Consider the following 57,671-nt stretch of genomic DNA (forward strand, 5'->3'; position numbering starts at 1 on the left):
CATCAGCGTCGGCGTCTGCATCTGCATCGGCGTCAGCATCCGCGTCAGCGTCGGCGTCGGCGTCAGCATCCGCATCGGCGTCTGCGTCAGCATCCGCATCCGCATCGGCGTCTGCGTCCGCATCCGCATCCGCATCGGCGTCGGCATCGGCATCAGCGTCAGCGTCCGCATCAGCATCGGCATCGGCGTCTGCATCCGCGTCAGCGTCAGCGTCAGCGTCGGCATCTGCATCCGCATCGGCATCTGCATCCGCATCAGCGTCTGCGTCAGCATCGGCGTCTGCGTCAGCATCCGCATCGGCGTCAGCATCCGCATCGGCATCAGCGTCGGCATCAGCGTCGGCGTCTGCATCTGCATCGGCGTCAGCATCCGCGTCAGCGTCGGCATCTGCATCCGCATCAGCGTCTGCGTCAGCATCAGCATCTGCGTCAGCATCGGCGTCTGCGTCAGCATCCGCATCCGCATCCGCATCAGCATCCGCATCGGCATCAGCGTCGGCGTCTGCATCTGCATCGGCGTCAGCATCCGCATCGGCGTCAGCATCTGCATCAGCGTCTGCATCCGCATCGGCATCGGCATCGGCGTCTGCGTCTGCATCCGCATCGGCATCGGCATCGGCGTCTGCGTCAGCATCGGCATCCGCATCAGCATCAGCATCGGCATCGGCGTCTGCATCCGCGTCAGCGTCGGCATCGGCATCTGCATCCGCATCAGCGTCTGCGTCAGCATCAGCATCAGCATCCGCATCGGCATCGGCATCGGCGTCTGCATCCGCATCGGCATCAGCATCCGCATCGGCATCAGCGTCAGCGTCTGCATCGGCGTCAGCATCCGCATCCGCGTCAGCATCTGCATCCGCATCCGCATCGGCGTCAGCGTCAGCATCCGCGTCGCTGTCGTCGCCGGAAGATCCACCGAGAGCAAGCGCTCCACCTCCAGCCAACAGGCCGAGGGCTGCAAGGCCGAGAATAGAGCCATCACTTGTGGACGCACCGACGAGCTGGTCGACGCCTTCAATTTCTGAAAAACGGAAGTCAACCAAGCCGTCGCTATGCTCGCCTAACCACAGATTGCCATCTTCGTCCTCAAGCACCAGCTCGCTATGTTCGCCATCGACCTCGCGGTAAAAATGCCCGATGCGAATGGTCTCGCCGGAGCGCATTCGAAGGAGGAGATCATCACCGTCACGCACGAAGTCTGAGACATCATTTCGATCGGCCCGGATCTGCACGATACTGGGCTTGCCCGCCTCCACGTTATCGAGTGACACGGTCCGAGAACTACCAGCGACCTTGTCGGTTATAACAGCAACCATGCAACCGTCCTCCTGCAACGCGGTACAATTGGCGACAGGAAATCACTGCCGCCTGAGACATCAGGCACATCGACGAAACTGGATTTATGCGAACAACGACCGCCGAGAAGCGCGATGCTCCCACATCAACGATCCTGTCTATTAGCCTCGGAATGTTCTCCGGTGCCCTCTCCTACTCTCATATTTGCACAAAAAATGAACTCTGCAAGAAAAAAACAACCGAGGGGAGCATTAGCAATCACTTTTGTAATGACGCGTGGGACGTGGAGGCGACCCAATATTCGAAACTATTGTGCGCGCCGGCTCTGTTTCGCCACGCCATTTCCGCCAAACAGATCACAGCGAACGGGTTCCGAAATTTTGATGTGAACAAATATTTTTTCTCGAATCACAATTGTGCGCTTCCGAATTTTGCTGCGTTTGAGACCTGCCCCCAGATCATTCGTTTATCGGGAGATGCTGCGCAGGAAGAAAGCAGAAGAGAAAACGGCTCATTCTAAAAGTTGATAAAAATCAAATATATGCGGGCTTGACGAATTTGTGACGTTGCTGGCTCTACAGGGAGATACCCTGTACGGTTTGACCTTCCAGCGAGAAAGCTTCTCGCATCCGTCCTCCGTTGAAAGCGCAGTCGATATTCAGCCTGTGGAGGTCGTACTGGATATTGCTGATATCGAACCTCGCGGCATGAAGCTCCTGATCGGCGTTGAGGAGGTCGAGCAGGGTTCGTGTGCCCAGTTCAACATATTGTGTTCGATAGAGATCACGCGTTTGCCGCATCGTCGATTGCCGGGTCGAGAGCGAGCGGCGAAGATTTTCCTTGCTTGCAAGTTGACTGCCTGCCTCGGTGAGGTCGCGCAAAATGTCGACCCGCGCCCGCGCCTCGGCAGCCTGGGATGCCCCAAGCGCCTGCATGGCCATATTTCGCCGGGCGCTCGTGGCGCCACCATTGTAGAGGCTTCCTGTAACCTTCAATCCGACAGTGTAGTCTGGGTCGAGCGAGCTGAGCTCGGTAACATCGACGCCAATGCCTGCGTCGAGAGACAGCGTCGGCAGCCCTTCAGCCTTGGCCAGGCCAATCTGCGCGGCCGCAGCTTCGCGATCTGCCGCCGCCTGCATGACTGCCGGCACACGTGACCAGTCCAGATTTGTCGTTGAATTGCAGGCCTTCGACAGCCATGATGGTACAGTGTCCGATACCTCGACCCCTCCGGCGATACCGCTTAGGTTTGCAAGAACTGCTTCCCAGCGCGATAGTTGTCCTTCGATTTCAAACAGCGTGGCCTCCGCGGCCTGAACACGCGCCTCGGCCTGCAGCAGATCGGAACGTGTGCTCGCGCCCTTGTCCGTACGCGACTTCACTAGTTCGAGAATAGATTTCACATCCTTGATCTGGTCACGGGCGACGCCCCGCAGGGAGCGGTTGCGCTGAATTTCAATCACCGAATTTGCCGCTTCGCGCGCAAGGTTGTCCACCGCCATCAAAACCTGCGATTTCCGACCAGCGATCCCTGCTGTGGCAATCTTAACGCGGTTGTCGACTTTACCAAAATCGTAAAGCATCTGCGAGACGCTGAAGTTCAAATCCGGGCTATAACGATTGGAGCTGTTGGTGTTGTAGGATGAATCCAGTCCCCAGCTGAAATTCGGAAGATAGCCGGCACGAGCCTCGTTAACGGACTCGGTCTGCTGACGAAGCCGCCCAACACTCTCTGTGACGGCGGGATGCCAATCAACGGCCTTCCTGACCGCAGTTTCGAGTGACAGAGGCCCCTTATGGTATGTGCTCATGGACTTCGCCGGCCGGACAACGCCAAGTGGTGCGCGTGTCACCCCAGGGAGATCGCTACCACCCGTCCGCGCGCCGTTGTCTGATACATTGGCACCCGTCTGTCGGTTGCTGTCGCTGGGCCGGCTCGCGCAACTGGTTGTCACAAAGCCCGCAGCAATGATGCATACAAACGCTCGAAGCCGACGAACTCGCATTGAACATTCCACCTTCTGACTAGAAGAATAACTAATCTGCCAGTACGAGGAACGAAACCGTGGCCGTTGGTTTACCGATATGAAACCGGTCAAACGCTAGGACTAGAGGCACATGGTTAACGATGAGTTAACCATGTGGGGGTGACTGTTAACCATGTATATCCCCGCGCCTTGGCCGCAGAGTGGGTGATGCGAGGAACGGTTAGACTTCGAAGCGCGGAGAAGATTGGGATTAAGCGCTGCAGACTTCCCGGTGATTGGAAGCCCTGCATCGTACTTCTCCGTTTAAGTTTACGCAGTGGCAGATGGGAAATTTTCCGCTCGATTGTTAAGCCCATTATGGGATTGGTGCTCGACAGCCCGCATCACCTAACGCTTAGCTGCGCCTTAAGAGCGGAGATTGCGACGATGATCAGCTCGGGCGGCATGAATCGAAACTGATGCGGCGAGTGTCCGCGTCTGTTTGGACAATGCCTGTCGTCTCCGCCTTGAGTGGAATCGAACCCTCGCCACCCTAGTCTCAGTGGCCATATTTACCCATAATTTTATAGTCCGATCAGATACTTGATCTTCGATTGGCCGTAAGGGAACGCCTCATGGCTTTTTGACGCAATACAATACCGCGAGAAAAGCTGACATTTGCAGAAATTCATCACCGTCGAACCGCGATCGAAAGCCGTATCTGTTCCTTTTCGAAACTGACCAGCGGCTGGCTGTGCAGATAACGTAGCACTGACCTCAACAATCATCAGATGATGTCGACTGAGTTTTGCAAGACTGATCGAGCACCGAAATATTTTATCTAAGGCATCCTGATACTTCAGATCCTTCTCCGGTCGCGGGAGCGTTTGTTCAGAAATTGAGAAGTAAGGTCAGCTGTCAGCCTAGTAGCTTGATCAAAAGCGTCAATGATATCGGCAAACCATTCATCAGGCCGCGTATCATCCGTGCCGTGAAGGTTGAAGAATAAGGTTTTGGTTCCTTCTCGAGACCAAAGTCCAGTTTTTATGTGCCGCCCCGACAAATGTACGTAAGCAGAAGCTGCCTCATATGCTTCTGACAGGCCGGGGTACTTTTCATTCAATTTTCGATGGAGAAATGCATCGCTCAAAGGTTCCCCCGTGCGCGCCTTGAGCTTTCGATAAATATTGTCATCCATCAACCAAATGCCGGCAGCTTCTACATCTTCGACCAGAGTAAGGCCGAACATGCGCATGGCCGTATCAAGTTGCAACCTGACGAGGGCGGCAGCTGATAATGTGTTTTTCGCTCTCACGAGAGTACAAAACGCATGGCTGAGCGAAGCTGTCTTCTTGATTGCGCCAAGCGCATACCATTCGATATCTGGAATTGTTGTACCCTGTGGTCCGAGATGGTCACTGGGCATTCGTGACAGCACAGCAGTTATTTTCTCGATTTCTTGAAGATGGTACTCAATGTCGAATGTCGACGGTGGCGACTGATCCAAAAAACGTTGGCTCCGATTATGCTTGACAAAACATGACTTTTCACTTCGTCAACGTGGAAGGCGAGCCGTGCACTACCATACAGTAGAGCAGTTGTGCTTCAGCGTTCGTTGTCCTTGCACAACTTAGGGAAATCGGAGCGCTGTGTTCACGCTCCGACCATTTCAATGATCGAAACTAGGCAATCGCTTCTTTCATCGTTGAGAATTCAAAAACGCAAATTATTTCGATTACTGCGCAGCGATACCCGGCGATTTCGCCCTTATGGAACTATGAATGTCCGCAGGATTGACCCCTTTTCGCTTTCCCCAATCTGCGAGATTTGGTGGGCGGTATTTGCTATCGTCTCGCCATCTTGCAAAAACGGAACCATCGATTGTCTCGTTAACCCTCGTGTGAGTTCCAGTCGAATCACCGAACGGTTCTGGTGCGATAGGTCGGTAGTCTCGCTTTTTCACCCAAGAATATGTCCCCCTGAGGAACTCTTTGTAAGAGTCTGAGATCGCGCCGAGATGTTCATCGCCATCCATTTCAAGCTCATTGCGAAAAGCTAGACCGAGATTTGCCGCTTTTTCCATCATCCACCGGAGCGGTATCTGCGCCAGCGTGTCATTAAAGCAACCCCCACCCACGTTCGCATGAGCGCCTACGAACCAGCGTTGTTCGACGCTCTCTACAGCCCTCATTGGAGATGCTTCTGGAGCGCCCGTCTTTGTTCTGATTGTCCAGGGTGTTGGCGCAAATTTAGCTCGGTGCTCATCAATTGCGAGTGCATGAAACCCGTGCCTGACTGGTTTCCGAAGACCGGTATGATGAAACTTGAGCGTTGAAGAGCTGATGCCGGCGAGACTGAAAGCTGGGACGCCGAGCGCACCAACCGTATCCCAGACTCCGACCATTTCAATCGCTACCGGTCGCGAATACTTCAGCATCCAGCGCTCTTCGAGCGTCATGGTCTGGGCGTCAAAGGTAGGAAGTTTGTAGATAGTGCGGTCATCGTCGTTACGGTACCGATCATACAGCTGATTTACCCCCAGCGCTCCGCCTGGTTTTAAAAGCCCGCAGATAGAAATAAATCCGGCAAGGCTCCGTGCCGTGTGGGCGCCGCGACTGAACCCGAAGATAAAGATTTGGTCGCCGTCCTCGTAATTATCGACAAGCCAATTGTAGGCCTCCTGCACTTTCTCGGTTAGGCCTTTACCCCAGCCGCCGCCAATGACGCCGTTAACTCCCGTGTCATAATATCGAAGCTGCTGACGGCCTTCGGTGTCCTTGTCTGCGCAAAGGGAGCGGAGACGCCACACATTTGTGTTCGTGCCAACTGCATTCCACGTTCCGTCGAGGAATAAGGCAAGCTTCTTACTCGATGCTAAGGGCAGACCCGATATTTCCACTACCTCCACCTTTCCAAAAATACGCACGTCAAATTCGGGGGTCGCTTGCTTCACTACTGGTCAAACGCGGACCCGTCTCTTGTTGGTGTACGCCCAGTTATTTATTACAAAAGCTGTGCGGCCAGAGCACCTTCGAACACTTTTTTGTAAGCAGTTTGAGTGCGTTTCCACACTTTCGACTAACCTTTTATTTGCCGTTGCGAACGCGATCTGAATTGGTCAGTGCCTCGCCCAAGCGGCCTAACGTTTCCTTCATCGCTTGCTCAGCAGATTGAGTGAGCGATTTTGCACCACCTTCACAAGCAAAGCCGGCATCGCCTTGCGCGTTGCCGTCACCGGAGACTGTAGTGCCGAGCAGGCGCCCCGATTGCCCGTCAACAGTAATGGATGCCGCGACCTCAACTTCCGTTTCCATGCCGGCAACCCAGAAGCCTGGCACAACGCGCAGTCGAGCGTTCACGTCTTCGCCCTTAACGATAATCATGCCACGGGCACCACGCGCCTTGAGCTCATCGCGGCCGACAGGCGCTTGAACAGGCTCCAACTCGGTCACCAGGTTTGCAAAGGTCTGCCTTACCGAGCCAGAAAAGCTGGATGAGAGATTGAGCGGGAATGTGTGCGCTGCGCAGTTCATGTCCGATGGCTTGATTGGCTTATCCAGCTTCGACCCATCAACGAAGAGCAAGTACTTGCCGGGAAGCTTGCCTTCATAAGACGAATAGACATTGTAGGTTGCGACTGTGAGCGGCTCCGCCTTGTATTGGCAAGCCGTCAGCATAGCGCAAGACAATAGCGCTGCAGAGAATTTGGTGTTCATGATGCCCCCGAAAAGATCCCCGAAACGAAATAAGCACGGCGACAATCTAGAGTCGAGTGAGAATAGATTAGAATAGACTTTTATGACCCTGCACCAAGTAGGTGGGGTATCGTTCAGCCAGACACGGCGGCCGTTTCGGATTGCGCACTAAAAATCGCGCTTGTCGCGAAAACCCATCAACTGTGTTCAATTAGTGATTTCGAACTTCGGCAAACCTGATAATGTAAGATCGTACTAATGGAATACGGGCGGGGGCCGGTACGAATGTTTTCACCAACGCTGCGATCTTATCTCCGATGGGCTGGCTTATCCGTTGCCCTCGGCGTGGTCGTCTTGCATCCTCCTTCTGAGGCGGCAGCTCAAGTCGTCGCTGGGCACTCGATCGGAGAGGACCGTGGCAAGCTGGATGGCGTTGCCTGGCAGAACAGTTTTGGCGATTTTGTCGACGGGAAATTCAAGGTTGCAAATGGGGTCGAAGTCTCAGCGACCTCCGAGCAGTCGACCGGGAAATTGGTTCGCTTGGAGGCCAAATGGGATGGAAAAGGCTTGCGCCAGCTTGCCTACTTTTCCGACTTCAGGTTCGGCCAAACAACTCTCGCAGATATCAAGAAGCGCTTCGGCAATCTTGGTCTGTTGCCTGCAGGCGGCTCATCTGTCCTGAGCACTCCGGATGGTGGCGTCACAATCTCGAACTTTTATGAGATTTCAGGTTCGAATACGATAGCGACTTTCGTGACAAAGATCGGGCGAGCGGAGCTTCTTGACCTGAAACGCCGACATGGCGCGGATGCATATGCTCATATGGCGACGGCCGCCACGCTTCATTCGATGGCGATATCCGACACGATTTATTTCAAGAGCCTTCGCGGGACGGCACCGATTGCGGATGTTGGATATAGCCCTATCGCATGGACACCGATGAGCAGCTCCACCGACAAACCCAAAAAACAAATGGTGCTGTCGAGGATAAAATCCACGCAATTGCCTGTGGCCCGTGTCTATTCCGGACCGAGAAATCTCCCCGATTTGACCGGTCAGAATTCGACAGTGCGCGCTTACCAAGACCGGATTGCAATGCGGATGGCGGAAGGCCCTGCTTTCGCCGGTGAATATGCCGTCGTCCAAATTGATTGCGGCACTCGCTGTTCAAACGCCTATGTCGGAAATGTCCGCACCGGTGAGGTTTTCAAGTTGCCTGTAGGCGGACGAAACAACCTCGATCTCGCCCTCAAATACGAACTTTCCAGCCGCCTTATGACAGCGCAATGGTCAGATGCTGCCTCGGGAAAGTGCGCAATCCAGTTTTTCAGCTTCAACGACGGAGAGTGGATCGAGCTTCTCAAACACGAAATTGACGACAGTCAGGGATGCTCGACGTCCCTCTCATATAACCTGCGGTAGTCTTTTCTCTATTGCAACTCACAACGTTTGATAGCCTACTTTAACCTGTCTGATTGGCGTCTAGTAAATGGTTTTGAAATGGAAAATCTACCCAGCAGTTCGCAATTGATCATCGACCAGTTGCTCATGGAATGGCTCCCGGACGCATCGGTGCGGTTTCAGTATCTGTATCCGGAGCTCGAGCTTAACGTCGATGGAAACATCGTTCGCTTCACTGGGACGAATGCTGGTGATCCACGCGTGAAGCAGGAGTTTCAGTTCTGTCTCTATCGTCAGAAGATTTTCGAACAGACGTTGCCAATGCGCAAGATGCTAATTGAGGGAGTGACAGGCGTTGCTGGTCGCACCTCTTAAGTTCCGCGTAGCCAGCGACGGGGATGTCCTTTTCGCAGATGACGCCGGTGGCTATTTCAAAGCAGGTGAAGCATTTCTGCACCGCTATGCCCGCGACGAGCTGCTGGCGTCAGATCTCGACTTCTTGCATACGAACGGTAGTGCGTTCAGCGGGGTGGGCGACCTCACCTATCTTGGCTTTGAGCAGCGTTTCGCCAGCCGTCTCTACCTTCCGGCTGAGATCGACTACGTCATTCTGGTGCCGACGCTGAGATGCAACCTGGCCTGTGGTTATTGTCAGGTCTCCCGCGTCAACGAGGGTACACGAGGTTTCGACTGGAATGCTGAAACGTTGGCTGGTGTCGTCAGCTTCCTTGACGGCCTGTCGACCACCACCATCAAGATCGAGTTTCAGGGAGGCGAGCCGCTCCTGCGCCTCGACGTCATCAAGGATGTGATGGAATTCTGCCGAGGCAGATTCAATCGCTGTGAGTTTGTCATCTGTACAAACCTTCAAGAGGTTTCAGATGAAGCTTGGGCAGTCTTGAAAGAGCCGGACGTGTTCACCAGCACGTCACTCGATGCGACGAGAGCAATCCATCAAGCACAGAGAACTGTGAGTGACGAGAAAACGACAGCGTTTTTCAATAATCTCGACATCGCAATCGAAAGGCTGGGCGCCGACAAAGTTTCAGCTCTCCCCACCATTGACCCACGCAACGCGCCGCCACCGAGCGCATTAATCGCGTCTTTCGTTCACTACGGGTTCTACTCAATTTATCTGCGCCCTGTGAACTACCAGGGCTTTGCCCGCAAAAAGTTCGACGCTCGCAGCAACGCAGCGGTGTGGAATCAATACCACTCGGAGTTCATCGACGAGTTGATTGCATTCAACTGGGATACTGACCAACCCGTTGAAGAGTATTATTTCACGCACTGTCTCAGACGGGTTCTGCGATCAGGCCATAACCATCACGCAGATCTTCGCAACCCGAACATCATCGGTCAAAGCTACGTCGTCATAGATTATGACGGGAAATTTTATCCCACTGATGAAGCACGCATGGTGACACGCGTGGGACAGTTGGACCTGTCAATGGGCGACGTCTTCAACGGCATGAACCGGGATAAGATTGAGATTCTAAATGGCGAGGCGATCAACAACTTCCACCCGGATTGCGTCCATTGTCCCTATCAGGCCTTCTGTGGTGTTGACCTGGTGGACGACCTGTCACGATACGGACGGATCGATCTCCCGAAACATCTCACGGATTTTTGCCAACGCCATACCTACCTGTTCGATAAGATTTTTTCCCTGATCTATTCAGACGATCCGATGGTTCAAAAGTCCCTTGCCATATGGTCGGGATCTGCTCGCTTCGATCGCTCGCTTGCGAAGTCTCACCGATGATTGAGTTGCGCCTCAAAGTCGATCCCTTACCAATCGACGTTCCCCTGGTCGTCAGGCTCAACGATGGTCCATCCAACGCGGACGGTCAGCACGATGCTTTTTTAGTTGAGTTCACTGGCGAGCGACGGGAGTACGATTTCAATGGGTTCTCTTTGGGTGTTTACGCAGGCGTCGATGAATGCATGGATGGAGACGTGCTTCTCCTCCTGCCAGGACAAGCCAGCGCTCATCGTCTGATACGAGCTCAGTCGGAACACAACACGTTTCTCGTCACTGAGCAATGTGACCAGCTGTGCGTCATGTGTTCGCAGCCGCCCAAGAAGCATCACCATGACATGTTTGAACATTTTGCGCTCGCGGCTCTGCTGGCCCCGATAGGCGCTACGATCGGCATTTCCGGTGGCGAGCCTCTTTTACATAAGCATCGACTGTTTGAAATGCTTTCGCACGTCACGAAGGCCCGGCCGGATATTCGCTTCCACGTTCTGACCAACGCTCAGCATCTCGATGGCGGAGATATCGAAACGCTTTCCGACCTCGGATGGGATCGTGTTCTATGGGGTGTCCCGATCTATTCAGCCACAGCCGACGTCCATGATCGAATAGTTGGGAAAGAGGGAGCGTTCAGATCTCTTGAACGTGGGCTCGCTACTCTGCTTCGCGCAGGTGTTTCAGTAGAACTTCGCACAGTTGTTCTGCAGCAGAATTGGGACGACCTTCCAGCTCTTGCCGATTTCGTTTCGACGAGATTGAGTGCCGTATCCTTCTGGGCCGTGATGCAGCTTGAACGGATCGGATACGGTAGGATGAACTGGACGACGTCATTCAAAGACACTTCGACTGATTTCGATCCCCTTGCCAGAGCGATCGATATTGCTGCGGCAAGAGGGATACAGGCTTGGCTCTATAACTTCCCAGCCTGCTCGGTTCCTCATGGTTACCGTGGGCATGCACCTTCAACTATTTCCGACTGGAAACGGAAGTATCTTGATTTTTGCGATGGTTGTAGTGCTCGCGGAACTTGTGGTGGGTTCTTTCAGTGGTATGATCATCGGCAGGGGTTTGCTGCATTGGGGCCGTTATGAAATCGCGGATATTCTTGATCCCGTCGCTTTTAGCGGCCGGTTTTTTGCCGTCCAAAACGACAGCGATGCCAATTGGTGAATTTGTCGAGAAGAAGAACTCTGTTCCAACAGTTCTCGAACGGCTGAAACTGAAGCATGTCTTCACGCTTGCGGGGCACAGGTCACATCGATCTCATTCCAGTCACCGCTCGCACTCCAGTCACAGATCAAGTAGCGGCGGTGGATACAGCTATGGTGGATCATCGACATACTCGTCGCCGTCCCCTTCTTACAACCCACCCGCCCGCTCGATCTATCCGTCTGCGCCCAGCGCGCCTGTAGCACCCCCGGTACCAGCAACGCCTGCACCGCTTTATAGTGCGCCAGTCACGCCAATCCCTGCGCCGCTGAAGCCTCTTGCCGGCAACACAGACAAGTTCAAAATGATTGTCATGCGGGTTCAGACAGCACTGACCGCGTACGGCTACTATTCGGGTCTGATCGACGGTCAGGTCGGCCCAGGATGTAAAACAGCGCTGATCGCGATGCAGACTGATTACAATCTTAAAGTGACTGGAACCATTACGCCCGATGTGCTCGACGCCTTCGGGATCGCTGCGAACTGACCGTCATGGATATCAGCCACATAGTTGAAACGATAAAAGCGATCCCTGCACCGCCCTCACCTCCAGAACTGGAAACCGCGTTACCGCCGCTTCCAACCCTCCAGTTATCCGAGGTGGGGCGTGCTGCCAGATCTGAGAGAAAGTTAACGGTTTTTGCAGGAGCCGCCGCAATGACGGTCGGGGTCTACCTCGCACTGGTCGTCCACGGCTTCTGGGGGACAGCGCTTTGCGTCGGGGCACTCGTAATGACCGCCCTCTCGCTAAGCCTGAAGGCAAAATTCGCGGTCGCATACCGGGATGCCAAGGCCAAATGGGACGAGCAACGACAGACTTGGCTTGCCCAAGCGGGCCCGACGACATTTGAAGAGAAGCGAAAACTCTTTTTGTCGCTTGCCGAAACATGTTCAGGCCTGCCAGCGAAAGAGCGTGAGTTGCTTGGCGAGCTCGAAAAGACCAAGCGCGAGCGACAGTTCGCAAGCTACATGAAATCGCAATTGATCGAGCGTGCTAAGATACCAGGGGTCGGTCAAAGTCGCAAAGCAACTCTCGCATCTTATGGTTTTGCCAATGCCCTTGATGTGAAAAATCGGCGTGTCCCGAAGCTTCCAGGATTTGGACCTTCTCTCGTTGGGGAAGTGGAAGCGTGGGCGAGCTCCGTGGGCCAAAAATTTGCTTTCAACCCGACAGCTCCAACCGAGCCTCATCTGGTTCAACAGGTCAAGAGCGCGATCACCATGGAACGCGTGGGGCTTGAACAAAAACTCGCAAATGCTCCTGATCAGTTGAAAAGCGTTTGTGAATCTGCAGAACGCCTTCGAAACGAACCTCCCCAGACCCTGTACGATGCACTGGTCCAGATGAAGCAAATCGAAGTAGACAGGGGATAATCGCCAATGTCTGCACCTTATCGAAATTTCTGGATCATCGTCGCTATGACGGTTGGCGCGACGGTCTTAGCGAACATATCCTCCAGGCCAGAGGTTGCTTCTGGTAAAATCTCACCAGGCTCATCTCATACAGGTGGTAATGCTTCATCGGGTCAAAACCAGACCCCAGGCCCGCAGACGTCTGCACGCGTTGAAACGCCATCTACGACGACCGATCAGCCCCGATCGCTTCCAACAGGGATGAAGGCGGCAGAAGAAGACCCGTCTGCCAGGCAATTTCGAAGCATTGATAAGGATATCAAACAGGCATTTGATATTGCAGTCGAGGCTGCGTTGGCGCAGAAAATGGGTGGCTCTGCCGCTTCCGCCGTTGAAACTGGCAATGCAGCTTCGCCTCTCCCATCCTTGACCACGAAAGAAGTGAAAGCGACCCCTGGGATAGCGGACGCTCCGTCAGATGCGCAAACGAGCACAAAGGTATCGCGAACCACGACCAACTTGAATATGCGGAAACGGCCTGATCCAAACTCACCGTTGATCGGGGTGCTGCCCACAGGAATGGTGGTTACAATGGTCGATGAACAAGACGGTTGGGTCCAGGTTCTAGTCAAAGAGACAGGTCAAGATGGATGGGTGAATGCAAAATTCTTAAGGAGCGAGTAGCGCGAACAACATCTAGTTGCGCTAACATAATCTTCGACTAATGTGAGCTCCAGTAGGGGATTGGGGATGTTTTCGTGCGTAGAGTCAAATTAATAAGTTGCTGCGTTTCTATTCTGCATGGTTTGATCGGGGGCGCCGCAAGTGCTGCACCAGACGCCAGAGCCATCGCCAAGGCGACAGTCGGCATAACGATGGTGCAGCAGGCAGCCTTGTCCACGCCCAACCCAAACATGATCTGGCTGGTCGTATCCAGCCGGCCGACATTAGACCAAGCCAGTGCGATCGCGCAATCCTTTGCGGCAACGCTGGGGCCAGCCTTGATAACCCAGTCTCGAAACGGGTCATTTGCTATCGTGACTGGGACTTTGTTCAAGGACAAAGCCAAGCCCAATCTGCAGACCCTGAAAGACCTTAGACTTGTTCCGCAGGACGCATTTTTAAGCACTGGTGAAGGTTTTGGATCGATCGTAACGCACACTTATAGAGCGGGCACATCTACCGACTTGATGACGCAAACCACATTGATTTCATCCGTGAGGCGTCTTCAAATCGCCCTGACGCGATTGAAGCTCTATTCCGGTTCGACCGATGGCCTCATCGGACCTGGGACGGTCAAGGCGTTTGCTGCTTACACTGCAACATTCGGAGAACCTCACGGAGAATTCCTGGATGATTACGCGCTCAATATGATTGAGCAAAATGCGCAGGATGGATTTCGTTCGCCCACAGAACGTCAGGTGGCCCAAAGCATGGGTTTCGAAGACGGCGAGACATATGCACAGGCGGTAAAGGGAGGATTCACTTCTCCACAGGTTATGCTTGTTGCCAAGCAGCGCGGATTCCAGACGAACCTTGATTTCGAGGCGGCTTCACAATCTGGATTTGAAACGGCTGAGGAGTATGCGAGGGCGAGAGCCCGTGGGTTCCAGACCGCAGACGAGTATCGAGCAGCTTCGCGATTTAAGTTTGACACACGCACCGAATACGTGGCCTTCCAATCATCAGGATTTACCGACAAAGACAGTTTCCGTACTGCACAGGAACGGGGCTTCGCCGATAAGACATCCTACGAGAAAGCGGTCGCAGCAGACTTGAAGGCTGCGCGCTTGAAGGCTGGTATCCTGCTTGATGATGCCCAAGTTTTCATCCGGCTTAATCCACAAATATCAAACCTCATTCAAGTTGCCGACAAAGCCTCGATCCTAGGCGTGACATTGCCAACGGGTACCGCGGTCAACCTCGAACAGGCATCGTCTGAGCTCGAAGCCCTTCTGGTGCCTTTGTTGGGCTATCGTGATTTCGTCGTTGCTAGAGACAAGGAGCGCGCCGATGAACGCCAGAAGCAGATTCTGGCTCATCAGAAGGAGCTAGAGGCCACCCGTGCATCGCTGACGAAATGGGTAGCAGGAAATATTTCCTCCCCGAAACTCCCGCAAGTCGTTCAGGAATTAAAAACTTCTGCGGATGCTGTCATCTCGGATGATCTTGATGTCCTCGAAAACGCAAGACAGTCCCTTGGGATACTGATTTCTAACAACGGTCTAGCGACCGAACTTGGTGGATACCAGGCCGCTGGTGCGGGAGGTGTCGAAGTCAGTCAGAAGAACTCGGACGCGCCTTTTGCAGTCACGCCGGCGAACGCGGTTCTCTTGAGTGGCGCAGGCGGTGACGTAGTTTCGTTTTTCAACGCGTCTGCTGATGCACCATCACTCGTTAGGACGTTGAACGGTGGTCTTTCATTCTCGAAGGACATTGCAACGGTATGCCTGATCGGCATTGACGAAACACCCTCGCTCAGAAGGGGACTGCGAGACATTTTAGCGCCAATGGGTGCGACAGTTGTCAAGACAACCATGTGCAATAGCAGGAGCCCAAAACGGGTGGACGTAATTATTGCGAAACGAAAGGCGTTTCTTGAGGCGCAACCAAGTTTCGCCGTCGCATTTCTGGATGCACTTGAGGCCAAGAAACTTCGCGTGTTCGATGCGATTGATTATAAAAAGCTAGCCGAGAGAGAAGAGAAGGAAATTTCTCTTGTTGCCGCAGTGACGTCTGGCGTCGAGGCCGGATCTCGAAGTGGATTTGGTGCTTTTGAAATTGCTTCTGAGAAAGGCGACCTATGTGTCGTAGTCGCCGAACCAGTTGATGTTCATGAAGACATGCTGAAAGAGGTAACTGCGCTCGTCGAGATTACGAAGCCTCTGAGGGTGATAAGTGACAAAACTTTGGAACAACTTTACCCTATGATATTGCGCGACGAATGCCGTGCGGTATATGGAGCCTCCAGCGCCCTACAACAGCTGACGCAGGCAATGAAGCGTGATGAAAAGGCTGGTAATTTCCTGCCAATTTGGATTGAGAACGATAAGGTCGCACAATCTGCCGCCAGACTAGCAGCCAGCAAACTCGAGACAGTAAAGCAACAGGAAGCTGAAAGACTTGCGGCTCAAGAAGCGGAACGATTGTCTGATATTCGTAAAAAAGAGGAGCAATCACGCCAAGGCGTCGTGGAAGCTGAGCTCCAAAAAGTCAACGGCCCAGCGGCAAATGCGCGACTGACGAAGTTTACAAGTTTCCTCAAGGCGTCGCTTACACCAGATGGCGGGTTAGCTGCAACACAGACGAATTCGCCGGCCTACCGGGAATTTACTGACTGGCTCAATGCGCAAAAGAGAGATGGCTGGGAACTCGGGGACGTCGACACGTCCATTGACGATTTTGGAAGCGTGAACTGGAAAGATCGAAAACTGGATGCATTAGTGACCCGAGTTGCATTGAAATTTAAGAGCCGGGAACGTGGAGAATATCGAACGGAGTGCGTCTTGTTCGGTGTCGTACTAGATGATGAGTTCGAAATGGAGCGGGATCCATTGCACGCGCTTTGTGCGGACGAGGTCGCCAAAATCAATACATGGAAGTCTGGGCACAGTTTTGAAAGTCGCTGGAGAGCAGCAAATCGTGATTTCGCGACGCCCTAGGGTGCTCGTGGAAACCATGCCCACCTGCGAAACTAAACGAAAATATCAAGTCAGACCCTTTTACGCTCTTGAACCAATTCGAACCGGCGACACGTTCGCCGCTCAAGGCGTCTCCTTTTTTCTTCAAATCTTTAACCTCTTCCGGACTAGAATATGCCCTCCTGAATTTTTCAGTGAGCTTATGGCCGAGAGCAAGACCAGCACTTGAAGATTGACCAACCCTTAGCTGCCTTGTAGACCGCTGGTCACAGACCTGCCAGCTTGAGATCAACGATGATGGAGGACATATGGTAATCGATCTAAGCCGTCCCCCCCGTCGGCAGAGAAACGCCGCTCTGTATATCGATAGGTTCGACATCGGTTCGTTTAGAGGGTTAACCGATATTCGCCTCGAAAATCTGAGCCGCATTAACCTGTTGGTCGGAAGCAATAACGCAGGAAAAACTTCTATACTTGAAGCGATCGCTGTACACTTTAACGCTTTTGATATCGTGGAATGGTACAATATCGCAAGGACTCGCGAAGGACGATCAATAACTCCGTTCGCCGACGCTCTTTCAACCCTTGATTCTTTACGATGGATGTTCCCCTCGGACAACGCTCTGATGTGGGATGACAGCAATACGTTGCCTATTCATCTTGAAAGCAGCCGCGGCGATGCGACTGACGTAGTTACAGCCACGTGCAAGCAAACACGCGGCATATTACCTTACGAGATGATCCGCCGCGACGTAGGCAACAATCGCGTAGGTCTTGATGGAGAGCCTGTTGAGGATGTCGGACTACTAATTGGAGTTAATGCCACTCTGACCCAGGATATGTTATTGCCAGTTGAGCATTCGATGGATTTTCAGCTTTGGTCTCAGCTTGGTCTCAGGTCGGAAATGACCCGGGCACGACGTAAAGTAAACCTTCAATTTCTAGCCCCTTACGGGCATAGGAGCACTCCACAAAATCTTCGCAGACTTACAGAAGCCACCCATTTAGGTACACGAAATGATATCGATGACCTCCTGCGCGATTTGGATGAGCGGCTGCAGGGGGTTGAGATAATTACGAGTGAGGATGGCCGAACACCCAAGATTGCCGTTCGGACAAAAAAGGGCGGTCTCTTCCCTCTCGCAGTTCTGGGTGATGGAGTCAGACGAGCGCTATCCATAGCTCTTGCTCTCCAGTCTGCAAAAAACGGTATTCTACTTATTGATGAAATAGAAGCAGCCCTACACGTCAGTGCGCTTGATCGTGTTTACTGTTGGTTGAGCAATGCAGTTGAATCCTACAATGTGCAGGTTTTCGCAACCACCCACAGCCTAGAAGCTATCGATGCAATTATAAAAGCTAAGTCACCGGCGGAATATTCGGATCTGAGTGGGTATAATATCGCCCCGTCAGAAAAGGAAAACGTCAAACGATATACGGGTGGAATGCTACATCGGCTAGTACGCCAACGTGGATTAGATATCAGGTCCTGAGATGTCGAACGCAGCTATAATTGTTGAAGGCGGCCATGACGCTAGCTTCTTGGGGCAAATTTTAAAAACTCGTGGCTTCAAGGCTGTGAACAGCTTGGACGCCGTTCCCGAAGCATGGACCATCATGTTTCCACGGCGTTATCCAGTCGATGGAAACTCATTAGATCGTGTGATCAGGTTCCCCGAAGTATATATTAGGGATGAAGTGGTTGTCGGAATTGTAACTGCAGGAAGTGACAGTCGTTTAGTTTCTACGCTTAGAAATACAATTGACGCCATTGGCATCAGTAATTTGAACTTGGTCGCATTGTTCGTAGATATCGATAGCAACACCCCTGACAATCGCTTCTCAGAACTGAAAAATGCTCTATCAGCAATGAATACAGCCGCTATTGAGGAGAAGGCGCCTGGATACCCGATCACACTTCCTCAATCTCCCGGTACCATAGAGGAGGGCGCGCCCAAGTCAGGGATATACATGTTCCCTGACAATCTGAGAAACGGCTCATTGGAAACCGTTTTGCTAGAGTGTGCGAAAGTACATCACGCAGATATTGCCCAGGCATCAATAGAGTTTATTGACAACATTAACGCCTCTGCCGAGCGAGGTCGTAAAGACCTCAAATTGCTCCGTTCGGGGATGGGGATGCTCAAAGCGAAGACTAGCATCGTTGCAAATATATTGAAGCCAGCGACTAGTTTAGCCGCTTCACTCGCTCAATCGACTTGGTTGCATGGTGAGGCTCTCAATCAGCCTTTTGCAGCTCGAACAATTGAGTTTGTTGACGTGATCTTGGAAAATCTCTCACCCCTAGCAACCAAAAACTGATGCGCAAGCCTGTCTTTTCCAGTTAGCGATCGCTCGGACTGCCTTAATGTAGCTGAAGTCCACCTCACCGTGATTGTAACGTACGAAGAAACTTTTTGTAGTCCGCTCATACGCGCGATTTAGGTCTCGATAAAACTCGACCGGCTCCCCAGGCATGGTCCATTCTTCGGCTGCGCAGTAATCACGAAAAAGCGCGTCGACAGCCTCCTGCTCGCCTCCAATTAGAGCAACACGTAAATCCCCAGTGTTGAGTATCGCCTGGTAGAAGTTTTCAGCATCACCTGCCTTATCGAAAATCAAACCGTTCCGCAATGTTACCGGGTTCGCTACACCCATATTTGAGACTCCCGATCTTAAATCAAACTATAGTTAGTGTTTTATTTTGCCGAGTATATTTCGGCCCGACTGTAAGCCCACCGTCTTCGAGCTCAGGAGAAATCATTGAAGTCGTGAAAATGATCTGATGGGGAAATTTTGCCTTGTTGGACTCGGTCACGATTAGCTTTTGATAGTTGTGGCTGCGTTCCTGCTCCATTCCCTTATCTTCGATGTTATCCATCAGCAGAAATTTGGGGTGCCAGAAAGCTGCGTCATAGGTAGCGGCCTGAAGCAACGAAAGTATCGCCGTATTTTTCAGAACGACATTGCTGCTCTCCGCGAAATTCATTTTCCCGTCAACGAGCATAGCATCGTCGCCGAAGTTGACCGAAAATGTGGATGGATTTTCGAACGTATCCTCCCGTTGAAGGTCGCTCGTCAGTAAACGCCGCCCAATCGAACTTACCGACTCCATCGCCTTAACTGTGCGAGCATTTGATGCAGCCTCCAGGCGTCTCAAGCGAGCTTGAAGAATTTCGATGTCATCATTCAGTTTCGCTCTTGCTTTCGACAACTCATCAAGCTTCTCGATTGAAGATCGCAGTTCTTCCAGATACGCCGCTTCCGACTCGAGACGACCAAGCTGCTTATTCCTTTCCGCCAAAAAGCTTTCGCGTGGGGAGTTACTGACGTCGTACCGGCTAGAAAACTCAGAGATCGCCGCGGCATAGGATCTCCTTAATCCTCGACCATCGCTCTGCAGCGCTTCGAGGTCAGCGGCTTTTGTTTTCAGAAGTTGCCGCGACTCTCTAATTTGCAGTTCGTTGTCTATTTTGATTTCAAAATACTTCGACCTGGCTTTGTCATCGTCAACGACTTCGTGGCAAACAACACAATGCTGACCATCGACGTCAGAAAGAGGCTTCAAACAAGCTGGGCAGAACTGAAACTCGATGCTCCCCAATTTGTCGGCCAGTGTGCTCGCCGCATTCAACGCGGCCAACTGGGTCTCTAAATGGTCAATGAACTGCTGTATCTCGCCCTGTTCATCGGTAAGATCGCTAATCCGTTGCTCGTTTTCTTTTACGTCAAGCGCTAGCTTTCTCACGCGAGTGAGCATGGCTCGGCGCTCTGACACAAACTGTTGCGACTGCTCTTCTGCGACAAGCGAATCTACGTTTCTGACCTCAGTAAGTATTTTATCTCGACTGGTCGCAAGGTATCGCAACCTAATGTCCAAAGCGGAAATCGACGCCAGTCCCTCTGCGGATGGAAGGGCGAGAAGTGCTGCGCTATAGAGCTTATCCTTTTCAGCGTACTCCGCCTTCAGTTCGCGGAGCGCAATCTGTCCCTCATAAAGATCATAACCATTCACTCCAATTATTAGCTGGCCAACCGCTTCGCGAATATCACGAGTGTCGAAGCTCTCAAATCTGAAGAGCTTTCCAGGCGGAGTTTGCTGGTCCGCATAGAGCAACCGCAAAATCTGATGCATGGTAATGTTTGAATTGGCTGCATTGGGTGCCTCCGGAATACCAGACGCACGAAACAAAACCTGGGTGAAGGACAGGTCTTTGCCACCAGCGGGCCTCCGAATTGGAACCTTCTGCCAATGATCTACCCCTTTACCCAGGGACTCTTCGAGCCCGCCATAGAAGATAAAGGTTGGTTCGAGCTTTGTACCAACGGAGCGATGAACTGTTAAAATCGCCTGTTCACACTCGACCTCAATTCGGACTGCTGTGCAGTAGCGAGCGGCGTCTTTCCAACGATCAAACTCCCCGCCCAATCCGTAAAAAATGAAGTCGGAAACTGTCGACTTTCCAGAACTATTCTCGCCCCGAATGATGTTCACACCGCGGTGGAATGTCTGATCGTAAGCGACATGAGCACCTTGTGTGATCTGCAAGCGCTTCAAGGCGAAAAAGGCCACCACGATTTACGTTCCTGTCCTTCTGAGGCCTGTTACTGAGCGAAGTCCGCCTTTGCCATGGCCAATTGATGCAAAATCTTTGGTTAGAAAATTCAGCACAGCCTCTTCGCCTGCCAAAACAAGTTGATCCCCGATTTCATCTGCAAACGTTACGCCGGCGGAGCTCAAAATACATTGGCCGCTGTCGATGGCAGCGATATCCAAAAGACCTTTTCCAATAAGATTGTGCAGTGCTTGGACTTGGATCCCAGCCATCTTATTGTAGAGAAGCGCAGGTGACGGATAATCTAAAAAGCAGTCTTCTGGCTTCGAAACATGCAAACTGTTGAATGCACGGCGAACGTCAGCAGACATCTGCGTCTTATGTAAAAGACTTGGATTGACGAGGTAGAAGTCAGAAACGAACAGCCGGTCGCGCGTCATCGAGTCAGCCTTCCACCTGCTCAAAATAGCGACGTACCGTCTTATGGTATCGTACATATCGAGCTGCGCATACCAGAGGCGGTACTTCATGGCTTGTCCCATCGAACATGACACCGCTCTGTCAGGAAATAAAGGGCATTCATCACCGTTTTCGCGGTAGCCTTTTGCTCAGAATACTTTTCTGCGAGAGGGTCAATCACGTGCGTTTGCACTGCTACCGAAATCGTCGCAAGATCAGCGTCGGTACAAATCAGTGGATGATAGATAAGAGCATTGAACCGTTGCTCAATGTCAGACAGGAGGCTTAGATGGTGCTGGTTTGTCGCTGTCTTGAGGCCAGACTGCACAAAATTCCGCGCGAACCGATTTTGCGAGTCATTTGCGAAAGGATATTCACCTTCCCGACCTGCTGTGATCATCTTCGTCAGCAGGTCTCTGCGGTCATAATCGCTGACTTCATCCAAGCCATCATCAGCAAACAACGCCGCCGTTTCTGAGGTGCTGACAGGCAATGGAGCTATTTTCTGCAAACGGTGCCTGATACTCGCGTAAACAATGTCGAACCTGTCGACGGGCTTACAAATGCTCAGATGGTCTGCGTCGATAGCGACTGGCATTACAGCATTTACACCCGGATCCGCACTCTTCGGGTCGACCACGAGTGCAATCTTCGCCGTCTTATGCATCTCATGGTAGACCGTGATCTGGATTGCCTGGCTCGTGCACAAGGACCGAAAGCTGGCATTGAGTTCATCGAGGTCGGAAGAGTCTTTCTGCAGTTTGTTGACGTGCGGTGACGCGAAGCATCCCGAAAACATTTTCAGCAAGTCAGCAAGCGACGAGCCGCTATGTGGCGTAGCAAGGAAGAAAATTCCCGCACAATTCTTCGCAACTTTCTTCCAATCATCATCCGAAGAGTCATTTGCCGTACGCAAAATTTGTTTGACCAGGAGACCACCTAGGCTGTGGCAAATGAATACGATCGGCCTGCTTCCAAACCCGTATACAGTCAGAGTCTCGAGCGCGTTCTTTGCTCGGTCAAAAAGGTTCATTTCCTTCTTCGCCCACTGCGCAAATATGCTGGCTGGGTACCCGAGCGTGTAATAGTTCAGGTGTGGGAGATCTGCCGAGAGCCAGTGTGGCCAATACTCACCCTCGGGTTCGCTAGCGCCTTTGGACGACCAAGTCTCCTTGGGATCTCCGGTGAGACCGTGAACAAACACCACATCGGCGCAACCGCCGTTGGCAGCAATTTTAGCGAATACTGGCACAGCTGACAAATTTTTGCCCTGGAAGTCGAATGCAAATCATCTCGTACAACCGTAAATGTTCTGCCTCCGAATGCAAGTACACTAGAAGAGGTGTGTAACTTCTTAACAAGTTTGACTATTGCTACAGTAATCCCGTTCTGTAGCTACGCGAACTCGGCAGCTAAATCACTCCCCACGCCCGAAACCTCCCTCTGCCCGTCATCTCGCGCAAGCCCAATTCCTCGACGATCCTGAGCGCCGCCCGCGGCGTGACACTCAGTTCCTTGGCGATCATCCCGGCCGACACCAATGGCTTCGCCATCACCATCTCAATCAGCTCCGGCAGTTTTGATGACGTGCGCCGTCCGACCAGCTTGCGTTCCATCATTGTTTTCGAGAGCGCCAGCCGGTCGTGCTCCTTCAGGCCGAGTTCTGCTACCGCTAACAAACCGTGGGCGATCGCCAGCAGCCGCGTTTCCCGGTCGCGATGGCGACGGCGATCGACGGGGATGGTTTTCAGGCCGAGATTGATGGCGGCCAGATGCGCACCTGTGGTAATACCGGCCTGGCGCAGGATCGAGGCGGCCAGCAACCGGCCAAGCCAGGGGGCGTGCTGCAGCACCTCCAATTCATTCCAGGCATCGAGAGCGATGATCGCCTGCACCACCGTCGGCAAATTTTCGGCCTGCCGCAGCACGCCGTGCCATTCGTCAAGCCGCGCATCCTCGTCCCAGTCGAAATCATAGATCATCGGATTTCTTTCACCGACGCGGCCGGCCCCTGACTGGCCGGGACGCTTTGCCTGCTCGATGGCGGCGTCCGAGCGGGCGAGCAACGCGTCGATGGCGGCGAACTCTCCCCCAAGCACGCTGGCATCACCTTCACTGCCCCCCTCCGCTGCTCCGTTCGCAATGTCGGGCAGCGCGTCGTCGTCAGCCGCGGCGGAGGCCTCATCATCCAAAGATGCCGCAGACGCGCCGGCGACAAGGTCGTGCCCCCGCAGGCTACGGAGGCCGTTGGATGACAGTGCCCATTCTGGCGGCTGCGCAACGATGCGACGGCGAGTGCGCAACACGTCGCGGGCGATGGTGAGTTCGTGGGTCGGGGTGCGGATATCTTTGGTAGCGTCGTGCAGCACGAGGTCTTCGAGATGCACCAATTCGCCGTCGATCCACAGCGAGGCGCAAGCGTCGGTGAAGTGGGCGCGTTCCACAAAGCCCTCACCGACCGCTGAGCGGGCAATGCGCTCGTCAAGGCGGGTCAGTGCGGAGGCCGCGTCCGATATCGGTCGCAGTAACGTTGAGATGGGCAATTTGGCGAGATCGTAAACCATTGAAATTATGGTAAATGATTTGTTAAACGGACGCCAGTTGATAATTGAGGTCCGTCACATGGTATGCTTTTGGGCCGGGTCTATAACCATCGATAAGTACCCCTTATCGATTCTTATGCGTACGTTCTGATTGTACGCTTTGATATCCCATGATATAGTCGCTCCCATCATGAACTCGGAGGTCGCCATGCCCCAGACCAGCTACAAAATCAGTGAGGCTCGCAAGAATTTTGCGGAAGTCCTCGATCGTGCCAATCAGGGCGAGGAAATTGTCATTATGCGCGGCAACGAGGTCTATGCCCGCATTGGACCCGCCATTGATGGCAACAAGCGTCCTTTTGGGCTTTTGCGTCGTCGTGGTCTTCCCGACGACCTGTTCGATACTGTTGACGCCGAGCAGGCCGCGATCGACGCGGGCGAGTGGAGCGACGAGACCGGTGTCTGGCAGAACAAGTCTGGCGAAACCGGGCAATGAAGGTTCTGCTCGATAGTCATGCGATCTACTGGTGGGCAATAGGTAGCGAAAGGCTTTCTGTGCGGGCACGCGCACTGATCGAGGACAAGACGAATGTCGTTCTGGTCAGTGCCGTTTCGTTCTATGAGCTGGATAACAAGATGCGGCTGAACAAGCTTGACCTGAAGCCACAGGAGTTGCGGGCAGCCGTGACAGCCAGTGGCCTGCAAACCCTTGCCATAACCGATTTGCACGCCGAGCTGGCAGCAAGCTTTGACTGGGACCATCGTGATCCTTGGGATCGCATTCTTGCAGCACAGACGAGACTGGAACATTGCGTCCTGATCTCAACCGATGTCGTGTTCGACACAGTGCTGCACGAACGGATCTGGTGAGGCACGGATGGAAGTGTTTGTCGAGATTGCAGAGGCGGCTGAACGGCTTGAGGATCTGATTGAGCTAGCGCTTCTTGGTGATGAGATCGTGATCTGTAGAGACGGGACGCCGACTGCCTCCTTGGCTCCGATCGATGAAAAAGAAAAGGCGATGGACAGGTTCCTGGCACTTGCCGCTGAAGGTCGCAAGAACGTTCCAGTCGGGGCCACATCCAACCACGACGACTTTTATGATGAGCATGGATTGCCGATATGAGTGGTCTTGATCGCCGCTTGCATGAGCTCGACACGATTGCAGCGGTCTTGCCGCTCGAGCGTCGGGATGAACTTGCGGAGCTTTTGACCGATCAGGATATCGAAACGCTTCGACATCTGGTCAACGAGGGGATGGGTGCCAACACGCTGCGGGCACTGACATCAGACCTTGCCTATCTGCAGGCCTGGTCCATTGCAGCAACCGGAGCCTCCCTCCCCTGGCCGGCACCTGAAGCTCTCCTGCTCAAATTCGTTGCCCATCATCTGTGGGATCCCGAAAAGCGTATCAGTGATCTGGGTCACGGAATGCCGCAGAACGTTGACCGGCTCTTGCGGGACCAGGGGTTTCTCAAATCCATCGGTCCCCACGCGCCCGACACGGTAAGGCGCAGGCTTGCTTCGTGGTCGACGCTGACGAAATGGCGCGGCCAGCAGGGAGCGTTTACCTCACCTGCCCTCAAGCAGGCGATCCGGCTGGCGGTCCGCGCCACGCCGCGTCCACGAAAACGCAAAAGCGCCAAGGCCGTGACCGGTGACGTCCTCGCAAAGCTCCTTGCGACATGTAGCACAGATAGCCTGCGTGACGTCCGTGACCGGGCAATTTTGATGGTGGCGTTTGCCTCCGGTGGTCGTCGGCGCAGCGAAATCGCTGGACTGCGCAAAGACCAATTGACCGTCGAGGCCCCGATTGCGGTCGACACCGCCCCTCCCCTCCCCTCGCTTTCGATTCATCTCGGCCGGACAAAAACGTCTGGAAGTGAAAACGACGACGTTGTTTATCTAACGGGTCGGCCGGTTGATGCATTGAATGCATGGATGACGGCCGCGCGCATCGATAGCGGAAGCATTTTCCGCAAGATCGATCGCTGGGGAAATCTGTCGAAACATGCGCTGGAACCGGGCGCCATCAACGCGATCCTGAAACAGCGTGTGGTTATGGCCGGGCTGGAGCCGGGGGAGTTTTCTGCCCACGGGTTGCGATCCGGATATCTGACGGAGGCCGCGAACCGGGGCATTCCGCTGCCCGAAGCTATGGAGCAATCACGCCATCGCTCCGTTCAGCAAGCATCCAGCTACTACAACAATGCCACACGGCGCAGCGGTCGAGCGGCAAGAATGCTGTGACGGAAAGGCTCGGAACTTAGTCCATGACAATCTTGTTCAAAACGACGATTACTGAAGACAAGGCATTTGCAAAGATCGAGGCAGCGCTGGATACCGGCCGCGAATACGACGGCTATTTCAGTGTCGCGGACGATGATGGCGAGACGCCTCTGTCGTGGGGGCCCTCCATGAGCGGTGAGGAATTCCTCGCAAACGTCCGAGAAATGCTGGAAGTGACGTGGAAAGCAGCCCGGTTTTGGGTTGTCTATGACCGGCGAGAGGATCGTGGCGATCCTGATGCCATCGCGATGCGCAATGCAGCATTTCGTATCACCCGCGGATATAACGGTGTCATCGTAGCTTCGTTAAGCCTCCTGGGACGGAAAGACGCTCTCCAAGATCTCGAACTGATTTTCGTCTGTTTCAGAGAAGATTTCCAACGTCGCAACTTTAGAATTCGCTTCGAGAACAAACCCATTACACCCCAGTGATGGCCAATCAATTTTGCGCCAATACCGGACATCGCGGCTGGCGCAAAAGTTCTCTATCCTGCGACGTTGCAAAAGTCAGGAAGACAAGTGTCGCTTTAATTGGGCAGAGCGTCCAGCTTTCCCATCTTTCGTGTGTTGATCTGCAGTAACTTGCGTTGACTGGCTTGCCTGCATCCGACTCGAACACCGAAAGACTGCCACATCATTCCGTGAATGCATGGGAAGAAGACTAGGCAGGCTGAGATTGCAATCACCCTTCGTCGCTACCGCTCGACTATCTGCCGGACCTGCGAATGAACTTCTGGCAAGATTTCGACGATGTGATCGCCGAAGCCCAATGACTTCATAGTTACCTGACCTGCCGATATCGGACCAATTGCGCCGCCGATGGCTTCAACGTCATGCCTCCCTTCTTCCCGAAAGGCCTTGAGGATTTCACGCAGTTGGTTGTAACGATCCTTCAGGAAAGGGGCCTGTTCCGCACGGAATATGAGGGCTCAACGCTGCGCGATCATCTCGGTCTGGCGCGCCCGCCGCTATAACCACGGCTGGCGCCGCCAATTCAGTCGATACGGTCGCCCTTCACGTCGAAGACATGCAGTTTCTCCGGCGGCAGGCCGACCGTGATGGACTTGCCCGGCTGCAAAAGGGCGCGGTCTGACGAAAACAACTTGAAGGGCATTCCGTGGACTGCCAGATGCAGGATGATGCCAAGGCCCGTTGGCTCGACAAGGTCAACCTTGGCCTCAATGCCTTCCGCATCAGGAGCGACGATCACGTGTTCGGGTCGAACTCCGAGCGTTATCGCCTCGCCGTCCTGGACGGCAACTTGCCGCCCCAGTGGCAACACACTGCCATCCGGCAGTGCCATGGCGCTTCCATCAGGCTTTTGCACGCACCGGCCTTCTAGGAAGTTCATTCCGGGTGAACCGATAAAGCCTGCGACGAACAGATTGGCCGGACGATCATAAAGATCGAGCGGCGCGCCGATCTGCTGAACGTAGCCGTCATTCATGGCCACGATGCGGGATGCGAGTGTCATGGCTTCGATCTGATCGTGGGTCACGTAAACGGAGGTGGCGCGCAGATCTGCCTGCATGCGCTTGATTTCTGCCCGCATCTGCTCGCGCAGGCGCGCATCCAGGTTCGAGAGCGGCTCGTCGAAGAGGAACGCTTTTGGCTGACGCACGATCGCGCGACCCATGGCGACGCGCTGGCGCTGTCCCCCGGAAAGCGCCTTTGGACGCCGTGCCAGATAAGGGTCCAGCCCAAGCTTGCCGGATGCCGCGGCGACGGCTGACGCGATCACCTCCTTGGGGCTTTTGCGCAGACGCAGACTGTAGCTCATATTGTCTGCCACAGTCATGTGCGGGTAAAGCGCGTAGGACTGAAAGACCATGGCGATATCCCGGTCCTTCGGCTTGAGATCATTGACCAGTTGCCCGTCGATGGTGAGCGTACCTGAAGTGATCTCTTCAAGACCCGCGATCATGCGCAGAAGCGTAGACTTTCCGCAGCCGGATGGGCCGACGAGGACGACGAATTCACCATCGGCAATGGTAAGATCGACACCGTGCAGCACGGGATGGTCACCATAGGATTTGGCGACGCGATTAAGCTCGATGGAAGCCATGGATTATCCTTTCACCGCACCGGCCGTCAGGCCCTGCACGAGGTATCGTTGAATGAGCAGGAAGAAGAGGCATGCGGGGATCAACGCCAGCACGCCTGCGGCCATCATCTGTCCAAAATCGACCGAGAATTTCGAGACGAAGGTCAGCAAACCAACCGGGAATGTGGCGCTTTCGTTTCCGGAAATCAGCATCAGGGCAAAGAGCAGCTCGCTCCACGCCGCCGTGAAGACAAAGCCGAGGGTTGCGGCGATACCCGGCAGGGTCAGCGGTAGGATGATCTGCCGGAACGCCGTGAAGCGACTGGCACCGTCAATCATCGCTGCTTCCTCCAGGTCTTTTGGAATACCATCGAAAAATGACTGCATGAGAAACGTCGCAAAGGGCACGTTGAACGCCGTGTAAACGATGACGAGGCCCGTCAGACTGTTCGTCAGGCCCAAGGGCGAAAGCATCTTGAAGATGGGCGCGACCAGCATGACGAGCGGAAACATCTGCGTGACCAGCATCAGCCCGATGATCCAGTATTTGCCACGAAAGCGGAAACGCGACAGTGCATAGCCGGCAAGCGAAGACAGGATGGTCACCGCAAACGCTGTCGAGCCGGCGACGATGACGCTGTTTTTAAAGAACGTGGGAAACGCGCTGTTTTCGATGACATAACGATAGTGATCGAGCGTCGCATGTGACGGCCACATCCGCACGCCTTCACTGTAAAGAAGATCGTTCGGCGTGACCGACACCTTTAGGAGCCAGAAAAGTGGGAAGAGCGCAAAGAGGATGTAGATAAGAAGCGCGAAGCGATGCGCGATGGTGAGAAAAATCCTGCCGGTCATAGGTCAATCCTTCTCGATGAGGCGCTGGCGCATGATGACGATGACCATGGAATAGGCGAGCAGAAGCACCAGCAGAGCCAGCGCGATGGCGGACGCGTAACCGAAATCCAGCCTCTTGAACGCCTGCGTGAAGATGTAGCTTGCAACGATCTGCGTTCGGTCAGCCGGTCCGCCATTGGTCATGACGATGATTAGGTCGGCGAAATTAGCAATCCAGACCGTGCGCAGCAAAACTGTGATCGCGATGGTGGGTGCAAGAAACGGCAGCGTAATGGATGTGAAGCGCTGGAGCGGCGTTGCGCCATCAATCGATGCGGCCTCGTAAAGATCACGTGGAATGGCCTGAAGGGCGGCCAGCAGTGTGATGGCAAAAAACGGAATGCCCCACCAGACATTGGCGATGATCGGACCCCACATGGCCAGATGCGGATCCGCGAGAATGTTGTTGGGCGCAGAGAGCAGCCCGAGCGACGTCATCCAATGCGGCAGCGGACCGATGACCGGATTGAACAGCCATGCCCAGTTGAGCCCGGCCAGAAACGTCGGCACGGCCCATGGCAGGAAGACGAGCGCCTGCACCACGCCACGGCCCGCAAAAGGCTTGTCCAGAAGCAGGGCCAGAATAAGCCCGAAAGTGAATTGCAGAAAGACAGAAGCCCCGGTCCACCAAAGCGTGTTCTTCAGCGCGCGGTAAAAAGCGACGTCCTGCGACAGCTCTCTGAAATGGTCGAGCCCGATGAACCCGCCAGAAAACGGATTGAGCAGTTGAACGTCACGAAAGGCGTAAGACAAGCCCAAAACAAGCGGCACCATCATGACCGTGATGATAAGGACCAAGACTGGTGCACTGTAGAGCCACGGCTCGGCGGCTCTTGCCAGACGCTGCAATGCGGGTTTACGCGGAGCCGCTGGCCCGGCGCTTTGGGTATAGGACATCAGGTGCTCCCCAGCGAAACACGGCGAACGGGTGCGCCACGCGCTGATCTCGTTTGTTTCTGAACCGAAGCGGTGATCAGGCAGCGCGCGGATCTTCACGCGCTGCCTGTCTTGTTTATTTCGATTTCAGGAACTTCTGTTGAGCCTTGGTCATGTAGTCAGCCCACTGCTTGGCAAGTTCTTCCGGCGTGATGTCACCCAGAAGAGCCTCCTGCGATGACTTGATGACGAGCGAGTCCTTGAAGAACGCAAATTCTTCGAGATAGGTCGGCATGGTCGTTGGTACGGCATTCTTGTCTGCCAGTTCCTCGAACCAACCCTTGAACTGCTCGCTGGCATAGAACGGATCTTTTTCGGCCGAGGTGTGGACGGGTAGCGCACCGGTTTTCTTGTTCCACTCGATGTTGCCTTCCGGCCCTTCCAGCGTTTCGATCAACTTCCAGGACAAGTCCTTACTCTTGGACGACGCCATCATGGACCAACCTGCAAAACCGATTGTCGGGAAGGTCTTGCCATCAGGGCCCTTCGGCATCGTCATCACGCCGAAATCTTCGGCCTTCATGCGCTGGGCAATGGCAATCAGAGCATCCGGGTCCTGATCGAGGAACGCGCATGTACCGGAATAGAAACCAGCCACGATCTCATTGAAGCCCCAGTTGACGCTGTCCTTCGGCGCATAGCCGTTCTTGTAGAGATCGACCACATAGGTCAGACCCTTTACCCAGCCGGGGCTGTCAAAGGTGGACTGTCCGTCCTTGGTGAAAAATTCGTTGGAGCCGGCCATCGACGCGCCGAACATAACCCAGCCATTCAAGCCGCCCGGACCGCCGCGCAAGCAATATCCGTATTTTCCGGTGATGGCAGCAACCTTCTTGGAAGCATCGGCAAATTCTTCCAGCGTTTTGGGCAGTTCCTTCACGCCTGCCTGCTCAAGCAGCTTCTTGTTGTAGAACATGGCACGCAGATAAAAACCGTAGGGCAGCATATAGGCTGTGTTCTTGACGTCGCGACCAAGCTCCAGCGTGCGTGCGCTCAAACCGGCGGTATGCTCCCACTTTGCCAGATAGGGCTCAAGGCTTTCGAGCATACCGTTATTGGCATAGAGCGACAGCCATGTATCGGGCATTTCAATCACATCGGGAACGTCGCCAGCCGAAACCATGGTGGCGAACTTCTGGAATGCTTCGCTCCATGGAAGGGAGACGATCTCGACCTTTGCGCCGGGATTGGCCGCTTCGAATTTGGAGACGAGGCCCTTGAGGGTCTCGGTGCGCTCAGGGCTCGTGATGACTTCCACGATCTTCAAGGTCGTGTCCGCCAGTGCCGTTCCGGCCATCACGACGGTAAAGAGTGTTGCTGCTACCAGTTTTTTCATTGCGTTCTCCCGTTTTTTTGTCGTCGTTCGTCAATGCGTCAGGCGGCGGCAGATGCCTCCTTGATCGCAGGTTCAAGATCGTTCCAGAGCGCTTCTGTACCCTCAAGACCGACATGCAGGCGCACGGAGCGCGGGCTGATACCGAACGTATGCGCTGAATTGGGCTGCGCCTTCTGTTCGAGCACCACTTCGCCAGGGACGATCAGGCTTTCATGTCCTCCCCAGGAAACACCAAGTTTGAAAAGTTCAAGACGGTCGGCAAAGGCCCTGACATCCACGCCTTCGCGGAAGATGAAGGAAAACAGGCCGGATGTGCCGTTAAGACCGGGCGGCAGGCGGTTGACCAGACCGGGATGGCAAACGGTTTCGACGACATCGAGCGCCTGCAAACGCGAGGCGATTTCGAGCGCCGATTCCTGATGCGCTTTCATGCGAATGGGCAGGGTGCGCAATCCGCGGATCAAAAGCCAAGCATCGAAAGGAGACATCTTGCCGCCCAGATAAGGATAGGCCTCTGCCCGGATGGTGTCGATCATGGCTTTTGAGCCCGCAACGATGCCCGCTACCACATCGCTATGGCCGCCGAGATATTTCGAGGCGGAATGCACGACCAGATCAACGCCTAGCGACAAGGGCTTTTGAAAGATTGGGCTCGCCCACGAGTTGTCAATCACCGAAACAGCGCCGTGACGGCGCGCAATTGCGGCCAGTGCCCCGACATCATGCGCTTCCATGACCCAGCTCGTCGGGCTTTCCATATAGAAGAGCTTTGCGCCCGGCATTGCCTTTTCGACGGCAGCCTCATCCCGCCCGTCGACATAGGTGACGCCGATGTTCATACGCTTCATCAAGGTGCCGAAAAGACGGAAGGCATCCGGATAGACATGGCGCACGGCGACGATACGGTCTCCCGGCGAAACGAAAGACAGAACCGTCGATGAAATCGCCGCCATACCACTGGCAAAGCCAAGCGCATCCTCCGCACCCTCGAGCTTCGCTAGCATTTCCTCAAACATCCGAACCGTAGGGTTCAATCCGCGCGTATAGACGGGGCGATTTCTCTCGCCACGATAAGTGGCGACCATTTCGTCATAGCTTGAGAAGGTGAAAAGCGAGGTCTGGACGATGGGCGGCACCACAGCCTCGAAGGCATGCGTTGCATCATGGGCAACGATGAGAGATGCGGGATCATAGAGATCATTGCCTTGGCTCATTTGGACATGTCCTTGATATCTTCCTCGACAATGGCGAGGATTTTCAGCGTTTCTTCACGCGCAGAGACGGCATCTGCTGCGACTATCGCGTTAAAAAGCGTGCGGTGGAACGGAAAGGAGCGCGCTGCGAAATCCGGTCTGTCGAAGGGTTTCAACCAGAAGCGCTCGAAGCCTTCACGCATCTGCTCCAGAAGCTGCTTGAACAGCGAATTGTGGGTGGCTTCATAAATGGAGAGGTGAAAGGCGAGATCTGCCTTGCCTGACGTGCCCTCGGCAAGATGGACGCGCTCCATCTCCTCCAGCCGCAGGCGCATGGTTTCGATATCCTCTTCCGTTCTGCGACGGGCTGCAGCCATGGAGGCCTCGACCTCTATTCCGCGGCGCACCTCCAGCGTCATCAGCAAGGCATCGCGCAGGCTTTCCGCTTCAATGGAAATGGGCATGTGCACGGTTGCGCTGGAAATCGGCTTAAGCAGGTAGTTGCCGCTACCCTTGCGGCTATCGATAACGCCAAGCGCCTGAAACTTGCGGATGACCTCACGGATGGTGGAACGGCCGACGCCCAGAGCAGCCATGAGTTCGCGCTCGGCAGGCAGGCGACTACCAGCTTTCAGCCCTGCCCTGTCCACGAACTCGGCAAGTGCCGCCTCGACCTGGCGCACCCTGTCCACCGCTGGCAAAGGCGTCATCAGATGATTGTCTGCCGATTTGTTCATTCCGAAATCCCGACCGCCCAGTCAATAATTGGTCTGACATCTTACCGATTATCAGATGGTGAAAAATATTCAAGATGGATTTCAATTTTGCAAAGCGATCAGTCACGACCCGTGTGCACCTCGAATTCCAGGATCGAAGACATACAAAGTTGCGAATATCCTGATTGAAAGCCAGACGATTTGCCTATAGATTGGCGGAATGCTTGATCATTCGTCCCAAAAAACTCCTTCGACAGATTTGCCCATGGATGCTCTCAGCGAAGTCTTGCGAGACTTTCGGCTGAGCGGGGTGAATTATGGGCGCTGCGAACTGCGGCATCCGTGGAACATCGCGTTTCCTGAGCAGCCGCTTTTGCGCTTTCACTTTGTGAGCCAGGGGCCTTGCTGGATTTACACCGACGCAAAGGGTTGGGAAGCGTTGAACGAGGGCGATCTGGTGCTGTTGCCACAGGGCATTGCGCATCGCCTGGCGAGTGCGCCGGATGTTAAGGGCGATTGTCGCGAATCTTGCCAGATTACGAAATTGGAAAGCAGCGTTTGTGAAGTTGTGCGGGAGGGAACGGGGGCCACCGCCACCCTGTTCTGCGGTTCCATGGCTTTGGGCGAGCACGCGCTTCATCCTTTGATTTCCTTGATGCCGCCCATCATCCGGGGCTGTGATGTGGCGGGGAATGACCCACTCATCGGGCCTTTGCTGGCCGCCATGTCAGTGGAGGCATCTCAGCCGCAAATGGGCAGCGCGACGGTTCTTTCGCGGATGGCGGATTTGTTGACGGCCCGGCTTATTCGCTGCTGGGTCAATTGCAGTGGCGCTTCGACCACCGGCTGGCTTGCCGCCATTCGTGACCCGCATATTGGGCGCGTGCTATCAGCCATTCACCGGGAGCCCGGCCAGCACTGGACACTGGAGAGCCTCGCTGTCGTAGCGGGTCAGTCACGGTCGATCTTTGCCGAGCGGTTCAGCGCAGTTCTCGGCGAAGGCCCGGCGCGTTATCTCGCGCGCCTGCGCATGGAGCTTGCTCGGGAGATGCTGTCTCGAAACGGCATGTCTGTGGCGGAAGTGGCAACCCGGTTGGGATATGAGTCTGAAGCCTCATTCGCGCGGGCGTTCAAGCGCGTGACCCACTCATCACCTGGCATTGTGCGGCGCAGCAATTCCGGACGAATGGACATGAATTTAGGATTTTGAGTTACATATCATCCTGGCTGGTCCGGCTATAGATGTCTGCGATGTAGGAGACACACAGAGATGACGGACACAACTTTACAGCTCGATGAGCCCATCAGCGATATTGAAGCGGCGGAAGACACCGCGTGGACAGCGGCGACCTGGCTTGCCGTGCTTTCCATGGCCGCGACCAGCTTTGCTCTGGTGTCTGCCGAGTTTTTGCCAGCTGGACTTTTGACGCCCATGGCGCGCGATCTGGGAATCAGTGAGGGCACTGCGGGACAGGTCGTGACGGCCACAGCTTCCGTTGGTGCCATTACGGCTTTGTTCAGTAACGTGCTGATCGGCAAACTGAACCGCAAGACGGTGCTGGTTGCTCTGACTGCGCTTGCCGTCGGCTCCAACGTTCTCGCCGCCACGGCCAGCGAATTCTGGCTGCTGCTGGTTGGCCGCGCCGGATTGGGCATTGCGCTGAGCGGTTTCTGGGCACTTTCCGTTGCCGTCGTCGCAAGGCTGGTGGGCACCAATGCGACCGGGCGCGGCATGGCCATCGTGACCCTTGGCGTCTCGCTGGCCACAATCGCGGCACCATCCATGGGCGCGTTGATCAGCGATTGGTTGGGTTGGCGAACGGCCATGGCGATGACAGCAGGGCTTGCGCTGATCGCCATGCTGATGCAGGCCATCAGCCTGCCCACTCTGCCGGCAAGCACAAGCAACAGCCTGACCGACGTGTTCAAGCTGACACGGCGACGCGGCATTCAGCTGGGCATGCTGGCCATTCTCTTGCTGATGACCGGACATTTCGCGGGTTCGATTTACGTACGGCCCTTTCTGGAGCAGGTGACGTTGCTTGATACGCAGTCGATCGCTCTTGCCCTGCTTGGTTTCGGCATTGCCTCCGTCATCGGCAATGTCGCTGGCGGACGGATGGCCGACGCGAGTGTTACGATGGCTCTTGCCGTGACCGCTGGCCTGATGGCATCTGCGGCGCTTATTCTGGTTCTCGGCGGAGCTTATGCGGCCATTGCATTCACGCTGGTCGCGCTCTGGGGCTTCGCCTTTGGCATGGCACCGGTCGTGCTTCCAACCAATCTTTCCCGCAGCGCGCCGGACGCCCTCGAAGCTACCGGCAGCCTGATGGTGGTCTCATTCCAGGTCGCCATCAGCATCGGCGCCGTTGTCGGCGGCTACGTGGTTGACAATTATGGCGCAGCCGGGCCGCTGACCCTGACCGCTATACTCGCCGCCACGACCCTCGCCCTAGCGCTCATCCAGCCTCGCAATTGAAGGCATTGTCTGAAGTCATCAATCCCCATCAGCACGCGTGTGCTGGTGGGGATCATGCATGAGCGACCCACCCTCGGAAGCTGAAGGCCTGGTAGAATTGCGCAATTGCGGTGAACCCCGCTTGTCGCAGATGGGCCTCATCTTGGTCTGGGGAGTATATGGAAAGACGCTCTTTCATGGCAATTCTTGCCTCCCCCCGCCTTTCACTATCGAATTGCGCCATCGCGCCAAAGTCGATGTGTCGGTCAATCCAGAGCGAGCGGTCCGGTTCGTGCTCGGGGATGCTGATATGGGAAAGCACGAAGGGTGATCCCTGAAGCAGACGTTGGCGGATACCACGGAGCGTTGCTGCGCGCTCCTCAAATGAGATGTGATGGAAGACCAGAAGGCAGACAGCACCGTCGAAGGGACCATCGGGAGCGGCTGAAATATCGCCAAGGTGGAAACTTATACGATCTGCCGCACCGGCTGTCGTTTCCCTTGCCACGATCAGCATATCGGCCGAGGGATCGACCCCATCAAACGACCATCCCGGATGGTGCTCAGCCAGCGCATTCAGTTCAAGGCCACCACCTGCTCCAACAACAAGCACCCGCCCATCCGCCGGAACACGCTCTGCCAGAAGCTGCCCCGTCATGCGGTGGAGGTCGTCAAGACCCGGAACGTTACGCCGTGCAGACTTTGCATACCCCGCCTGATCTCCATCGAATTTACCCATGAGAGAGCGCACCTGACATCAACGCCCTGTGTGCATTGACGCCTGCCAGGCTGCCATCACCGACAGCCAGTGCAACGGAGGCCATAGCACGCGCCGCGTCTCCACAGGCAAAGACACCCGGGATGGAGGTTGCCTTCATGGCATCGGTCTTGATCGTTGCGCCAAGTGGTCCCTGCTCCATTTCAAGGCCGAGCTGCTGCGGGATCGGCGTTGCAATCTCAATGGGAGCCAGTGCAAACAAGCCTGAGAAGGATAACGCCCGGCCGCCAGCAAGCTGGACATCAGCGTGCCCGGTGATCGCCTCGACAAGGCCTTTCTCGACGATGACGCCACGAGCTACCAGAGCTCCAAGCTGGTCCGGGCTTGGCTCGAATGCATCATTGAGGAGTAGGGTTGTTGGCCCCCAATCAGGCAGCATCAGCGCATGGTGCATGGAAAGCTCAGAGCCCGCGATAACCCCAATCTTACCTTGGTTCAACTCATAGCCATGGCAATATGGGCAGTGAAACACAGACTTGCCCCAGCGCTCCGGCAGGCCATCGATGTCAGGAAGCTTGTCTTTCACACCCAGAGCCAGGATTAAAAGCCGCGATAAGTGACGGGTTTCTCCAACCGTGACAGCAAAGGAGAACGCGTGCGAACCCGCCTCCCCTTTTCGTTCGACAGAATCGGCACGCCCAGCCAGCCATTCGACCGTACTGTATTTCATGAGTTGCGCGCGCGCGTCTGCGGCAATTGCGGCGGGATCGGCACCATCTTGCGTGATGAAGCCGTGCGAGTGCGACGCGAAGCGGTTGCGTCTCAAGCCTTCATCGATGATCAGAACCTTGCGCCTGGCACGACCAAGCTGCATCGCAGCCGACAGTCCGGCATAGCTTCCGCCGATGATGATCACGTCGTGAATGATGTTGCTCATAAATTATCTCCCAATTCATGTAACAACATAAGTGCCATGATGGAAGCATGTCAACGCTCATGACACTCCGATTGTATCGTGAGACTGCTTCGTGCTAATACTGGCACGGCCATTGAGTGGGGACAGGACATGAGGCAAGACAGTCGACTTTCGCGGATGCTCCACGTCTTGATCCATATGGGACGCCATGATGGAGCCATGACGTCCGAGATGATTGCGCAAATGCTGGACGCCAATCCTGTTGTCATCCGTCGCACCATGGCGGGGCTGCGCGACGAGGGATATGTCAGCTCAGTCAAGGGTCATGGTGGTGGCTGGACGCTGGCACGACCGCTTGAGGAACTGACACTTCTCGACATCTACCGCGCAGTTGGAGAACCATCCCTCTTTGCGATTGGCCCCGCCTACGACATGCCAGGTTGCCTTATTGAGCAAGCCGTCAATGGGGTATTGAAAGACGTCTTCAGCGAAGCCGAGGAGCTTCTGCGCAAGAGGCTCGGCGGCGTGACACTGGCTGACGTGGCCAACGGTTTTCCCATCGCTGCCGACCATGGTGAAGGCAAGGGTTGCGCGTCTCAGTAGCGGTGATTTTCATGTCGAACTGGGGCGGGTTTGCGCGAGGATCTGCTACCGGTTTTCTGTCAGGTGAGAAACATCCGCGAGACTGTTCATCGCGCTATTGCGAAAGAAACCGTCCTGACGAAGGTGCGTGATGCTGCCACTGGTTGCGGCGAAATACATAAAGCCACACGATCACGCCATCGCTCTGTTCAGCAAGCTTCCAGCTATTATAACAATGCCACACGTCGAAGCGATCGAGCGGCCAGAATGTTGTGATGGAGTAAAGTGGAAGGAGCCGAGGACAGGAATTGAGCAATGTATCAGTCGGGAGACGGTGGTTTGGCCATGTCGGCCATGACGAGGATGTTGAAGCCCTCCCGGACATCAAACCTGTCTTCAGCGAGCAGTGCATCACCATGCGCCTCCATAAACCATCTGGCAGTGGCAGCGTCGTAGAACTCGATGATCGAAGCCCAGACCTTTGATTTCGCCTCTCTCGAAACCTCCGGCTTTCCCAGCTTTCGTGTGTTGATCTGCACAAGCCTGCGTTTTGCAGGCTTGCCAGCATCAGAGACGAACACTGAGAGCTTGTCGGTGTGATAGCTTTTGACGCGGACCCGCAGTCGCTTGGGACGCGTTCCGTCGAAATCATCATTGATCGACTGGATGCGGGCTTCGATCTCGTCATCCTTGAGATGGGTTTCGGGCATCACGTCGCTGACGGGGATGAGATCATCGGCAAAATGCTCCTGCGCCACTTCGGCGGCGTGATGGGCATAGGCAAGATGCGTCACGGGTAGATCGGCAAGCCACTTGCGCCGCTGGGCGATGGCCATGGATTTGGCTGCCAGCTCTCCGAACTTCGACACGGTAAAGTTCTCCCGCTTCTGGCCGTCATTGGTCATCAGTGTGGCCTGCCACGCGTCGCCCTCGCGGGTCTCGATCCGGCGTACCCCGGAAATGCCGCTCTGGTTGTTCTTGCGCAGAAGAACGGCCTGCTCGTGATTGGTCGCGGGTGGAATGGCTTCGATGATCGCATCGCGATAGGCACGGGCCGCCTTGTACCCCGCTTCATCGCTGCCATAGACGCTGTCCTTGAACAGGCGCACGATCCTGTGGCCGCGGCGTCTCAGGCTCACCCACCAGCCAGCACCGCGACGCTCCTTGGCGTCCTCGCGTTTCAGTCCATAGTTATCTGCGTCGTGCTTTGTCTGCGGGCTGTGTGCCTTCCTCCGGCTCTTCCCTATCCCACTGTCGTTATCCAGCGCCATGTGTCCTTGGTCTCGCCCACCTCTCGGTCAGTTTGGTCTGCAGATTACGGCGGGTTTGGGACTGCGGAACCAATTTATACCGAGATGGTTGTACAAATGGTGTCGGCTCCATCCTTTCGCCACAATGATTGATTGCATTCCGTTCAGATTTTGACAGCTGATTGATATTTTATTCAATCCGATCACCGGGGTTCCCCATGACCGACCAGCCATCGTCGTCCGAGTTCATCCAGGCCAGCCGTGTTTTGAAGGTCAAGTCGCCGCTTGGCGAAGACCAGTTGCTGCCAGAGCGGATGGTGATCACCGAGGGCGTCTCACAACTCTTCGAGATACAGTTGAATGTCCGGGCCAAGAAGGAAGCAGTCAAGCCGGAAGAGCTGATCGGTCGATTGGTGGATGTGTCAATCGAGGTGCAACAGGGTGATGGCGAAGAGGGAAGCGGCATTCGCCGCCCCTTCAATGGGCTTGTCACGGACCTGCATGAAGGACCGCCGATCACCCGTGGCCTGCGCTCCTACGCCATGACCATCCGCCCACAGATGTGGTTGCTATCCCGCCGCTCCGATTGCCGTATCTGGATGGACAAGACCTCAGTGGATGTTGTCGAAACGCTGTTTTCCGAGCACGGAATCCCAGCGCCGGATACTTCGGGCATCATATCTCCGCCGCCGGTGCAGCACTACAGCACCCAGTTCAACGAAACGGACTTTGACTATCTCTTGCGTCGCTTAGAGGAAGACGGGCTGTTCTACTGGTTCAGCCACGAAGACGGCTCTCACAAGCTGCATGTGGCTGATACCGCCAATGGATGGCTTGGACCATCGCCTTCCGCTCAGGGTGAAGGCAGAGTGAGATTGGCACAGGGCTCCTCAGATCGCAACCACATCAACGACTGGGCTCGCCGCTTTTCTTACGTGTCCGGCCAGCGCGCAGGCGCTGACTGGAATTTTGAGACACCCGGTATGGTGCCAGGCAATATGACACCATCACTGGTACAGATGCCGGATGCGACCAAGCGCGAGCTCTACGAATACCCCGCCCGCATCAAGACCGTGGAAGAGGCAGAACGGGCCCAAAAGCTGCGGGCACAATCCATCGAGGCCGACCATGACCGCGTCTTCGGCGGATCGACGTCTCGCATTCTAGAAGCCGGCCGTCGCTTCACACCATACGAAGTTGCCCATCCCGAGCATGAATATGAAGAGCATGTGATCATCAGAGCGAGCCACACCATCGTGGACCGCTCCTATGAGACCAACAGCAACGAACCGGAATACCGCAACACCTTCGAAGCCATCCCCGCCCGTGTTCCGTTGACTCCACACCGCACGACCAAGTGCCCGAAGATCGAGGGCACGCAGGTCGCCATCGTCGCTGGTCCCGAGGGTGAAGAAATCCACCCCGATCAATATGGCCGTATCAAGTTGTGGTTCCCATGGGACCGCAAGGCGAAGAAAGACGGGACAGATACGTGCTGGGTGCGGGTCAGTCAGGCATGGGGCGGCGGAACATGGGGTGCGCAGGTCATTCCGCGTATCGGCATGGAGGTGATGGTCGCCTTTGTGGACGGTGATCCAGATCGTCCGCTGGTGACAGGTGTCGTCAACAACCCGAAAAATTCGGTGCCCTACGATCTCCCCGCCAACAAGACCCGCATGGTCCTGCGCTCCAATACCCACAAAGGCGATGGCTTCAACGAAATCACCTTCGAGGATGAAGCAGGCAAGGAAAACCAGTTCTTCCATGCCCAGAAGGACCAAACGACACGCGTTCTTAACGACCGCACAAAGCGCATCGACCGCCATGAAGTCGCGTCAGTCGGTGGCAACCGCGCTGTTGAGGTCTCGGGCAATCAGAAGCATGAGATCGGTGGATCGGTAAACACCGTGGTCGGCGGCACTGGACCGATGGCGATGATGGCAATGGCGGGGGTTCAGGCACTCTCCGGCCAGACGGCTGGGCTCCTCAGTCAAGCTGCCCAGATTGCCGGTGGAGGAGGTCCAGTCGTGGCAGCCTTTGCCACGTCACTTGCGTCATCAGCACTTGGGTTCCTCGGCGCTGGTGGCATGTCCTCACGCGAGGGTGTTGTATCAGGCCCCAGTCCGCGGTCCGATGCAGGCACGGCACTTGCTGGATCTGGAACCGGTGTTGGATCGGATGCATCGAGCCTGTTCCCCCTTCCCGGTATCATGAACACCATTATTGGTGCGTTTCAATCTACGTCGGTTGGAGTGGCCAAGGCCGAGCAGATCGGCGTCAGCAAGGTCACCAATGTTGGACGGACCTCTCTCGAAAGGGTGGGGAAGACAAAAAAGCTATCTGTCGGCGAGCGGTATGAGGTCACAGTTGGTAAAGCTATACTCAGCCAAACAGCAAACCACACAATGATTGCAAGCGATAAGATAGTACTCGCAGCGCCAGGTGGAGTTATTGAAATCAATAAACAAGGCGTTTTTATCAAAGCCAATAAGTTCGAAGTGAAGTCGGATTCGATAAATTTCAAGCGCGGTAGTGGGGGTAAAAATACCAACAAGCCCTTTGCGGAAGATTGCTCAAAGAAATAGGAGTTCCCTTTGGGTCTGAGCAGAGACAAGCGTAGAGTGATCATTGAAGCACTGCAGGAGGCGCAACAGGCAAAGGATTTTGCCCGCCTTTACGCGGTCGTCGATGCAGCACGCGGACCAATGACGATCCCACCGACCCTCCAGGCGATGACGGATCAAGTCGCTTGTCTCTACCGCGGCCAGGCACTGGAGGAATTTGGCGACGACACCGCTTGGGTCGTTGGCATAGCGTCAGATGAAAGCGCTCTTGACTGGCTACTGGACAATGGTTTCGGAAAGCGATGGTCAATTTTCTTGCATTCGCCGCTTCAACTGGCCGATGTCATTCGCCACTTGCGCAAGTTCACCGTTATTGAGGATGAGGAAGGTACCGCGCACTTCTTCCGCTTCTACGATCCCCGTACGTTGCGGCAATATCTTCCCATCTTTACGCCTGAACAGAACACAGCCTTCTTCACAGGTGTTAACGCTTGGTTTTGCGAGAACGATCTCAGGCCTGACGAGCTTCTGAAATTTACGGCGAATGCGGGTACGCTTCATCGTGAGGTAATTTCGCTCGCATCTACGCAAGATGCGAAGGGCACAGACGACGAGTTCCAAAGGATAGCATGATGATCATCAAGTTTGACCCCAACCAGATGAATGCGATGCTCCACGATGACGACGATTTTGTCGATTATTTCACTAAGGAGATAATTCCCAAACATTTGCCTAGCTTCGCCGGCATGGCGCCATCACCACAGGCCGCCGAAATGACACGCTGGGGTCGGCGCTACGCCGAGCATTTTGGTTTTTCGGATCCGATTTATCAAATCCAATTCGTCGCGCTGATGTGGAGGATCGGCCCGGATTTCTTTTTGTTCGAACCGTACCGTAGCATTTTGCAAGACCGTGACCAGTCCGAGGAGCAACGCATGGAGCGCTGCAATCTCGAACCGACGATGAAACAAGAAGGCGACGCGATTGCGCGCAGCAAAAATGACTACTGGTTTCCGCAGTATATGAAAAATAATATGCTCGGCGTCCCGTATGATGATGTCGAAGAGCAGTACCTCAAAGAGCTGGGGACCAATAAGGGCGGGCCTCTATGACTCAGCACCTTGATGATCTTGTCAATGTTCCCAACTCGCGCGAGCTGGAACTTGCCCGCGCTGATGTGGATATGCTCAATCAGCGCTACACGGCCATTGCAAAGGAAGCCGGTTGGTTGGCGGCTTCGTCGGTGCCAGTCGTAGGCGGCGTGGTAGATGTGGCCAGCGCGATCGGCAACGCTTGGTCTGGCAATTGGGGTGATGCAGGCCTTGATCTTGTTGGCCTCGTGCCAGGATGGGGTGATGCTGCGAAAGCCGGTGTAAAAGGCACCAAAATTGCTCGTTACGCTGAGAAGTTGGTCAGTCAGGTGGCGGCCGCGCAACGCAAGGTCAAGGCTCTGGAGGAGCATGTAAGGAAGAGCGCAGCGGCTTCAAAATACTGGGCGTCTAAGCGTGGTCAGGCTTATAAAAAGCTCCAGGAAGACCTTAAAAAATGCAAGACGAAAGAATGCCGTCGTAAAAAAGTCGACGAGTACAAGGATGGTGGCAAATACAAGAATATTCCCCGCGGAGGAACATGGTCAGGTGAACCGGGCAACAGCAAGTGGACGCCCGAGCCGGGAACGAAAGCGGAAAAGTCGTTAAAAGACTATGGTCAGGACGGCATAAGTTACAAGAACGGAAAGCCGGATTTCTCACCTTTCATGAAGCATGGTCCTGATGGTCAGCCGATTCAGACCCGCATATCCAACATGAAGGGAGATCTTGCGCGAGGACCAGACGGCGACGTGGGGCAAGCCGTTGCCCCACTGAAGGAAAAGTACGGCAACTGGAGCAAGACTACGGACGAAAAAGGGTTTACGTGGCACCATAACGAAGACACATCAACGATGCAGTTGGTCGATTCAAGAATCCATAATACCGCTCAAGGAGGAGGTGCCCATAGTGGTGGTGCCTCTGCAGTAAACGACCCCGCATACTAGGATTGGACTCCATGATGCCTAACCTAAACGAAGCGATTAAGTTTTTACAGGACAACTGTGACTTCCAGGTTGTGCCGAATACCACCTGGAACGAGCAGGACTTCGAACACTTTACCGAGCGTACTGGACTCACCATACCGAGCGACTTGGCTGATGTGTTGAGGCAGTATGGTCACTGCGGAACCGAATATAATGATTCATTCCTGGTGCAGTCTGAGGACGGCAGCCGCTCAGTTCATGATGTGCAGGTATTGGTTTCAGACTTCGACAATATTGTTTCGCTCCATGAAACCTTTATCTCTGGATCGGTATGGCCTGACCAATTTACACTGCCCATGGTGTTTTTCGGTTCTGCGGATGCCGGCCATTCATACCTCCTGATGGACGGGAAGAATCCGGATAACGGTGCTGTATATTTCTGGGAAAGGGGCACAGATCCCTTCGGCACAGGCAACAACGCCAAGGGCGCTGTCAAAGTCGCTGACAGCCTCCCCGAATTCTTCAACAATCTTACTTCTGCAGAAAATCTCTGAAGGTGCGCAGGATTTGACATGCTAGGTCTACACGAGAAGTGGCGATCAACGTTCATGGAACACTGGCCGGACGAGGTAATTGCGCTCGGCCTTCCGATGGAGCAGATCATGTTGTCCGAGCAGGATCGACTAGCAATCGGTGCACGTACCGCGGCCTTCCGAGAAATCTTCGAGATTGACGAAATTCCACCGTTCACAGACGGTTTGTACGCCGCCATTGATGAGAAGATCGGGATCTTTTCCTCAGGTGGACACGCCCGTCTCGGTGGCTGCAGCTTTAAGAAGCCAGGACAGTTTCAGAAGTCGCCAGTGTTCAACAGTCGAGAGCTTGCGCCGCATATACTGCAAGAGAACCAGCGGGTAGCTGGCCTTCTTGCAAGTTCGCTGCAGCACAAGTTCGATGTAGGTCTGTTCATACGGCCATGGCGAGAGATCCCGCATTGGGCAGAGTTCAGGTTATTTATGAGCGACCGTGCATTTATCGGCGCATCGCAGTATTTTCACACGATGGTTTTTCCCGAGATCGAGTTGAGTGCGAAGCCTATTGCCGCTGCCCTGATCGACTTCTCCGATAAGTTCCTATCCGTTTCTCATCTCGACAATGCGATTGTTGACGTCTTCGTTCAACACGATACCGAAACTGTGTGGCGTGCAGTACTTATCGATATCAACCCCCTGATCCGGCGGGCGGATGCCTGCCTGTTTCGCTGGCAAAATGATGGAGATTTTGATCACGGCTTACGTTTTCGCGGGCGCGACGGACGTGTGCTTTCCATGGCGCCTTTGCCTTTTGCCAAAGCGTCTCGATAACAAGCGAGGTGAATCGGATGACTGGACGACCTGTTACTCTTAAAGGCCATATGCATATCTGCCCCATGGTCGATCCAGGACCAAAACCGCATATCGGTGGCCCCGTAGTGTCAACACAGCAGGCTTTCGTGACTGTGGAAGGCGTGCCCGTCGCTACCGTTGGGGATAGCCTGCTTTGCACAGGCGTTCCAACAACGTCGGATAGAATCACGAGCGGTTCATCAGTCGCGAGCATTCAGGGCAAGAAGATTGCCCGGTTGGGTGATGCCTGTGCACATGGCGGAAAATTGGTCGACGGCGTTTCTTGGATTACCTTTGAATAAGTGAATCCATAGCCGACTTAAAGCAACCTCTGTTTTTCTGCGTGCACGGGCGGCTGTAAGGTCTCTGCACACGTGGCAGCAGAAAACCGCATTTCTCTGAGTGATCTCGGGTCGTTGCTCTTCCATCGTCATGCTCGCTTTAGGCCTGCCGAGTATTTTTAACATATTGACCGCCCCTTCCCCTTGGAAGGAACACCCAGAGATCTGACTCTATCGTGCCATCTCTAGCAGATATTTGCGATCGCTGTTGGTAACGATGGACGACATATTGATTATGACGGAACCCAAACCCAGAGGCGCAAATGTTTAGGCCCAGCCTACTTCCTCTAATTGCAGCCATCAGCTTTCTCGTCGCACCCCCGGCAAGCGCCACCGACCAAGTGATCACTGAGGCGTTCGGCCGGGCTGTGCAGCCTTGCTGGCGGCCGCCGCTTGATCCTGAAAGCACGGCGGTTGTGCGGCTTAGGATTGCCCCGGATGGCGCGCTCTCGGGCGAGGCGATGCTGGACAAGGGCGGCCAGGACGCGGGCATCTTTGCAGAGAGCACGATGCGCGCCGTGCGGGATTGCGCGCCTTATCCAACTATTGGTAAACTGATCGACGATGACACCGTCGAGATCCGCGCGACCTTCTCCCTCGGCGGCTTTTCTGCGGTCACGGAAGAGGGAGGTGCACCAAAAACTGTCGAGGGTGTCACGATCCGCGCAAGCGAGGATATCCTGCTTCGGGTCCCAGAGCCGAAGGGGTTATGTTATGTCGACCCGGCGGGCGGTGGGCTGCAATTGCAATATTTTAAGCGGATGAGTTCTTTGTTAGACGGCAACCATGTCCACGGTTTCTTTCTTGACTGTGGGACGGTGCGCCAGCTGGAGGCGGGTCAGGCCGACTTCACATTGCCCAAGCACACCATGACGCTGTTCTCTCCGCTGGAACGGAGTGGCAAATTGCAGCGCCTGCCCCAACGCTCGCAGGCGCAAGCTGTCGCCTACTACGAGGCTCTGTTCGAGCGAGAGGGCGCGCTGGAAAGCCATTCGAGGGCGATGGAGAAACGCCTACACGAGGCGTGGGACGTCGCGGTAAAGAGCGGACACCAAGTCGTCGCAGCAGTTGACGAACGGGCGGTCTATACTGCCATGGTTTCAACCGCCGAGACTGAGACTGAAACGCTTCGGAAGATGTCGATTGGTTCCTATGGACAAGTGTTCGACTTGCCCATCACACTCAGCCTCTATGCTCCCTACGAGGAAGGCGGCACAGACGAGCTACTTGCCAAAGCGCAAAAGGTGATGGCAGCAATGTACTCAAACTCTGTGCGAGTGGATTGAAGCATGGAGCTTCTTTAGGCCCCTCACCTGGTCAATGTCGGCATGGGCGCCAACATGCCCATGCTTAAGTTCGTCGCGCATCATCTCTGGGACCCTGAAAAAACAGGCTGCCGATCCTGCTCATGCGATGCCAGTCGAGGTGGATGGCAAACTCTGAAAGCAGTGTTTCTCAAAGCCATCGGCCCGCACGCGCCAGCCACCGTAAGTCGCCTTCTGACCGACTGGTCGACATTAACGAAATGGCGCAGCCTCGATGGTGCATTCAGCTCCCCTGCCCTCAAATCGATCATTCGCCACTCCGTCCAGGCAGTCCCGCGTACGCTGCGCCGCAAGAGCGCCAAGGCGATTACCGGAACTTGACGTCTCATGCTCAGCAAAGACCGAGGCAGTCACTTCCCTCAGTGGGTGGAACGTATCGCTTTCCGATCTCTTGGCACGTCGCGACTGAGAATAAGGAGATCCTAGCAAACCAATCTCACCTCGATCTCATCGAGACGCTCGATTATTGCAACGCATCACATGGCGTCGAACCAATGGTTCGGGCTTTAGTTTGGCCGCAACTGTTACGCTGGCCGGTCCCGACCTGCGTAAGTTTGATGGGGTTCTTCACGCCCGATGGTTTGGAATATGCCGCAAGAAGCTCTGCCGCATGCTCCTTCTTCAAAGATTGCCAACGTTCCGCTTCTTTCCCTTCTAGTTCCTCGACTAAGGCAGAAGTTCCATCGTCACAGCGGCGCTAAAGAACCAAAACAACGAAACACGATCTATCGACAAGAAACCGTTCAAGGAGTGTGTTGCGCGCGACCTTGCTGCCCGGGTGGCCGAGATACTCAGCGAGCTCCTTGATGCAAAATTTCCCGCTGGCGTCCTTCACTTGGATTTCAGCAAACTTCCAATCTGGAGAATTTCGCAGTCTTCGCGACCCTCTTGGCTCGATCAACAATTCGGTTCCCGGCTGAGCAAGTGCCTGCAAGTCGCTTGGCGCGCGAGCGATGTCTTGGAGGTCTCACTTCTTAGGGGCAGGGATATTGATCGTCATTTTGCGCCCAGTCTCCCTGATGCATTTCGTACATCTCAACTCAGATAACTTGCTGTAATGATTATGATAATCCCGAAAAAAGACGGCTGACAACTTAAGGCTATGCTGCCCACCATCTACCTACGAACCTGCTTCTCATGAGGGCGCTTGCGGCCACATCTCCCGGTACAGGTGCCACAAGCCGACAACCGCTCTCTGGGCGGAGCGTTCAGTCTTATGATTATTCTCCAACGAACAAAGCGGTCGCGGAATTTGCTCTGTTACTAATTTTATGAACCCATCGAAGGCCCTATAACGAAGACCTCTTTCTATTTTGAGCAATCCAGTGACATTCGGCTAATTGCCACCAACTCATACCTAAGCCTTTCTATCCTTGACAGTGCGTAGAACAATGCTGGTGATGCCCAGAAGAAATCGAGAAAAGTAAGGATGATTATGGGCGTTCTAAGAGTCATCAGGCTCAGCTTTGAAGACCGAGCCTCCGATCCGTCGCCACTCGAATCTTCAAAGTACTGAACTTCCACAAACCAGCGCCACTAGGTTGATATTGTTGAGGTAGAGGTTCTTTTCGGGAAAGTCGTCCAACTTCGATTGCCGAGCCTGTTTGCCTGATGACACAGATGACCGGACGCGAAATCAAAGCGTGACTTAACTGCGGAGGGCTGAACAAGCGCGAGCGTGCTCAATGTGTCCAGGAAATCGTGACTGACCGCAAGCCTGTCGTCGCTGACGAGCTCTGAAATGATTTCATACCAAGCACGCAAGCGGTGCATGTGGTTAGTCAAGCCGTTTACGATGCTTGCCAGCTCAGTCGCGTATTCGCCGAGCATGGAACTGTGGGGCCTCCAACTGGCCCCGAGTGGTTCAGACAGCCTCCACCAGTGGTATAGCATCCATTTGCCTCTATGCGGCATCGAGCCAATTGCGTCCCAAAAGCGTCGATATAACGAAACAATTCTATCATATCGGTTCTGCGTAAATCGTTGGTCACGCCACAGCACTATTTTCGCCGCTGGACCTCAAGAGCGACATCAACATTGGCCCAAGCGAAAACTCCCCCTGCTCCGATCGCTTCGTCAAGCCTCTGAGATAACCACCGGCGGAATTGATGAAGTTCGATCGTTCCAAAATGCACGCCATCGCCACCGCCGCGTTTTCGGGCCCCATCGCATTGCAGGCCTCTTCATAGGCTGACGGGCTGACGCCCAACATCGAGCGAACCACGACAGCTGCGGTCATGAGCTCACGCCAGTGTGAAATGCCGCCGCCCGGCCCGTAGTCAGCAATCTGGGGGCAAGCACGAAGAACCATTCCCAGCGGGAACGCCTTGATCCGTTCGAGCTTTGCTTTTGTGGCTGCTGGCTTCACATTCCTCGCGTGCGGCTCTTCCGGCAGGCTTTCGCCCAGCTCCTTTCTAGAGCTAGGTTCAAGTTCATTTATAGATTCAGTATTTGAATTCTGTATGTGGCGGTCATTTTGGTTGGCATTGCCATTCATATTTTTGGTTTCTGTCTGCATTCCCAGAAGGTTGAGTACCTCTGTACGTAAGAGTTCCAACTCATCAAGTGTCGCTTCGACTTGGGCTCTGTCTGGATAGCGGGGATGTCGTTCAAGAATGCCAATATATATCGTTTCAGTATGCGCCCAATCTCCCGGAGCGCCTTCCTCGACCGCGGCTGTAATCAGCTTACGGATATCTCGTCGGCAGATCGTAAGTGCTTCTTTCGCTCGGCGAAAGCGCATACGGTCCGCCGCTACGTCCTGAGCCAGCAAGGCAAGCTCGGCGGCACGCGCAAGCAACGGACTCAGATCGAAGCCGTAAGCCTGCTCGATTTCCCCGTCTCGATTGCGATATACGTATCGCTTCCCGTTCGGGCTATCACGACGCTGGATAAGTCCTGCATCCACTAGTGCGCTGAGCTGGCGGCGCAGTGTACTTTCAGTGATCCCGTGAGCGCGAACGGATAGCTGCGCATTAGATGGAAATACAACAAGCCCGCTATCAGCGTCGAGCTGTGTATCGGGGTAGAATGTCAAAAGGGCATCGAGAACGGCAAGCGCTCTATCTTGCAAACCGAGTCGTTCCCTCGTTTCGCATACATCGCGAAATACTTTCCACTTTTCGACACGCGTGCCTGGTGCTGGTGCTGTGATCGCCAATTGCCCTTTCACCAAGGCAAGCGTCGCCGGCCGCCGCCCAAAGGGCGTCGTCACCTGTCCCGTCTGCATTTTTCTCTCACCTTTCTTCAGGCAAAGGAAATACGCTCACCAAATCGGTGCCAAGACTCTTGACTGTGATTCCGGGAAATGCGATTCTCAATCCTGCGAGAGATACGAGAGAGGCTTCCACGGTTTACCGTTTGGGGGCCTTTTTCTTTTGCGGTTTAGTCTCCGTTGTTTTCCTGCTTCGACCCTCTGTACTCGACGTACAAACGATCCATGTGGGCTGAAAGCCACTCACTGAAAGGCTTCGCTTCGACATTCGAGAGTTCGATCGCAACTTTCTTCGACTTGGCGTTCATCACGAATTTCAGCGAAGAGTCAGTTGACGTCCAATCCTTCACGGACGAACTGGTCTTTGGCTTCTTGGCAGCTGATTTGACTTTGTATCGCTTTAAAAAATCATGTAGTTCATCGAACCGCTCATCCTCGGTCAACTCCATGAAGTCGGCGGTTTCCGTATGCTCTGTGGCTACCTTCGAGAGGGCAGGGGAGAGGAGCAATTGACGGAGACTCAGCCACCTATCGCGTCCGATCTTTTTGGACGCTCCTAGCACCCTGAGGATCGAAGCCGGGACAGTTTCCACGACCCCCAGCATTTTCGAAAGCATCGCCTCATCAATCGCGAGCGACGACCGAACCACCTCCTTCGTCATTCCCGACTCAAGCAGGTTCTGTGCGAAATATGCACGCTCTATGAACGACAGGTTGGAGCGAGCGGAATTCTCCTGTCCCTGTGCAATAGCGGAAGTAACATCGTCCAGTTTCTTGACGACTGCCTTGACCGAAATTCCAAGCTCTCTGGCGACTTTGAGACGGCGATGACCGAAGACAACCATGAAGCGTTGGCCGTCTGATGAGCTGGGGCGAACCAGAATCGGCGTTATCTGGCCGGATTCCTTTATCGCCTGCTTAAGCTCCTGATATTCGTCGCCATCGTCGGAAAGGCGATCGGCGACAAAGGAACTGTCAATTAACTGCGGGTCCAGATCGATGATCACCTCGCCCTGCATCAATTTCTTGCTGTTCTCCGCCATATCCTCGATCGACCGAACGACGGTCTTAGCGGCCCCTGTCATGCCGTATCCAGGTTTTGTCGGCGTCTGGTGTGACGCGATTGACGCCATGTCCAGTTTTGCAAAAGGATTTTCACGCGCCATAGCCAGCCTCCGAACTCGCTTTCATCTTCGACAGGGAATTGATATCGTTCACAAATACCGCTGAAAAAACGGCTGACAAGTACGTCATTTGCGCCCCCATGCGCCGTGGATCAAGTCCTGGATTTCACCATTGGCCGCGTTCAGGCTCTCCATTGCCCGATCATAGGTAGACCGGACGAAATCGCCTCGCTCCACCTCGTACAGTGTTTGCTTTTTTATCGAAGCGTCAGAAATGGCCGTTGATTTGAGCACATGATTTCGCAACATCTGTTGGGCGAACATCGATTGCATGAACCCGACCATCTGTGCCTGGGGGATGTCGGTCGGTTCGAAGCGCGTCACGAGATAGCGGAACCACTCGACACGCATCTCGGCGCCCGCCTCTGCGACCGGACCCATGATGCCGCCCAGCATCATCAGGAATTGGCTCATCGACATGATGTCCAGCATCTGAGGGTGGATCGTGATCAGAATGCCTGTCGAGGCCATGAGCGCCGTGATAGTCAGGTATCCAAGTTGTGGCGGGCAATCAATGACCACCACATCATACCTGTCGTCCACCTGCTTCAGCGCATTGAAAATGCGCATATAAAAAAGCCGGCCGTCCTCACCTTTCTTGGAGGATATTGCCAGGGGGACATCATACTCGTACTCCTGCAGGACCAGATTTGCAGGCACCACGTCAAGACCAGGGATATTGGTTGGCTGTATAACGTCTGCAATAGATTTCCGCTCCTCATCGAAACGAAGAGCCTCATAGAGGGACGCCGTATCATCGAGTTCGGGCTGGATCCCGAAAAGGGAGGTGAGGGACGCCTGAGGATCAAGGTCGACCGCCAACACGCGATGGCCAGTAAGAGCAAGGTATTGCGCGAGGTGTGCGGCAGTAGTTGTCTTGCCGCTCCCGCCTTTGAAATTTACGACCGAGACGACCTGCATCGGTTCGCCTTCGCGTCGCCGAGGAACGTAATACCTTTTGTCAGATTTCTTATTGGCCTCAAGATAGTCCCGGAGTTCCAACATTTGATCAGCCGTATAGTAGCGGCGTCCGCTGACCGACTCTATCTCCGGGCCCTTTCCGTCAGAATGAAGTTGTCGGAGGTGGGTCTGGGTAACCCCCATAAAATCCGCGACTTCCCCAAGTTGGAATTTACGAAGCCCTTTGCGAGCATCAGGAGGATACTGCTGGCTGCGTAACATATGCAACGCGTTGGAGATCTTGGCACCCTGCTGGGCAATCTCAATATCAAATCGGTTGGGCAGCGAATTGCTCATTTTGCGAACTATTTCCAGTAGGGCATCACTTTCGAAAAAGTGGCCGCGAAGCCGTCATTTGAGAAACTATCTCGCGATTCCCATAATGCCGCAAGGGATTTAAAGTTAACGAAGAATTAAGACGCGGAAATCATTTTCTCTCTGTATTTACAAAATAGCTTGCAGAATCAGCTTTTTAACCCAATTTCGGATGAGTTCGTTCACTCTCCGTTTTACTGTGAATCCTACAAAGTCTCCTGTGCAAAGCGACCTCAAAATAAAGACACGGCGCGACAACGTCTGTGAGAGGCGTCCGACTCACGCTTCGACTTGTAGGATTATACAACTGCCGAGCCCTTCGAATCTGTGCTGATTTCCAAACCGTCCAACAATGACGGAGGAAATTTATGCAGGTAGTCGCGTTCTCAACACCCCGAACGATTCACGAAGCTAGCCTCCTTCACCTCCAATACCAGCTTCGCGCGCGGGTGTTTTCCGATCGCCTTGGTTGGGAGGTCGATGTAACGGCAGGTTGCGAGTCGGACGGATTCGATGCCCTTCGACCGACCTACGTTCTCGCGATTACCGAGACCGACCAACTGGCGGGATGCGCGAGACTTCTCCCGGCGCTTGGTCCGACGATGGTGTCCGACGTTTTCCCCTCGCTTCTCCCAGACGGTCAACTCATCGGTCATGCAGCGATGATCGAGAGTTCTCGGTTTTGCGTCGATACCACCCTCGCGGAGGGGAGGGGAAAAGGCTCGGTCCACCAGGCGACGCTGACCATGTTCGCGGGCATCGTCGAATGGTGCATGACCAATGGGTACACCGAGATCGTCACGGTAACCGATCTTCGGTTTGAGAGAATCCTCGCTCGCGTCGGATGGCCTTTGCGGCGTTTGGGCGAGCCGAAGAAAATCGGCGTGACAATCGCGGTCGCTGGCACACTTCCCGCCGACGCGGACACATTCGCGAGGCTTCGACCCTCCGACTACTGTTCTGAACTCGACCCTTCTCGGTCAGGTAGCCTAAGGAGACATTCGTGAACCAGCTTCGCTCTCATCCCAGACTTGTCCGCAAACTTCAGGAAGCGCTGGGCGATCAGCTTTGTGTTGCCCTGGATGACGCGACTGTCGTCGAGATCATGCTCAATCCGGACGGAAGACTGTTCATCGAAAGAATTGGCCATGGCGTTGCGCTGGCTGGCGAGATGTCATCTGCAGCAGCGGAAATGGTGATCGGGACTGTGGCGCATGCACTTCAGTCCGAAGTGGGCACCGAGCAGCCGATCATCTCAGGCGAACTGCCAATCGGCGGCCACCGGTTCGAGGGGTTGTTGCCTCCAGTTGTCGCAAGTCCCGCATTCACCATCCGGCGTCGCGCATCACGCCTCATTCCACTCGAAGACTACGTTCGCACAGGTGTGATGACCGAATATCAGGCCGCCACGATCCGTAGCGCGATTTCAGCGAGGCTGAACATCATCATTTCCGGTGGGACGGGCTCTGGTAAGACGACGCTTGCGAACGCGGTGATCGACGGAATCGTCAAATCGGCCCCCGAGGATCGTCTGGTTATTCTCGAGGACACTGCGGAAATACAATGCGCCGCCGATAACGCCGTCCTCCTGCATACCAGTGATACGATCGACATGGGGCGATTGCTCAAGAGCACCATGCGGCTGCGTCCCGACAGGATTGTCGTCGGCGAGGTCCGCGACGGCGCAGCTCTTACACTGCTTAAAGCCTGGAACACTGGTCATCCGGGGGGCGTAGCGACCATTCATTCGAACACCGCCATGTCAGCGCTGCGGCGTCTCGAGCAGCTGACCGCTGAGGCGAGCCAGCAGCCGATGTACGAGATTATCGGAGAAGCGGTAGACCTGGTCATCTCCATCGAGCGAACACCGCGCGGGCGGATCGTACGCGACATCATCCAGGTCGAGCGTTTCATCAACGGACAGTACGAAATCGAATCCGATCAGCTTACGGAAGAACAGGAGGCGCGCGATGTCGCGTAACCATACCCTCATCGCGGCCGCGCTGGTGGCGGCACCCATCGTTTTTGCCTCGGTTGCGCCAGCGCTGGCCAGTTCCGGAGGCGGGCTTCCCTGGGAAGGTCCTTTGCAGCAGATTCAGGAGTCGATCACCGGGCCTGTCGCGGGTGCGATCGCGCTTGCAGCCGTGGCGATCGCCGGGGGGATGCTCATCTTTGGTGGTGAGCTAAACGATTTCGCGCGGCGACTTGTCTACGTCGTCCTCGTTGCCGGCATTCTTCTCGGCGCTACCAACATCGTCGGCTTGTTCGGCGCGACCGGTGCGTCGATCGGGCTGACCGGCGTGGAGATGATGCCGATTGTTCCGGACGTAGGAGGGGAGGGGGATCATGGCTGAGTCCCTGTCCGGCCTGCGGCGTAACCGCATCCATCGGGCGCTGTCTCGCCCAAATCTGCTGATGGGTGCCGACAGGGAGCTGGTGCTGATCACCGGCCTTGCGGCCGTGATCCTGATCTTTGTCGTAATGACAGTTTACTCGGCACTTTTCGGTGTTGCTGTCTGGGTCGTGATCGTTGGCGCGCTGAGGATAATGGCCAAATCCGACCCGCTCATGCGCCAGGTCTATATCAGACACGTTTCTTACAAACCCACCTACAAGGCGACCACTTCGCCCTGGCGACGGTATTGAGGTGGCGGCCATGGTAGCTCTCAAGCGCTTCCGGGTAACCGGGCCCTCCTTTGCCGATCTCGTTCCTTATGCTGGTCTCGTCGACAATGGTGTCCTGCTCCTGAAGGATGGGAGCCTGATGGCCGGATGGTACTTCGCCGGGCCAGATTCCGAAAGCGCTACCGATCTGGAGCGCAACGAACTTTCGCGGCAGATAAATGCGGTCCTGTCGCGACTTGGAAGCGGGTGGATGATCCAGGTAGAGGCTATCCGTATTCCAACAGTCGACTATCCGTCAGAAGACCGCTGCCATTTTCCCGACCCGGTGACCCGCGCGATCGACGCCGAGCGACGGGCACATTTCGAGCGTGAGCAGGGACACTTTGAGAGCAAGCACGCAATCGTCCTGACCTACCGACCACTTGCGTCCAAGAGAACCTCTCTGAGCAAATATATCTATTCAGACGAAGAGAGCCGGAAGAAATCTTACGCGGACACGGTGCTCTTTGTCTTCAAGAGCGCGATACGAGAGGTTGAGCAGTATTTCGCCAACACCCTTTCAATCCGGCGAATGGAAACCCGTGAAACCATCGAGAGGGGAGGGGAGAGGATTGCTCGCTATGACGAACTCCTTCAGTTCGCAAAGTTCTGCATCACTGGCGAAAGCCACCCGGTCCGGCTTCCCGATGTCCCCATGTACCTCGACTGGATCGCAACCGCCGAGCTTGAGCACGGGCTGACGCCAAAAGTTGAGAACCGTTTCCTCGGCATCGTTGCGATCGACGGTTTGCCGGCCGAAAGCTGGCCGGGTATCCTGAACAGCCTTGATCTTATGCCGCTGACCTATCGGTGGTCGTCACGATTCATATTTCTCGACGCAGAGGAAGCTCGGCAAAAGCTCGAACGCACCCGCAAGAAATGGCAACAGAAGGTCCGGCCGTTCTTCGACCAGATCTTCCAGACACAAAGCCGCTCGGTCGATCAGGACGCGATGACAATGGTCGCTGAAACAGAGGACGCGATCGCGCAGGCTTCATCGAAGCTTGTTGCATACGGCTACTATACGCCCGTCGTCGTGTTGTTCGACAGCGATCGCGAAGCACTGCAGGAGAAGGCCGAAGCGATCCGACGACTGATCCAGGCAGAAGGTTTCGGGGCAAGGATTGAAACGCTCAACGCTACCGACGCCTATCTCGGCAGTCTGCCTGGTAACTGGTACTGCAACATCCGTGAGCCGCTGATTAACACCAACAATCTCGCCGACTTGATCCCGCTTAACTCGGTGTGGTCCGGAAGCCCGATCTCCCCAAGCCCGTTTTACCCGCCGAATTCCCCGCCCTTGATGCAAGTTGCGAGCGGTTCGACTGCGTTCCGCCTGAACCTGCATGTCGATGATGTCGGCCACACGCTGATCTTCGGTCCGACAGGGTCAGGCAAGTCGACACTTCTTGCTTTGATCGCCGCGCAGTTTCGTCGCTACGAAAATGCGCAGATTTTCGCATTTGATAAAGGTAGCTCGCTGCTTCCGCTGACACTCGCTGCTGGCGGCCATCATTACGAGATCGGTGGTGACATTGCGGAAGAGGGGAGGGGCCTGGCTTTCTGCCCATTGTCCGAACTCCAGACTGATGCCGACCGCGCCTGGGCGACGGAGTGGATCGAAATGTTGGTCGGTCTGCAGGGCATTACGATTACCCCGGATCATCGCAACGCCATCTCTCGGCAGGTCGGCCTCATGGCGAAAGCATCTGGCCGCTCACTCTCGGATTTTGTCAGCGGCGTTCAGTTGCGCGAAATCAAGGACGCGTTGCACCACTACACCGTCGATGGCCCCATGGGTCAGCTTCTCGATGCGGAGGAGGACGGTCTCACACTCGGAACCTTCCAAACCTTCGAGATAGAGCAGTTGATGAATATGGGAGAGCGTAATCTCGTGCCGGTGCTGTCCTACCTGTTCCGGCGGATCGAGAAGCGTCTGGATGGTTCGCCGAGCCTGATCGTACTCGACGAAGCCTGGCTCATGCTCGGTCACCCGGTCTTCCGCGACAAAATCCGGGAATGGCTCAAGGTGTTGCGCAAGGCGAATTGCGCTGTCGTCCTTGCGACCCAGTCGATCTCGGACGCCGAACGGTCCGGTATCATCGACGTCTTGAAAGAATCCTGCCTGACCAAGATTTGTCTTCCAAACGGCGCCGCCCGCGACCCCGGGACGCGCGAATTCTACGAGCGTATCGGTTTTAATGAGCGGCAGATCGAGATCGTCGCAACGGCGATACCAAAGCGCGAGTACTACGTCGCCACGCCGGAAGGCCGGCGGCTCTTCAACATGTCGCTTGGGCCGGTCGCCCTTAGCTTTGTCGGCGCGACGGGCAAAGAGGATCTCAAACGGGTCCGCATCCTTAAATCCGAGCACGGCCGTGAATGGCCGATCCGCTGGCTTGAAACGAGAGGAGTTCACGATGCCGCATCGCTACTCAAGTACGAATAGAAGGATTGCCTGCCTGGCGGCGGCGCTCGCCATCACGGTTGTCAATC

General features: G+C 54.9%; 55 protein-coding genes and 2 pseudogenes (1 of these 57 running past the window's edge). 35 read left to right on the forward strand and 22 right to left on the reverse strand.

Features of this window, described 5'->3' with window-relative positions; genetic code table 11:
* The coding region (locus RQI55_RS19455) for a BapA/Bap/LapF family prefix-like domain-containing protein (RefSeq protein WP_311276922.1) at window positions 1–1,315 on the reverse strand (1,315 nt) is incomplete at its 3' end.
* Window positions 1,316–1,401: 86 nt separating this feature from the next.
* On the opposite strand from RQI55_RS19455, the gene RQI55_RS19460 reads away from it, so the two are divergent.
* Window positions 1,402–1,815, forward strand: coding sequence for a hypothetical protein (locus tag RQI55_RS19460; protein ID WP_311273279.1), 414 nt, complete (start codon window positions 1,402–1,404; stop codon window positions 1,813–1,815).
* A gap of 55 nt (window positions 1,816–1,870) precedes the next feature.
* On the opposite strand, the gene RQI55_RS19465 is transcribed toward RQI55_RS19460, so the two are convergent.
* The 4 genes from RQI55_RS19465 to RQI55_RS19485 all read right to left on the reverse strand — a co-directional run bounded on the left by RQI55_RS19465 (window position 1,871) and on the right by RQI55_RS19485 (window position 6,978).
* Window positions 1,871–3,106: a TolC family outer membrane protein gene (locus tag RQI55_RS19465; RefSeq protein WP_311273280.1), complete on the reverse strand. Its 1,236-nt coding sequence runs from the start codon at window positions 3,104–3,106 to the stop codon at window positions 1,871–1,873.
* A gap of 1,015 nt (window positions 3,107–4,121) precedes the next feature.
* Window positions 4,122–4,769, reverse strand: coding sequence for a hypothetical protein (locus tag RQI55_RS19475; protein ID WP_311273281.1), 648 nt, complete (start codon window positions 4,767–4,769; stop codon window positions 4,122–4,124).
* Between the two features lie 228 nt (window positions 4,770–4,997).
* Window positions 4,998–6,215: a DUF2235 domain-containing protein gene (locus RQI55_RS19480; protein WP_311273282.1), complete on the reverse strand. Its 1,218-nt coding sequence runs from the start codon at window positions 6,213–6,215 to the stop codon at window positions 4,998–5,000.
* Window positions 6,216–6,348: 133 nt separating this feature from the next.
* Window positions 6,349–6,978, reverse strand: a complete 630-nt coding sequence (locus RQI55_RS19485) for a hypothetical protein (RefSeq protein ID WP_311273283.1) — start codon at window positions 6,976–6,978, stop codon at window positions 6,349–6,351.
* Window positions 6,979–7,242: 264 nt separating this feature from the next.
* Here RQI55_RS19485 and RQI55_RS19490 point away from each other — a divergent pair, with 264 nt between their 5' ends.
* The 10 genes from RQI55_RS19490 to RQI55_RS19535 all read left to right on the forward strand — a co-directional run bounded on the left by RQI55_RS19490 (window position 7,243) and on the right by RQI55_RS19535 (window position 18,642).
* A complete protein-coding gene (locus RQI55_RS19490) occupies window positions 7,243–8,379 on the forward strand; it encodes a hypothetical protein (RefSeq protein ID WP_311276923.1) in 1,137 nt (378 codons plus the stop codon).
* A 78-nt stretch (window positions 8,380–8,457) separates the two neighbouring features.
* Complete coding sequence (locus tag RQI55_RS19495) at window positions 8,458–8,733, forward strand: hypothetical protein (RefSeq protein ID WP_311273284.1); 276 nt, start codon at window positions 8,458–8,460, stop codon at window positions 8,731–8,733.
* Window positions 8,714–10,123 carry a His-Xaa-Ser system radical SAM maturase HxsB gene (hxsB, locus tag RQI55_RS19500; protein ID WP_311273285.1) on the forward strand — a complete coding sequence of 470 codons (1,410 nt, stop codon included), beginning with the start codon at window positions 8,714–8,716 and terminating at the stop codon, window positions 10,121–10,123. Before RQI55_RS19495 ends, hxsB begins: the two co-directional genes overlap by 20 nt.
* Entirely contained in the window at window positions 10,120–11,208 is a 1,089-nt protein-coding gene (gene hxsC, locus RQI55_RS19505; RefSeq protein ID WP_311273286.1) for a His-Xaa-Ser system radical SAM maturase HxsC, read from the forward strand. The genes hxsB and hxsC overlap by 4 nt, the downstream gene beginning before the upstream one ends.
* Window positions 11,205–11,813, forward strand: coding sequence for a His-Xaa-Ser repeat protein HxsA (gene hxsA, locus RQI55_RS19510; RefSeq protein WP_311273287.1), 609 nt, complete (start codon window positions 11,205–11,207; stop codon window positions 11,811–11,813). The genes hxsC and hxsA overlap by 4 nt, the downstream gene beginning before the upstream one ends.
* 5 nt (window positions 11,814–11,818) lie before the next feature.
* Window positions 11,819–12,700: a hypothetical protein gene (locus RQI55_RS19515; protein WP_311273288.1), complete on the forward strand. Its 882-nt coding sequence runs from the start codon at window positions 11,819–11,821 to the stop codon at window positions 12,698–12,700.
* A 6-nt stretch (window positions 12,701–12,706) separates the two neighbouring features.
* A complete protein-coding gene (locus tag RQI55_RS19520; protein WP_311273289.1) occupies window positions 12,707–13,363 on the forward strand; it encodes an SH3 domain-containing protein in 657 nt (218 codons plus the stop codon).
* Window positions 13,364–13,437: 74 nt separating this feature from the next.
* A complete protein-coding gene (locus tag RQI55_RS19525) occupies window positions 13,438–16,341 on the forward strand; it encodes a hypothetical protein (protein WP_311273290.1) in 2,904 nt (967 codons plus the stop codon).
* A gap of 287 nt (window positions 16,342–16,628) precedes the next feature.
* Window positions 16,629–17,813, forward strand: coding sequence for an AAA family ATPase (locus tag RQI55_RS19530; protein WP_311273291.1), 1,185 nt, complete (start codon window positions 16,629–16,631; stop codon window positions 17,811–17,813).
* A 1-nt stretch (window position 17,814) separates the two neighbouring features.
* Window positions 17,815–18,642 (forward strand): DUF3226 domain-containing protein, encoded by an 828-nt coding sequence (locus RQI55_RS19535; protein ID WP_311273292.1) that lies wholly within the window; start codon window positions 17,815–17,817, stop codon window positions 18,640–18,642.
* On the opposite strand, the gene RQI55_RS19540 is transcribed toward RQI55_RS19535, so the two are convergent.
* The 5 genes from RQI55_RS19540 to RQI55_RS19560 form a co-directional block, all read right to left on the reverse strand.
* Window positions 18,625–18,978 (reverse strand): hypothetical protein, encoded by a 354-nt coding sequence (locus tag RQI55_RS19540; RefSeq protein ID WP_311273293.1) that lies wholly within the window; start codon window positions 18,976–18,978, stop codon window positions 18,625–18,627. The genes RQI55_RS19535 and RQI55_RS19540 overlap by 18 nt on opposite strands.
* A gap of 22 nt (window positions 18,979–19,000) precedes the next feature.
* The gene (locus RQI55_RS19545; RefSeq protein ID WP_311273294.1) at window positions 19,001–20,896 is read right to left on the reverse strand and encodes an AAA family ATPase; all 1,896 of its coding nucleotides are present in this window, start codon (window positions 20,894–20,896) and stop codon (window positions 19,001–19,003) included.
* Window positions 20,897–20,899: 3 nt separating this feature from the next.
* On the reverse strand, window positions 20,900–21,406 hold the full coding sequence (locus RQI55_RS19550) for an ABC-three component system middle component 5 (RefSeq protein WP_311273295.1): 507 nt from the start codon (window positions 21,404–21,406) through the stop codon (window positions 20,900–20,902).
* Entirely contained in the window at window positions 21,403–22,587 is a 1,185-nt protein-coding gene (locus tag RQI55_RS19555; RefSeq protein ID WP_311273458.1) for an ABC-three component system protein, read from the reverse strand. The genes RQI55_RS19550 and RQI55_RS19555 overlap by 4 nt, the downstream gene beginning before the upstream one ends.
* 160 nt (window positions 22,588–22,747) lie before the next feature.
* Window positions 22,748–23,908, reverse strand: a complete 1,161-nt coding sequence (locus RQI55_RS19560) for an RHE_PE00001 family protein (RefSeq protein ID WP_311273459.1) — start codon at window positions 23,906–23,908, stop codon at window positions 22,748–22,750.
* A gap of 178 nt (window positions 23,909–24,086) precedes the next feature.
* Here RQI55_RS19560 and RQI55_RS19565 point away from each other — a divergent pair, with 178 nt between their 5' ends.
* From RQI55_RS19565 to RQI55_RS19590, 6 genes and pseudogenes are all read left to right on the forward strand, one after another.
* Window positions 24,087–24,374, forward strand: a complete 288-nt coding sequence (locus tag RQI55_RS19565) for a type II toxin-antitoxin system prevent-host-death family antitoxin (protein ID WP_311273296.1) — start codon at window positions 24,087–24,089, stop codon at window positions 24,372–24,374.
* A complete protein-coding gene (locus RQI55_RS19570; protein ID WP_311273297.1) occupies window positions 24,371–24,748 on the forward strand; it encodes a type II toxin-antitoxin system VapC family toxin in 378 nt (125 codons plus the stop codon). The genes RQI55_RS19565 and RQI55_RS19570 overlap by 4 nt, the downstream gene beginning before the upstream one ends.
* Window positions 24,749–24,755: 7 nt before the next feature.
* Window positions 24,756–25,004, forward strand: a complete 249-nt coding sequence (locus RQI55_RS19575; RefSeq protein ID WP_311273298.1) for a prevent-host-death family protein — start codon at window positions 24,756–24,758, stop codon at window positions 25,002–25,004.
* The gene (locus tag RQI55_RS19580; protein WP_311273299.1) at window positions 25,001–26,128 is read left to right on the forward strand and encodes a tyrosine-type recombinase/integrase; all 1,128 of its coding nucleotides are present in this window, start codon (window positions 25,001–25,003) and stop codon (window positions 26,126–26,128) included. The genes RQI55_RS19575 and RQI55_RS19580 overlap by 4 nt, the downstream gene beginning before the upstream one ends.
* Window positions 26,129–26,151: 23 nt before the next feature.
* The gene (locus RQI55_RS19585; protein ID WP_243258454.1) at window positions 26,152–26,598 is read left to right on the forward strand and encodes a hypothetical protein; all 447 of its coding nucleotides are present in this window, start codon (window positions 26,152–26,154) and stop codon (window positions 26,596–26,598) included.
* Window positions 26,599–26,978: 380 nt separating this feature from the next.
* Window positions 26,979–27,140, forward strand: a pseudogene (locus RQI55_RS19590) (nitrilotriacetate monooxygenase); the annotation flags it as partial.
* Between the two features lie 20 nt (window positions 27,141–27,160).
* Here RQI55_RS19590 and RQI55_RS19595 read toward each other — a convergent pair.
* The 6 genes from RQI55_RS19595 to RQI55_RS19620 form a co-directional block, all read right to left on the reverse strand.
* A complete protein-coding gene (locus tag RQI55_RS19595; protein ID WP_311273300.1) occupies window positions 27,161–28,231 on the reverse strand; it encodes a sn-glycerol-3-phosphate ABC transporter ATP-binding protein UgpC in 1,071 nt (356 codons plus the stop codon).
* A 3-nt stretch (window positions 28,232–28,234) separates the two neighbouring features.
* Window positions 28,235–29,065 (reverse strand): carbohydrate ABC transporter permease, encoded by an 831-nt coding sequence (locus tag RQI55_RS19600; protein ID WP_243258452.1) that lies wholly within the window; start codon window positions 29,063–29,065, stop codon window positions 28,235–28,237.
* Between the two features lie 3 nt (window positions 29,066–29,068).
* The gene (locus tag RQI55_RS19605) at window positions 29,069–30,001 is read right to left on the reverse strand and encodes a carbohydrate ABC transporter permease (protein WP_243258451.1); all 933 of its coding nucleotides are present in this window, start codon (window positions 29,999–30,001) and stop codon (window positions 29,069–29,071) included.
* Window positions 30,002–30,116: 115 nt separating this feature from the next.
* Window positions 30,117–31,376 carry a sugar ABC transporter substrate-binding protein gene (locus tag RQI55_RS19610; RefSeq protein ID WP_311273301.1) on the reverse strand — a complete coding sequence of 420 codons (1,260 nt, stop codon included), beginning with the start codon at window positions 31,374–31,376 and terminating at the stop codon, window positions 30,117–30,119.
* A gap of 38 nt (window positions 31,377–31,414) precedes the next feature.
* Window positions 31,415–32,590, reverse strand: coding sequence for a PLP-dependent transferase (locus RQI55_RS19615; RefSeq protein WP_311273302.1), 1,176 nt, complete (start codon window positions 32,588–32,590; stop codon window positions 31,415–31,417).
* Window positions 32,587–33,279 (reverse strand): FadR/GntR family transcriptional regulator, encoded by a 693-nt coding sequence (locus RQI55_RS19620; protein WP_311273460.1) that lies wholly within the window; start codon window positions 33,277–33,279, stop codon window positions 32,587–32,589. The genes RQI55_RS19615 and RQI55_RS19620 overlap by 4 nt, the downstream gene beginning before the upstream one ends.
* Before the next feature lie 226 nt (window positions 33,280–33,505).
* On the opposite strand from RQI55_RS19620, the gene RQI55_RS19625 reads away from it, so the two are divergent.
* The gene (locus RQI55_RS19625; protein WP_311273303.1) at window positions 33,506–34,495 is read left to right on the forward strand and encodes an AraC family transcriptional regulator; all 990 of its coding nucleotides are present in this window, start codon (window positions 33,506–33,508) and stop codon (window positions 34,493–34,495) included.
* Window positions 34,496–34,555: 60 nt separating this feature from the next.
* The gene (locus RQI55_RS19630) at window positions 34,556–35,764 is read left to right on the forward strand and encodes an MFS transporter (protein WP_311273304.1); all 1,209 of its coding nucleotides are present in this window, start codon (window positions 34,556–34,558) and stop codon (window positions 35,762–35,764) included.
* A 52-nt stretch (window positions 35,765–35,816) separates the two neighbouring features.
* On the opposite strand, the gene RQI55_RS19635 is transcribed toward RQI55_RS19630, so the two are convergent.
* Complete coding sequence (locus RQI55_RS19635) at window positions 35,817–36,482, reverse strand: class I SAM-dependent methyltransferase (RefSeq protein WP_311273305.1); 666 nt, start codon at window positions 36,480–36,482, stop codon at window positions 35,817–35,819.
* On the reverse strand, window positions 36,475–37,389 hold the full coding sequence (locus RQI55_RS19640; RefSeq protein ID WP_311273461.1) for an NAD(P)/FAD-dependent oxidoreductase: 915 nt from the start codon (window positions 37,387–37,389) through the stop codon (window positions 36,475–36,477). Before RQI55_RS19640 ends, RQI55_RS19635 begins: the two co-directional genes overlap by 8 nt.
* A 138-nt stretch (window positions 37,390–37,527) precedes the next feature.
* On the opposite strand from RQI55_RS19640, the gene RQI55_RS19645 reads away from it, so the two are divergent.
* Window positions 37,528–37,980, forward strand: a complete 453-nt coding sequence (locus tag RQI55_RS19645; protein WP_311273306.1) for an Rrf2 family transcriptional regulator — start codon at window positions 37,528–37,530, stop codon at window positions 37,978–37,980.
* A 299-nt stretch (window positions 37,981–38,279) separates the two neighbouring features.
* Here RQI55_RS19645 and RQI55_RS19650 read toward each other — a convergent pair whose 3' ends face one another.
* A complete protein-coding gene (locus RQI55_RS19650) occupies window positions 38,280–39,230 on the reverse strand; it encodes a hypothetical protein (RefSeq protein ID WP_311273307.1) in 951 nt (316 codons plus the stop codon).
* A 197-nt stretch (window positions 39,231–39,427) separates the two neighbouring features.
* On the opposite strand from RQI55_RS19650, the gene tssI reads away from it, so the two are divergent.
* From tssI to RQI55_RS19695, 9 genes and pseudogenes are all read left to right on the forward strand, one after another.
* Window positions 39,428–41,794, forward strand: coding sequence for a type VI secretion system tip protein TssI/VgrG (tssI, locus tag RQI55_RS19655; protein ID WP_311273308.1), 2,367 nt, complete (start codon window positions 39,428–39,430; stop codon window positions 41,792–41,794).
* Between the two features lie 9 nt (window positions 41,795–41,803).
* The gene (locus RQI55_RS19660) at window positions 41,804–42,406 is read left to right on the forward strand and encodes a DUF4123 domain-containing protein (protein ID WP_042615756.1); all 603 of its coding nucleotides are present in this window, start codon (window positions 41,804–41,806) and stop codon (window positions 42,404–42,406) included.
* On the forward strand, window positions 42,406–42,885 hold the full coding sequence (locus RQI55_RS19665; protein WP_042615883.1) for a hypothetical protein: 480 nt from the start codon (window positions 42,406–42,408) through the stop codon (window positions 42,883–42,885). Before RQI55_RS19660 ends, RQI55_RS19665 begins: the two co-directional genes overlap by 1 nt.
* On the forward strand, window positions 42,882–43,808 hold the full coding sequence (locus RQI55_RS19670; RefSeq protein ID WP_042615757.1) for an HNH endonuclease: 927 nt from the start codon (window positions 42,882–42,884) through the stop codon (window positions 43,806–43,808). The genes RQI55_RS19665 and RQI55_RS19670 overlap by 4 nt, the downstream gene beginning before the upstream one ends.
* A gap of 11 nt (window positions 43,809–43,819) precedes the next feature.
* A complete protein-coding gene (locus tag RQI55_RS19675) occupies window positions 43,820–44,341 on the forward strand; it encodes an SMI1/KNR4 family protein (RefSeq protein WP_042615758.1) in 522 nt (173 codons plus the stop codon).
* Between the two features lie 54 nt (window positions 44,342–44,395).
* Complete coding sequence (locus tag RQI55_RS19680) at window positions 44,396–45,151, forward strand: cell division cycle 123 family protein (protein ID WP_236727864.1); 756 nt, start codon at window positions 44,396–44,398, stop codon at window positions 45,149–45,151.
* Between the two features lie 17 nt (window positions 45,152–45,168).
* Complete coding sequence (locus tag RQI55_RS19685; protein WP_042615760.1) at window positions 45,169–45,474, forward strand: PAAR domain-containing protein; 306 nt, start codon at window positions 45,169–45,171, stop codon at window positions 45,472–45,474.
* Window positions 45,475–45,776: 302 nt separating this feature from the next.
* Entirely contained in the window at window positions 45,777–46,799 is a 1,023-nt protein-coding gene (locus tag RQI55_RS19690) for a hypothetical protein (RefSeq protein ID WP_311273309.1), read from the forward strand.
* A 60-nt stretch (window positions 46,800–46,859) separates the two neighbouring features.
* Window positions 46,860–47,153: pseudogene (locus tag RQI55_RS19695) on the forward strand (integrase); the annotation flags it as partial.
* A 1,672-nt stretch (window positions 47,154–48,825) separates the two neighbouring features.
* Here RQI55_RS19695 and repC read toward each other — a convergent pair.
* From repC to repA, 3 genes are all read right to left on the reverse strand, one after another.
* Entirely contained in the window at window positions 48,826–50,067 is a 1,242-nt protein-coding gene (gene repC, locus RQI55_RS19700; RefSeq protein WP_243258438.1) for a plasmid replication protein RepC, read from the reverse strand.
* Window positions 50,068–50,222: 155 nt separating this feature from the next.
* Window positions 50,223–51,218: a plasmid partitioning protein RepB gene (gene repB, locus RQI55_RS19705; protein ID WP_311273310.1), complete on the reverse strand. Its 996-nt coding sequence runs from the start codon at window positions 51,216–51,218 to the stop codon at window positions 50,223–50,225.
* 84 nt (window positions 51,219–51,302) lie between these two features.
* A complete protein-coding gene (repA, locus tag RQI55_RS19710) occupies window positions 51,303–52,493 on the reverse strand; it encodes a plasmid partitioning protein RepA (RefSeq protein ID WP_042615767.1) in 1,191 nt (396 codons plus the stop codon).
* Between the two features lie 386 nt (window positions 52,494–52,879).
* Here repA and RQI55_RS19715 point away from each other — a divergent pair, with 386 nt between their 5' ends.
* The 6 genes in view from RQI55_RS19715 to trbJ are tightly spaced (at most 10 nt apart) and all read left to right on the forward strand, a layout consistent with a single transcriptional unit that may run on beyond the window.
* Complete coding sequence (locus RQI55_RS19715; RefSeq protein ID WP_311273311.1) at window positions 52,880–53,518, forward strand: acyl-homoserine-lactone synthase; 639 nt, start codon at window positions 52,880–52,882, stop codon at window positions 53,516–53,518.
* The gene (gene trbB / locus RQI55_RS19720; RefSeq protein WP_311273312.1) at window positions 53,515–54,492 is read left to right on the forward strand and encodes a P-type conjugative transfer ATPase TrbB; all 978 of its coding nucleotides are present in this window, start codon (window positions 53,515–53,517) and stop codon (window positions 54,490–54,492) included. The genes RQI55_RS19715 and trbB overlap by 4 nt, the downstream gene beginning before the upstream one ends.
* Window positions 54,482–54,865 carry a TrbC/VirB2 family protein gene (locus tag RQI55_RS19725; RefSeq protein ID WP_042615770.1) on the forward strand — a complete coding sequence of 128 codons (384 nt, stop codon included), beginning with the start codon at window positions 54,482–54,484 and terminating at the stop codon, window positions 54,863–54,865. Before trbB ends, RQI55_RS19725 begins: the two co-directional genes overlap by 11 nt.
* Complete coding sequence (locus RQI55_RS19730; protein ID WP_042615771.1) at window positions 54,858–55,157, forward strand: conjugal transfer protein TrbD; 300 nt, start codon at window positions 54,858–54,860, stop codon at window positions 55,155–55,157. Before RQI55_RS19725 ends, RQI55_RS19730 begins: the two co-directional genes overlap by 8 nt.
* 10 nt (window positions 55,158–55,167) lie before the next feature.
* A complete protein-coding gene (locus RQI55_RS19735) occupies window positions 55,168–57,624 on the forward strand; it encodes a conjugal transfer protein TrbE (RefSeq protein ID WP_311273313.1) in 2,457 nt (818 codons plus the stop codon).
* Window positions 57,596–57,671 carry the 5' portion of a P-type conjugative transfer protein TrbJ gene (gene trbJ, locus RQI55_RS19740; protein ID WP_311273314.1) on the forward strand. 731 nt of this gene lie beyond the right edge of the window, so only the first 76 of its 807 coding nucleotides appear in the window; it begins with the start codon at window positions 57,596–57,598; its stop codon lies beyond the right edge, outside the window. Before RQI55_RS19735 ends, trbJ begins: the two co-directional genes overlap by 29 nt.

The sequence above is a fragment of the Rhizobium sp. WCS2018Hpa-16 genome (genome assembly GCF_031843705.1).
Lineage (GTDB): Bacteria > Pseudomonadota > Alphaproteobacteria > Rhizobiales > Rhizobiaceae > Agrobacterium > Agrobacterium tumefaciens_C.

Coding starts and splice junctions, on each gene's coding strand:
- RQI55_RS19585 (WP_243258454.1), top strand. CDS start 26,152: ATGACAATCTTGTTCAAAACGACGATTACTGAAGACAAGGCATTTGCA.
- RQI55_RS19465 (WP_311273280.1), bottom strand. CDS start 3,106: ATGAGCACATACCATAAGGGGCCTCTGTCACTCGAAACTGCGGTCAGG.
- RQI55_RS19625 (WP_311273303.1), top strand. CDS start 33,506: ATGCTTGATCATTCGTCCCAAAAAACTCCTTCGACAGATTTGCCCATG.
- RQI55_RS19515 (WP_311273288.1), top strand. CDS start 11,819: ATGGATATCAGCCACATAGTTGAAACGATAAAAGCGATCCCTGCACCG.
- RQI55_RS19460 (WP_311273279.1), top strand. CDS start 1,402: ATGCGAACAACGACCGCCGAGAAGCGCGATGCTCCCACATCAACGATC.
- RQI55_RS19600 (WP_243258452.1), bottom strand. CDS start 29,065: ATGACCGGCAGGATTTTTCTCACCATCGCGCATCGCTTCGCGCTTCTT.
- hxsA (WP_311273287.1), top strand. CDS start 11,205: ATGAAATCGCGGATATTCTTGATCCCGTCGCTTTTAGCGGCCGGTTTT.
- RQI55_RS19485 (WP_311273283.1), bottom strand. CDS start 6,978: ATGAACACCAAATTCTCTGCAGCGCTATTGTCTTGCGCTATGCTGACG.
- RQI55_RS19535 (WP_311273292.1), top strand. CDS start 17,815: ATGTCGAACGCAGCTATAATTGTTGAAGGCGGCCATGACGCTAGCTTC.
- repB (WP_311273310.1), bottom strand. CDS start 51,218: ATGGCGCGTGAAAATCCTTTTGCAAAACTGGACATGGCGTCAATCGCG.
- RQI55_RS19565 (WP_311273296.1), top strand. CDS start 24,087: ATGCCCCAGACCAGCTACAAAATCAGTGAGGCTCGCAAGAATTTTGCG.
- tssI (WP_311273308.1), top strand. CDS start 39,428: ATGACCGACCAGCCATCGTCGTCCGAGTTCATCCAGGCCAGCCGTGTT.
- RQI55_RS19685 (WP_042615760.1), top strand. CDS start 45,169: ATGACTGGACGACCTGTTACTCTTAAAGGCCATATGCATATCTGCCCC.
- RQI55_RS19550 (WP_311273295.1), bottom strand. CDS start 21,406: ATGAAGTACCGCCTCTGGTATGCGCAGCTCGATATGTACGATACCATA.
- RQI55_RS19715 (WP_311273311.1), top strand. CDS start 52,880: ATGCAGGTAGTCGCGTTCTCAACACCCCGAACGATTCACGAAGCTAGC.
- RQI55_RS19495 (WP_311273284.1), top strand. CDS start 8,458: ATGGAAAATCTACCCAGCAGTTCGCAATTGATCATCGACCAGTTGCTC.
- RQI55_RS19595 (WP_311273300.1), bottom strand. CDS start 28,231: ATGGCTTCCATCGAGCTTAATCGCGTCGCCAAATCCTATGGTGACCAT.
- RQI55_RS19540 (WP_311273293.1), bottom strand. CDS start 18,978: ATGGGTGTAGCGAACCCGGTAACATTGCGGAACGGTTTGATTTTCGAT.
- RQI55_RS19520 (WP_311273289.1), top strand. CDS start 12,707: ATGTCTGCACCTTATCGAAATTTCTGGATCATCGTCGCTATGACGGTT.
- RQI55_RS19610 (WP_311273301.1), bottom strand. CDS start 31,376: ATGAAAAAACTGGTAGCAGCAACACTCTTTACCGTCGTGATGGCCGGA.
- RQI55_RS19570 (WP_311273297.1), top strand. CDS start 24,371: ATGAAGGTTCTGCTCGATAGTCATGCGATCTACTGGTGGGCAATAGGT.
- RQI55_RS19730 (WP_042615771.1), top strand. CDS start 54,858: ATGGCTGAGTCCCTGTCCGGCCTGCGGCGTAACCGCATCCATCGGGCG.
- RQI55_RS19620 (WP_311273460.1), bottom strand. CDS start 33,279: ATGACGCCTTTGCCAGCGGTGGACAGGGTGCGCCAGGTCGAGGCGGCA.
- RQI55_RS19575 (WP_311273298.1), top strand. CDS start 24,756: ATGGAAGTGTTTGTCGAGATTGCAGAGGCGGCTGAACGGCTTGAGGAT.
- RQI55_RS19650 (WP_311273307.1), bottom strand. CDS start 39,230: ATGGCGCTGGATAACGACAGTGGGATAGGGAAGAGCCGGAGGAAGGCA.
- RQI55_RS19680 (WP_236727864.1), top strand. CDS start 44,396: ATGGAACACTGGCCGGACGAGGTAATTGCGCTCGGCCTTCCGATGGAG.
- RQI55_RS19630 (WP_311273304.1), top strand. CDS start 34,556: ATGACGGACACAACTTTACAGCTCGATGAGCCCATCAGCGATATTGAA.
- RQI55_RS19615 (WP_311273302.1), bottom strand. CDS start 32,590: ATGAGCCAAGGCAATGATCTCTATGATCCCGCATCTCTCATCGTTGCC.
- RQI55_RS19690 (WP_311273309.1), top strand. CDS start 45,777: ATGTTTAGGCCCAGCCTACTTCCTCTAATTGCAGCCATCAGCTTTCTC.
- RQI55_RS19670 (WP_042615757.1), top strand. CDS start 42,882: ATGACTCAGCACCTTGATGATCTTGTCAATGTTCCCAACTCGCGCGAG.
- RQI55_RS19725 (WP_042615770.1), top strand. CDS start 54,482: ATGTCGCGTAACCATACCCTCATCGCGGCCGCGCTGGTGGCGGCACCC.
- repA (WP_042615767.1), bottom strand. CDS start 52,493: ATGAGCAATTCGCTGCCCAACCGATTTGATATTGAGATTGCCCAGCAG.
- RQI55_RS19635 (WP_311273305.1), bottom strand. CDS start 36,482: ATGGGTAAATTCGATGGAGATCAGGCGGGGTATGCAAAGTCTGCACGG.
- RQI55_RS19735 (WP_311273313.1), top strand. CDS start 55,168: ATGGTAGCTCTCAAGCGCTTCCGGGTAACCGGGCCCTCCTTTGCCGAT.
- RQI55_RS19530 (WP_311273291.1), top strand. CDS start 16,629: ATGGTAATCGATCTAAGCCGTCCCCCCCGTCGGCAGAGAAACGCCGCT.
- repC (WP_243258438.1), bottom strand. CDS start 50,067: ATGCAGACGGGACAGGTGACGACGCCCTTTGGGCGGCGGCCGGCGACG.
- RQI55_RS19665 (WP_042615883.1), top strand. CDS start 42,406: ATGATCATCAAGTTTGACCCCAACCAGATGAATGCGATGCTCCACGAT.
- RQI55_RS19580 (WP_311273299.1), top strand. CDS start 25,001: ATGAGTGGTCTTGATCGCCGCTTGCATGAGCTCGACACGATTGCAGCG.
- RQI55_RS19645 (WP_311273306.1), top strand. CDS start 37,528: ATGAGGCAAGACAGTCGACTTTCGCGGATGCTCCACGTCTTGATCCAT.
- hxsC (WP_311273286.1), top strand. CDS start 10,120: ATGATTGAGTTGCGCCTCAAAGTCGATCCCTTACCAATCGACGTTCCC.
- RQI55_RS19605 (WP_243258451.1), bottom strand. CDS start 30,001: ATGTCCTATACCCAAAGCGCCGGGCCAGCGGCTCCGCGTAAACCCGCA.
- RQI55_RS19675 (WP_042615758.1), top strand. CDS start 43,820: ATGATGCCTAACCTAAACGAAGCGATTAAGTTTTTACAGGACAACTGT.
- RQI55_RS19490 (WP_311276923.1), top strand. CDS start 7,243: ATGTTTTCACCAACGCTGCGATCTTATCTCCGATGGGCTGGCTTATCC.